At 73.0% G+C, this 55738-nt stretch carries 52 protein-coding genes and 1 pseudogene (2 of these 53 running past the window's edge); 20 read left to right on the forward strand and 33 right to left on the reverse strand.

Annotation, left to right across the window (positions count from 1 at the left end; translation table 11 throughout):
- Nucleotides 1–368 carry the start of an MFS transporter gene (locus ACLQ2U_RS24800; RefSeq protein WP_425753163.1) on the reverse strand. It extends 892 nt beyond the left edge of the window, so 368 of the gene's 1260 nt are visible here — the first part of the coding sequence; the start codon lies at nucleotides 366–368; its stop codon lies off the left edge, out of view.
- Between the two features lie 105 nt (nucleotides 369–473).
- Here ACLQ2U_RS24800 and ACLQ2U_RS24805 point away from each other — a divergent pair, with 105 nt between their 5' ends.
- Nucleotides 474–1067, forward strand: a complete 594-nt coding sequence (locus ACLQ2U_RS24805) for a CGNR zinc finger domain-containing protein (protein WP_425753164.1) — start codon at nucleotides 474–476, stop codon at nucleotides 1065–1067.
- A gap of 77 nt (nucleotides 1068–1144) precedes the next feature.
- Here ACLQ2U_RS24805 and ACLQ2U_RS24810 read toward each other — a convergent pair whose 3' ends face one another.
- Together ACLQ2U_RS24810 and pcrA are read right to left on the reverse strand one after the other, a co-directional pair.
- On the reverse strand, nucleotides 1145–2155 hold the full coding sequence (locus ACLQ2U_RS24810) for a YeiH family protein (RefSeq protein ID WP_425753165.1): 1011 nt from the start codon (nucleotides 2153–2155) through the stop codon (nucleotides 1145–1147).
- 32 nt (nucleotides 2156–2187) lie between these two features.
- Nucleotides 2188–4593: a DNA helicase PcrA gene (pcrA, locus tag ACLQ2U_RS24815; protein WP_425753166.1), complete on the reverse strand. Its 2406-nt coding sequence runs from the start codon at nucleotides 4591–4593 to the stop codon at nucleotides 2188–2190.
- Nucleotides 4594–5072: 479 nt separating this feature from the next.
- Here pcrA and ACLQ2U_RS24820 point away from each other — a divergent pair, with 479 nt between their 5' ends.
- The gene (locus ACLQ2U_RS24820) at nucleotides 5073–5414 is read left to right on the forward strand and encodes a chorismate mutase (RefSeq protein WP_425753167.1); all 342 of its coding nucleotides are present in this window, start codon (nucleotides 5073–5075) and stop codon (nucleotides 5412–5414) included.
- Nucleotides 5415–5616: 202 nt separating this feature from the next.
- Here ACLQ2U_RS24820 and ACLQ2U_RS24825 read toward each other — a convergent pair whose 3' ends face one another.
- From ACLQ2U_RS24825 to ACLQ2U_RS24845, 5 genes are all read right to left on the reverse strand, one after another.
- Nucleotides 5617–6624: an ABC transporter ATP-binding protein gene (locus tag ACLQ2U_RS24825; RefSeq protein WP_425753169.1), complete on the reverse strand. Its 1008-nt coding sequence runs from the start codon at nucleotides 6622–6624 to the stop codon at nucleotides 5617–5619.
- Nucleotides 6617–7645 (reverse strand): ABC transporter ATP-binding protein, encoded by a 1029-nt coding sequence (locus tag ACLQ2U_RS24830; protein ID WP_425753218.1) that lies wholly within the window; start codon nucleotides 7643–7645, stop codon nucleotides 6617–6619. The genes ACLQ2U_RS24825 and ACLQ2U_RS24830 overlap by 8 nt, the downstream gene beginning before the upstream one ends.
- Nucleotides 7646–7671: 26 nt before the next feature.
- Nucleotides 7672–8649 carry an ABC transporter permease gene (locus ACLQ2U_RS24835; RefSeq protein WP_425753170.1) on the reverse strand — a complete coding sequence of 326 codons (978 nt, stop codon included), beginning with the start codon at nucleotides 8647–8649 and terminating at the stop codon, nucleotides 7672–7674.
- Nucleotides 8642–9568: an ABC transporter permease gene (locus ACLQ2U_RS24840; protein WP_425753171.1), complete on the reverse strand. Its 927-nt coding sequence runs from the start codon at nucleotides 9566–9568 to the stop codon at nucleotides 8642–8644. The genes ACLQ2U_RS24835 and ACLQ2U_RS24840 overlap by 8 nt, the downstream gene beginning before the upstream one ends.
- A 146-nt stretch (nucleotides 9569–9714) precedes the next feature.
- Nucleotides 9715–11355 carry a peptide ABC transporter substrate-binding protein gene (locus ACLQ2U_RS24845; RefSeq protein ID WP_425753172.1) on the reverse strand — a complete coding sequence of 547 codons (1641 nt, stop codon included), beginning with the start codon at nucleotides 11353–11355 and terminating at the stop codon, nucleotides 9715–9717.
- Between the two features lie 432 nt (nucleotides 11356–11787).
- Between ACLQ2U_RS24845 and ACLQ2U_RS24850 the strand changes: the two genes are divergently transcribed.
- Nucleotides 11788–12522 carry a PIG-L deacetylase family protein gene (locus ACLQ2U_RS24850; protein ID WP_425753173.1) on the forward strand — a complete coding sequence of 245 codons (735 nt, stop codon included), beginning with the start codon at nucleotides 11788–11790 and terminating at the stop codon, nucleotides 12520–12522.
- Nucleotides 12523–12555: 33 nt separating this feature from the next.
- Here ACLQ2U_RS24850 and ACLQ2U_RS24855 read toward each other — a convergent pair whose 3' ends face one another.
- Nucleotides 12556–13242 (reverse strand): response regulator, encoded by a 687-nt coding sequence (locus ACLQ2U_RS24855; protein ID WP_425753174.1) that lies wholly within the window; start codon nucleotides 13240–13242, stop codon nucleotides 12556–12558.
- A gap of 1 nt (nucleotide 13243) precedes the next feature.
- The gene (locus ACLQ2U_RS24860; RefSeq protein ID WP_425753175.1) at nucleotides 13244–14482 is read right to left on the reverse strand and encodes a PspC domain-containing protein; all 1239 of its coding nucleotides are present in this window, start codon (nucleotides 14480–14482) and stop codon (nucleotides 13244–13246) included.
- Nucleotides 14483–14680: 198 nt separating this feature from the next.
- Here ACLQ2U_RS24860 and ACLQ2U_RS24865 point away from each other — a divergent pair, with 198 nt between their 5' ends.
- The 3 genes and pseudogenes from ACLQ2U_RS24865 (at nucleotide 14681) to ACLQ2U_RS24875 (ending at nucleotide 18262) form a co-directional block, all read left to right on the forward strand.
- Complete coding sequence (locus ACLQ2U_RS24865) at nucleotides 14681–16276, forward strand: PspC domain-containing protein (RefSeq protein ID WP_425753176.1); 1596 nt, start codon at nucleotides 14681–14683, stop codon at nucleotides 16274–16276.
- A pseudogene (locus ACLQ2U_RS24870) lies at nucleotides 16273–16533 on the forward strand (hypothetical protein); the annotation flags it as partial. The gene ACLQ2U_RS24865 and the pseudogene ACLQ2U_RS24870, both read left to right, overlap by 4 nt.
- Nucleotides 16534–17014: 481 nt before the next feature.
- The gene (locus ACLQ2U_RS24875; protein WP_425753177.1) at nucleotides 17015–18262 is read left to right on the forward strand and encodes a phosphatidylserine decarboxylase; all 1248 of its coding nucleotides are present in this window, start codon (nucleotides 17015–17017) and stop codon (nucleotides 18260–18262) included.
- A 61-nt stretch (nucleotides 18263–18323) separates the two neighbouring features.
- Here the strand turns inward: ACLQ2U_RS24875 and ACLQ2U_RS24880 are convergent, their stop codons facing one another.
- The 3 genes from ACLQ2U_RS24880 to ACLQ2U_RS24890 form a co-directional block, all read right to left on the reverse strand.
- A complete protein-coding gene (locus ACLQ2U_RS24880) occupies nucleotides 18324–19262 on the reverse strand; it encodes a CDP-alcohol phosphatidyltransferase family protein (protein WP_425753178.1) in 939 nt (312 codons plus the stop codon).
- A 349-nt stretch (nucleotides 19263–19611) separates the two neighbouring features.
- Entirely contained in the window at nucleotides 19612–20532 is a 921-nt protein-coding gene (locus ACLQ2U_RS24885; RefSeq protein WP_425753219.1) for an NUDIX hydrolase, read from the reverse strand.
- Nucleotides 20533–20677: 145 nt separating this feature from the next.
- The gene (locus ACLQ2U_RS24890; RefSeq protein WP_425753179.1) at nucleotides 20678–21625 is read right to left on the reverse strand and encodes an NUDIX domain-containing protein; all 948 of its coding nucleotides are present in this window, start codon (nucleotides 21623–21625) and stop codon (nucleotides 20678–20680) included.
- Nucleotides 21626–21769: 144 nt separating this feature from the next.
- On the opposite strand from ACLQ2U_RS24890, the gene ACLQ2U_RS24895 reads away from it, so the two are divergent.
- On the forward strand, nucleotides 21770–22141 hold the full coding sequence (locus ACLQ2U_RS24895; RefSeq protein WP_425753180.1) for a PspC domain-containing protein: 372 nt from the start codon (nucleotides 21770–21772) through the stop codon (nucleotides 22139–22141).
- Between the two features lie 7 nt (nucleotides 22142–22148).
- Here the strand turns inward: ACLQ2U_RS24895 and guaA are convergent, their stop codons facing one another.
- Together guaA and ACLQ2U_RS24905 are read right to left on the reverse strand one after the other, a co-directional pair.
- The gene (gene guaA / locus ACLQ2U_RS24900) at nucleotides 22149–23702 is read right to left on the reverse strand and encodes a glutamine-hydrolyzing GMP synthase (RefSeq protein WP_425753182.1); all 1554 of its coding nucleotides are present in this window, start codon (nucleotides 23700–23702) and stop codon (nucleotides 22149–22151) included.
- Nucleotides 23703–23803: 101 nt separating this feature from the next.
- Nucleotides 23804–25501, reverse strand: a complete 1698-nt coding sequence (locus ACLQ2U_RS24905; RefSeq protein WP_425753183.1) for an FAD-dependent oxidoreductase — start codon at nucleotides 25499–25501, stop codon at nucleotides 23804–23806.
- 127 nt (nucleotides 25502–25628) lie between these two features.
- On the opposite strand from ACLQ2U_RS24905, the gene ACLQ2U_RS24910 reads away from it, so the two are divergent.
- Complete coding sequence (locus ACLQ2U_RS24910; protein ID WP_425753184.1) at nucleotides 25629–26762, forward strand: LCP family protein; 1134 nt, start codon at nucleotides 25629–25631, stop codon at nucleotides 26760–26762.
- Nucleotides 26763–26845: 83 nt separating this feature from the next.
- On the opposite strand, the gene ACLQ2U_RS24915 is transcribed toward ACLQ2U_RS24910, so the two are convergent.
- The 4 genes from ACLQ2U_RS24915 to guaB all read right to left on the reverse strand — a co-directional run bounded on the left by ACLQ2U_RS24915 (nucleotide 26846) and on the right by guaB (nucleotide 32985).
- Nucleotides 26846–28312, reverse strand: coding sequence for a M1 family metallopeptidase (locus tag ACLQ2U_RS24915; RefSeq protein ID WP_425753185.1), 1467 nt, complete (start codon nucleotides 28310–28312; stop codon nucleotides 26846–26848).
- 80 nt (nucleotides 28313–28392) lie between these two features.
- The gene (locus tag ACLQ2U_RS24920) at nucleotides 28393–29817 is read right to left on the reverse strand and encodes a M1 family metallopeptidase (RefSeq protein ID WP_425753187.1); all 1425 of its coding nucleotides are present in this window, start codon (nucleotides 29815–29817) and stop codon (nucleotides 28393–28395) included.
- 459 nt (nucleotides 29818–30276) lie between these two features.
- On the reverse strand, nucleotides 30277–31395 hold the full coding sequence (locus ACLQ2U_RS24925) for a GuaB3 family IMP dehydrogenase-related protein (RefSeq protein WP_425753188.1): 1119 nt from the start codon (nucleotides 31393–31395) through the stop codon (nucleotides 30277–30279).
- Between the two features lie 27 nt (nucleotides 31396–31422).
- On the reverse strand, nucleotides 31423–32985 hold the full coding sequence (guaB, locus tag ACLQ2U_RS24930) for an IMP dehydrogenase (protein ID WP_425753189.1): 1563 nt from the start codon (nucleotides 32983–32985) through the stop codon (nucleotides 31423–31425).
- A 196-nt stretch (nucleotides 32986–33181) separates the two neighbouring features.
- Here guaB and ACLQ2U_RS24935 point away from each other — a divergent pair, with 196 nt between their 5' ends.
- Nucleotides 33182–33595 carry a DUF5319 domain-containing protein gene (locus tag ACLQ2U_RS24935; protein WP_425753190.1) on the forward strand — a complete coding sequence of 138 codons (414 nt, stop codon included), beginning with the start codon at nucleotides 33182–33184 and terminating at the stop codon, nucleotides 33593–33595.
- 21 nt (nucleotides 33596–33616) lie between these two features.
- Here ACLQ2U_RS24935 and ACLQ2U_RS24940 read toward each other — a convergent pair whose 3' ends face one another.
- The gene (locus ACLQ2U_RS24940; protein ID WP_425753191.1) at nucleotides 33617–34441 is read right to left on the reverse strand and encodes a response regulator transcription factor; all 825 of its coding nucleotides are present in this window, start codon (nucleotides 34439–34441) and stop codon (nucleotides 33617–33619) included.
- Nucleotides 34442–34693: 252 nt separating this feature from the next.
- Between ACLQ2U_RS24940 and ACLQ2U_RS24945 the strand changes: the two genes are divergently transcribed.
- Nucleotides 34694–35077 (forward strand): WhiB family transcriptional regulator, encoded by a 384-nt coding sequence (locus ACLQ2U_RS24945; protein ID WP_425753192.1) that lies wholly within the window; start codon nucleotides 34694–34696, stop codon nucleotides 35075–35077.
- A gap of 95 nt (nucleotides 35078–35172) precedes the next feature.
- Here ACLQ2U_RS24945 and ACLQ2U_RS24950 read toward each other — a convergent pair whose 3' ends face one another.
- From ACLQ2U_RS24950 to groES, 3 genes are all read right to left on the reverse strand, one after another.
- Complete coding sequence (locus ACLQ2U_RS24950; protein ID WP_425753193.1) at nucleotides 35173–36858, reverse strand: molybdopterin-dependent oxidoreductase; 1686 nt, start codon at nucleotides 36856–36858, stop codon at nucleotides 35173–35175.
- A gap of 125 nt (nucleotides 36859–36983) precedes the next feature.
- Entirely contained in the window at nucleotides 36984–38630 is a 1647-nt protein-coding gene (groL, locus tag ACLQ2U_RS24955; RefSeq protein WP_425753194.1) for a chaperonin GroEL, read from the reverse strand.
- Between the two features lie 70 nt (nucleotides 38631–38700).
- Nucleotides 38701–39015: a co-chaperone GroES gene (gene groES / locus ACLQ2U_RS24960; protein WP_425753195.1), complete on the reverse strand. Its 315-nt coding sequence runs from the start codon at nucleotides 39013–39015 to the stop codon at nucleotides 38701–38703.
- A 250-nt stretch (nucleotides 39016–39265) separates the two neighbouring features.
- Between groES and ACLQ2U_RS24965 the strand changes: the two genes are divergently transcribed.
- The 7 genes from ACLQ2U_RS24965 (at nucleotide 39266) to ACLQ2U_RS24995 (ending at nucleotide 46587) form a co-directional block, all read left to right on the forward strand.
- Nucleotides 39266–40453, forward strand: coding sequence for a THUMP-like domain-containing protein (locus ACLQ2U_RS24965; RefSeq protein WP_425753196.1), 1188 nt, complete (start codon nucleotides 39266–39268; stop codon nucleotides 40451–40453).
- A 36-nt stretch (nucleotides 40454–40489) separates the two neighbouring features.
- Entirely contained in the window at nucleotides 40490–40969 is a 480-nt protein-coding gene (gene ybaK, locus ACLQ2U_RS24970; RefSeq protein WP_425753197.1) for a Cys-tRNA(Pro) deacylase, read from the forward strand.
- Nucleotides 40970–41265: 296 nt separating this feature from the next.
- Nucleotides 41266–42366 carry a sugar ABC transporter substrate-binding protein gene (locus tag ACLQ2U_RS24975; protein WP_425753220.1) on the forward strand — a complete coding sequence of 367 codons (1101 nt, stop codon included), beginning with the start codon at nucleotides 41266–41268 and terminating at the stop codon, nucleotides 42364–42366.
- A gap of 77 nt (nucleotides 42367–42443) precedes the next feature.
- Nucleotides 42444–43265 carry an ATP-binding cassette domain-containing protein gene (locus ACLQ2U_RS24980; protein WP_425753198.1) on the forward strand — a complete coding sequence of 274 codons (822 nt, stop codon included), beginning with the start codon at nucleotides 42444–42446 and terminating at the stop codon, nucleotides 43263–43265.
- Nucleotides 43262–44521: a sugar ABC transporter permease gene (locus ACLQ2U_RS24985; protein ID WP_425753200.1), complete on the forward strand. Its 1260-nt coding sequence runs from the start codon at nucleotides 43262–43264 to the stop codon at nucleotides 44519–44521. Before ACLQ2U_RS24980 ends, ACLQ2U_RS24985 begins: the two co-directional genes overlap by 4 nt.
- A gap of 19 nt (nucleotides 44522–44540) precedes the next feature.
- On the forward strand, nucleotides 44541–45722 hold the full coding sequence (locus ACLQ2U_RS24990; RefSeq protein WP_425753201.1) for an ROK family protein: 1182 nt from the start codon (nucleotides 44541–44543) through the stop codon (nucleotides 45720–45722).
- A gap of 127 nt (nucleotides 45723–45849) precedes the next feature.
- Complete coding sequence (locus tag ACLQ2U_RS24995) at nucleotides 45850–46587, forward strand: DUF4142 domain-containing protein (protein WP_425753202.1); 738 nt, start codon at nucleotides 45850–45852, stop codon at nucleotides 46585–46587.
- A 51-nt stretch (nucleotides 46588–46638) separates the two neighbouring features.
- Here ACLQ2U_RS24995 and ACLQ2U_RS25000 read toward each other — a convergent pair whose 3' ends face one another.
- Genes ACLQ2U_RS25000 through tsaB form a run of 4 tightly spaced genes read right to left on the reverse strand, consistent with a single transcriptional unit; the run spans nucleotide 46639 to nucleotide 49102 of the window.
- The gene (locus ACLQ2U_RS25000; RefSeq protein ID WP_425753222.1) at nucleotides 46639–46893 is read right to left on the reverse strand and encodes a hypothetical protein; all 255 of its coding nucleotides are present in this window, start codon (nucleotides 46891–46893) and stop codon (nucleotides 46639–46641) included.
- A gap of 16 nt (nucleotides 46894–46909) precedes the next feature.
- Complete coding sequence (gene tsaD / locus ACLQ2U_RS25005) at nucleotides 46910–47956, reverse strand: tRNA (adenosine(37)-N6)-threonylcarbamoyltransferase complex transferase subunit TsaD (protein WP_425753203.1); 1047 nt, start codon at nucleotides 47954–47956, stop codon at nucleotides 46910–46912.
- Nucleotides 47949–48416 (reverse strand): ribosomal protein S18-alanine N-acetyltransferase, encoded by a 468-nt coding sequence (gene rimI / locus ACLQ2U_RS25010; protein ID WP_425753223.1) that lies wholly within the window; start codon nucleotides 48414–48416, stop codon nucleotides 47949–47951. Before rimI ends, tsaD begins: the two co-directional genes overlap by 8 nt.
- Before the next feature lie 8 nt (nucleotides 48417–48424).
- Nucleotides 48425–49102: a tRNA (adenosine(37)-N6)-threonylcarbamoyltransferase complex dimerization subunit type 1 TsaB gene (gene tsaB, locus ACLQ2U_RS25015; protein ID WP_425753204.1), complete on the reverse strand. Its 678-nt coding sequence runs from the start codon at nucleotides 49100–49102 to the stop codon at nucleotides 48425–48427.
- A gap of 164 nt (nucleotides 49103–49266) precedes the next feature.
- Here tsaB and ACLQ2U_RS25020 point away from each other — a divergent pair, with 164 nt between their 5' ends.
- Nucleotides 49267–49797, forward strand: coding sequence for a helix-turn-helix domain-containing protein (locus ACLQ2U_RS25020; RefSeq protein WP_425753205.1), 531 nt, complete (start codon nucleotides 49267–49269; stop codon nucleotides 49795–49797).
- On the opposite strand, the gene ung is transcribed toward ACLQ2U_RS25020, so the two are convergent.
- The 6 genes from ung to ACLQ2U_RS25050 all read right to left on the reverse strand — a co-directional run bounded on the left by ung (nucleotide 49786) and on the right by ACLQ2U_RS25050 (nucleotide 55188).
- Entirely contained in the window at nucleotides 49786–50487 is a 702-nt protein-coding gene (gene ung / locus ACLQ2U_RS25025) for a uracil-DNA glycosylase (RefSeq protein ID WP_425753206.1), read from the reverse strand. The two genes, ACLQ2U_RS25020 and ung, sit on opposite strands and share 12 nt — an antisense overlap.
- Before the next feature lie 53 nt (nucleotides 50488–50540).
- On the reverse strand, nucleotides 50541–51023 hold the full coding sequence (gene tsaE / locus ACLQ2U_RS25030) for a tRNA (adenosine(37)-N6)-threonylcarbamoyltransferase complex ATPase subunit type 1 TsaE (protein WP_425753207.1): 483 nt from the start codon (nucleotides 51021–51023) through the stop codon (nucleotides 50541–50543).
- Entirely contained in the window at nucleotides 51020–52117 is a 1098-nt protein-coding gene (locus tag ACLQ2U_RS25035; RefSeq protein ID WP_425753208.1) for an alpha/beta fold hydrolase, read from the reverse strand. Before ACLQ2U_RS25035 ends, tsaE begins: the two co-directional genes overlap by 4 nt.
- Nucleotides 52114–53232 carry an alanine racemase gene (gene alr, locus ACLQ2U_RS25040; protein WP_425753209.1) on the reverse strand — a complete coding sequence of 373 codons (1119 nt, stop codon included), beginning with the start codon at nucleotides 53230–53232 and terminating at the stop codon, nucleotides 52114–52116. The genes ACLQ2U_RS25035 and alr overlap by 4 nt, the downstream gene beginning before the upstream one ends.
- 64 nt (nucleotides 53233–53296) lie before the next feature.
- Nucleotides 53297–54766 (reverse strand): NAD(P)H-hydrate dehydratase, encoded by a 1470-nt coding sequence (locus ACLQ2U_RS25045; protein ID WP_425753210.1) that lies wholly within the window; start codon nucleotides 54764–54766, stop codon nucleotides 53297–53299.
- Between the two features lie 53 nt (nucleotides 54767–54819).
- Nucleotides 54820–55188: a holo-ACP synthase gene (locus ACLQ2U_RS25050; RefSeq protein WP_425753211.1), complete on the reverse strand. Its 369-nt coding sequence runs from the start codon at nucleotides 55186–55188 to the stop codon at nucleotides 54820–54822.
- A 174-nt stretch (nucleotides 55189–55362) separates the two neighbouring features.
- Here ACLQ2U_RS25050 and ACLQ2U_RS25055 point away from each other — a divergent pair, with 174 nt between their 5' ends.
- Together ACLQ2U_RS25055 and ACLQ2U_RS25060 are read left to right on the forward strand one after the other, a co-directional pair.
- On the forward strand, nucleotides 55363–55659 hold the full coding sequence (locus tag ACLQ2U_RS25055) for a type VII secretion target (protein ID WP_425753212.1): 297 nt from the start codon (nucleotides 55363–55365) through the stop codon (nucleotides 55657–55659).
- Nucleotides 55656–55738, forward strand: the start of a protein-coding gene (locus tag ACLQ2U_RS25060; RefSeq protein WP_425753213.1) for an alpha/beta hydrolase. Its footprint extends 1720 nt past the window's final position; the window shows 83 of its 1803 coding nt (coding positions 1–83); its start codon is at nucleotides 55656–55658; its stop codon lies off the right edge, out of view. The genes ACLQ2U_RS25055 and ACLQ2U_RS25060 overlap by 4 nt, the downstream gene beginning before the upstream one ends.

Genomic DNA, 55738 nt, shown 5'->3' on the forward strand with positions numbered 1-55738 from the left:
AGGGCGGCGTTGTCGACCATCGTCTCGGCGCAACCGGCTAGGAACACTGCGGCGTAGAGCAGCGCGACGTGGCGCCATCCGTCCGCCAAGGCCACGGCGAGCAGCGCGAACCCGGCCGCGCGCAGCCAGTTGCCAGCGGTAAGTATCCGACGTCTGTCCACCCGGTCGGCCATCGCGCCGGCGGGGAGGGTTGCGACCAGCCAGGGCAGGAACTGCACCACCGTCATGCCCGCCACCACGAGCGGGTCACGGGTCAGCGTGGCGACGAGCAGCGGCGCCGCGGCCTGCAGCAGCCCGTCGGCGAGGTTTGAAGACGCTTGGGACGCCCACAGTGCAGTGAACGATCTGCGTGGGGCGGCGGCAGGCACGATCAGTCTCCTGGTGGTGTTCTCATGGGTGATTGGCCGATTAGGAATGAGCATGCCAGTGGGTCGTCTCACATGCAACAATGCTTTTGGCCATGAGAGGAGCTGATGGTGAGGTTCGGCCACATCGCGGGCGACCGCATGCTCGACCTGGTGAACACCGTTGACTGGCGCCTCGGCGGGTGCGAGCGCACTGAGAACCTGAAGACCTTCTCCGACGTCGTCGACTGGTGCATCGAGTCCGACCTGATCAGCGGAGACGAGGCCGTGGCCCTGCGCGACCTCGCCGGCCAGGACGACGCCCGGGCCGAGCGGGAACGGCAACAGGTCATCGAAGCGCGCGAGAGGGTCTACGCGGCTCTCTTCGAGGATGACCCCGAAGCCGCCGCAGACGTCGCGAGCATGTACCGGGCGGCGATCGCCGCAGCCGACCTGGTCCGCACGGGCGACCGCTGGCAATGGCGAGACCGGGAAACCGACCTCCGCTTGCCCCGCAATCGCATCGTCCGCGGGCTCGTGGCTCTCACCCAGCGCGACGACCTCGACCGCCTCCACCAGTGCGAAGACGCCAAGTGCGGCTGGGTTTATCTCGACACATCACCGCGGCGGAACCGCCGCTGGTGCAACACGAAGGACTGTGGCGACCGCAACCGCGCCCGCGCCTACTACGCCCGACAGAAGGCGAGGAGCCATCGGCCCTGATTCATTCACCGCCTGTGATCGTGGACCCACGACGCCGAGACTCAATCAACGTCCCCGGTCAGTACATCTAGGCCCGGTCAGGTGGTCAACAGCACGCCCGCGTACGACACCCCGGCGACGACCGCCCAGGAGCTCAGCCCCAGAGCGGCGGCCCGCCCCCCGGTGCGGGCAAGCGTGGGCAGGTGCACCGCGCTCCCGAGGGCGAACAGTGCCGCGGTGAGCAGGATCTCCTGCGCCAGGGACGCGCCGACGAGCACACCCTCGGGGAGCCAGCCGGTACTGCGCAACCCGATCATGGCGAGGAAGCCGACGACGAACAAGGGCACGAGCGACGGCCGCCGACTCCGCGGCCCGTCGCCGTCCGCGCCCTGCGTGCCGGCGCGAAGCGCCCGCCGCCCGAGGCCGAACACCACGGCGGCGACCAGCGGCGCGAGCAACGCCACCCGCATCAGCTTCACCAGGACGGCATCGCCGAGGGCCGCCGGGCCGGCGGTCTGCGCGGTGGCGACGACCTGCCCCACGTCGTGCACGCTCGCTCCGACCCAGCGTCCGAACTGCACGTCGTCGAGCCCCAGCGGCTGTTGCAGCAGCGGAAGGACGGCGACGGCCAGCGTGCCGCAGAGCGTCACCAGGGCGACCGAGGCCGCGGCGTCCTCCTCGTCGCTGCCGGTCGCCGCGCTGACCGCGCCGATCGCCGAGGCGCCGCAGATCGAGTAGCCGGCGGCGATCAGCAGCGGTTGATCGCCGCGCAGGCCGAGACGGCGGCCCAGCCACCACGTGCCCAGGAACGTCGCCGCCACCACCGCGACCACCATCACCATGGTCGGCCACCCGAGCTCGCGTACGTCCTGCACGCTCAGCTTCAGCCCGAGCAGCACGATGCCCAGCCGCATCAGCCGCTTGCCCGCGACGCTCAGCCCGGGCCGGGCCACGCCGCGCACCCGCTCGCGGACGACGGGTAGGTGGGCGGCGGCGATCCCCAGCACCATGGCCGCGGTCAGCGCCGGCACGGCGGGCAGTGCCCAGTGCGCCGCCCAGGCGCCGGCGGCCCCGGCGCTCGCGGCCAACAGGCCGGGCAGTACGGCCAATCCCCCGCCCCGGCCGGGCCCTTCGTGGTCGCTCAGAGCTTGTCGATCGGGGCGTGCCGGAGCACCAGCCACAGGGTCTGGTCACCGAAGTCGATCTGCGCCCGGGCGCCCGGGCCGTGCCCCTCCACGGCGAGCACCCGGCCCAGCCCGTACCGCTGGTGGTTGACCCGGTCCCCCGCCGACACCTTCGGCCCCTGCGGCAGCTCGCTGGCGGTGGCCAGCCGACTGCCGTCGACGCCGAGCCGCTTGGCCAGCTGCGCCGCCTTCGGCGTACCCCCGGCGAAGCCGGCACGCCCGCCGGGCGCGCGGTCCGCGCGGCCGCCGACGCCGCCGCCCCCGCCGGCCCACGAGGTGTACGACCCCTCGGTGCGTTCCCAGCGGACCAGCTCCGGCGGCAGCTCCTCCAGGAACCGCGACGGCGGGTTGTAGGCCGGCTGCCCCCAGGCCGAGCGGGTGACCGCCCGGGAGAGGTAGAGCCGCTGCCGGGCCCGGGTGATGCCCACGTACGCCAGCCGGCGCTCCTCCTCCAGCTCGCGGGTGTCGCCCAGCGAGCGCAGGTGCGGGAAGACGCCGTCCTCCAGGCCGGTCAGGAAGACCACCGGGAACTCCAGGCCCTTGGCGGTGTGCAGGGTCATCAGGGTGACCACGCCCTGGTGGTCGGGGTCGTCGGAGGGGATCTGGTCGGCGTCGGCAACCAGCGCGACCTGCTCCAGGAAGCCGGCCAGGGTGGCCCGCTCCCCCTCCTCGCCGAGCGCCTCGATCCGCTCGGTGTACTCCCGGGCGACGCTGACCAACTCCTGGAGGTTGTCCACCCGGCCGGCGTCCTGCGGGTCCAGGCTCTCCTCCAGCTCGGTCAGGTAGCCCGAACGGGTGAGCAGGGCCTCCAGCACCTCCTCCGGGGTGCCGGTCTCGGCCAGCTCGCGGGCGCCGTCGAGCAGCGCGACGAAGTCGGCGATGCCGTTGGCCGCCCGGGTGGAGATGCCCGGCGCGTCCTTGGCCCGGCGCAGCGCCGCGCCGAAGGAGACCCGGTCCCGGCTGGAGAGCGCCTCGACGCATGCCTCGGCGCGGTCACCGATGCCCCGGCGCGGGGTGTTGAGGATCCGGCGCAGGCTGACCGTGTCGTCGTCGTTGACCACCGCGCGCAGGTAGGCCAGCGCGTCGCGGACCTCCTTGCGCTCGTAGAAGCGCACCCCGCCGACCACCTTGTAGGGGAGGCCGACCCGGATGAACACCTCCTCGAAGACCCGGGACTGGGCGTTGGTGCGGTAGAAGACCGCGACGTCGCCGGGACGGGCATCGCCGGCGTCGACCAGCCGGTCGATCTCCCGGGCCACCCAGTCCGCCTCGGCGTGCTCGGTGTCGGCCACGTAGCCGACGATCTGCTCGCCGGCCCCGGCGTCGCTCCACAGCCGCTTCGGCTTGCGGGAGGTGTTCCGGTCGATCACCGCGTTGGCCGCGTTGAGGATCGTCTGGGTGGAGCGGTAGTTCTGCTCCAGCAGGATCGTCCGGGCGTCGGTGAAGTCCCGCTCGAACTCCAGGATGTTGCGGATCGTCGCGCCGCGGAACGCGTAGATCGACTGGTCGGCGTCGCCGACCACGCAGAGCTCCGCCGGCGCGATCCCCTCGGTGCCGGAGACCAGCTCCTTGATCAGCGTGTACTGCGCGTGGTTGGTGTCCTGGTATTCGTCCACCAGAACGTGCCGGAACCGGCGGCGGTAGCTCTCGGCCACGTGCGGGTGCGACTGGAGCAGGTGCACCGTCGTCATGATCAGATCGTCGAAGTCCAGCGCGTGCGCCTCGCGCAGCCGACGCTGGTAGAGCGTGTAGGCCTCGGCCAGCGCCCGCTCGTTGGGCCCCGTTGCCCGGGCGGCGAACTCCTCCGGGTCGACCAGCTCGTTCTTCAGGTTGGAGACCTGGGCGGCCAGCCCGCGCGCCGGGTAGCGCTTCGGGTCGAGGTCGAGCTCCCGGGCGACGAGCTGCATCAGCCGGCGCGAGTCGTCCGCGTCGTAGATCGAGAAGGTCGACTTCAGCCCGGCGTGCTCGTGCTCGGCCCGCAGGATGCGTACGCAGGCGGAGTGGAACGTCGACACCCACATCAGCCGGGCGCGCGGGCCGACCAGGTGGGACACCCGCTCCTTCATCTCGCCGGCGGCCTTGTTGGTGAAGGTGATCGCGATGATCTCGCCGGGGTGCACGTCCCGCGCGGCGAGCAGGTAGGCGATCCGGTGGGTCAGCACCCGGGTCTTGCCGGAGCCGGCGCCGGCCACGATCAGCAGCGGCGAACCGGCGTGGGTCACCGCGTCCCGCTGGGGGCCGTTGAGGCCGTCGACCAGGGCCTGCGGATCCAGCCGGGCGGCACCGGGCCCCGGCCGACGCGGCGGGGTGCGGGCCGGCTCGGGCGCGGGCGGGGACGCGGGGATGTCGAAGAGAGGATGCATCGCACGGCGAGTCTATGCCGCCCGCCGGACACTTCCCGCCCGCGCACGTCCGGCGCGGGGCAGCCGTCACCGGTCCCGGACTGAGATGAACCTGCACCAGGGGCGACGGGGCGCAGGTCGCGCTGACGCGCTCGTCGCCTACCTCGGCGCGGGCACCCCGGTCGCCCCCGGCCCGGCGGACCGGATCACCCGCCTCGGCTGAGGCGGCGCGGCGCGGCGCGGCGCGGCGCGGTCCCGGGCCGCCCGGGACCGTGCCGCGTCCCACCTGTTGGCCGGAATCCTTGCGCGGCCGGGTCGCCGGTCGGCATACTCGACGGCGTGATCGCAGCGCGCTTCTACTTTTACTACGGCACCGGGAGTCCGGCAGCCGTAGGTCGCGCCTGATCGACAAGACCTGCGAAAGCCCCGGGCTCGGAGAGCCCGGGGTTTTTTCGTCCCGGGATCCGGGCACCGGGCCCGACACCCGAGAGGGACGAACGATGATGACAGACGTGGTGGAGTCCAGCGGCAGCCTGGCGCGCGACGACCGGGGCGGCAGCCGCCAGGCGGCCGCCCGGACCGGCACCGACGACACGGCGGCGGCCGGGCGGATCGTGGAGATCCGGGAGCGGATCGACGAGATCGACCGCACCATCATCGCGCTCTGGCAGGAGCGGGCCGCCCTGTCCCAGGAGATCGGCGCGACCCGGATGGCCTCCGGCGGCACCAGGCTGGTGCTCTCCCGGGAGCGGGAGATCCTGGAGCGGTTCCGCCAGGCGTTGGGCGCCGACGGCACCCAGCTCGCCCTGCTGCTGCTCCGCGCCGGCCGAGGGCCGCTGTAGGGCAGCGCGCTCGGGCACGGGCCGCCGCGAGGCCGCAGGCCGCGATGCCGGGAGCGGCGGCAGCCGGGCGGCCTCTGCCGGCGTACCCCGGGAGGCGCCGGCGACCGACGGACACCGCACCGACGCGATCGACCCCGGATACGGCGAAACCGCCTGCCGGCGTCGTGCTGACGCCGGCAGGCGGTCCGGACCGCGACCACACCTAGTGGGTGACGACGATCTCCCGCTTCTCCGCGAAGTGGCAGGCGCTCGGGTGGTCCGAGCCCCGCCGGATCTGCAGCAGCGGCGGCTCCTGGGCGCAGATGTCCTGCGCCTTCCAGCACCGGGTGCGGAACCGGCAGCCCGAGGGCGGGCTCACCGGGGAGGGGACGTCACCGGTGAGCCGGATGATCGCCTTGTTGTTCCGCAGCGTCGGGTCCGGCACCGGCACCGCCGAGAGCAGCGCCTGGGTGTACGGGTGGGTCGGCCGCTCGTAGATCTCGTCCTCGGTGCCGACCTCCACCAACTTGCCCAGGTACATCACCGCGACCCGGTCGGAGAGGTGGCGCACGACCGACAGGTCGTGGGCGATGAAGACGTACGACAGGCCGAGCTCCGACTGGAGCTTCTCCAGCAGGTTCATCACCTGCGCCTGGATCGAGACGTCCAGGGCCGAGACGGGCTCGTCACAGATGATGATCTCGGGCCGCAGGGCGAGCGCCCGGGCGATGCCGATGCGCTGCCGCTGACCGCCGGAGAACTGGTGCGGGTACCGGTTGATGTGCTCCGGGTTGAGGCCCACCAGGTCGAGCAGTTCCTTGACCTTGTCCCGGCGGCTGCCCTTCGGCGCCACCTCCGGGTGGATCTCGAACGGCTCGCCGATCAGGTCACCGACCGTCATCCGCGGGTTGAGCGAGGTGTACGGGTCCTGCATGACCAGCTGGATCTGCCGGCGCAGCCGGCGCAGCGCGCCACCGGAGAGCTTGGAGATGTCCTGGCCCTTGTAGTGCACGCTGCCGGCGGTCGGCTTCTCCAGGTTCATCAGGACCCGGCTCAGCGTCGACTTGCCGCAGCCCGACTCGCCCACCACGCCCAGCGTCTCGCCGGCCTTCAGGCCGAACGAGACGCCGTCGACGGCCTTGACCTGCCCGATGGTCCTCTTGAACACGATCCCCTGGGTGACGGGGTAGTGCTTGACCAGGTCACGTACTTCGAGGATGTTCTCAGTCACGGTTCACCAGCTCCTCGGCGAAGTGGCAGGCGCTGGCCCGACCGGCGCCGATCTGCAGCAGCGGGGGGACCTTCTCGCGGCACACCGGCTGCGCCATCGGGCAGCGCGGGTTGAACGGGCAGCCCGGCGGGATGTTCATCAGGTTCGGCGGGAGTCCCTTGATGGTCCGGAGCTGCTGGCCCTTCTCGTCCAGCCGCGGGATCGAGTCGAGCAGGCCGAGGGTGTACGGGTGCGCCGGCTTGGCGTACAGGTCGTACACGTCGGCTTCCTCGACGATCCGGCCGGCGTACATGACCGCGATCCGGTCCGCGACGTCGGCGACCACGCCGAGGTCGTGGGTGATCAGGATCAGGCCCATCCGCCGCTCCCGCTGGAGCTCGCCGAGCAGGTCCATGATCTGGGCCTGCACGGTCACGTCCAGCGCGGTGGTCGGCTCGTCGGCGATCAGCACCTCCGGGTCGAGCGCCAGCGACATCGCGATCATCGCGCGCTGCCGCATACCGCCGGAGAACTGGTGCGGGTAGTTGCTGAACCGGTCCTTGGCGTTCGGGATCTTGACCTGGTCGAGCATCTCGATCGCGCGCTTCTTGGCGTCGGCGCGGCCCATGCCGCGCCGGATCCGGAACTGCTCGGCGATCTGGAACCCGACGGTGAAGACCGGGTTCAACGCGGAGAGCGAGTCCTGGAAGATCATCGCGATGCCCTCGCCGCGGATGCGGCGGCGCTCCTCGGCGGACATCTTGAGCATGTCCTTGCCATGGAAGCGGACCTGACCGCCGGTGACGAACCCGGGCGGCATGTCGAGGATGCCCATGATGGTCTGCGCGGTGACGCTCTTGCCGGAGCCGGACTCGCCGAGCACGGCGAGGGTCTCCCCCGCGTCGACGTGGTACGTGACCCCGTTGATGACCTTGGCGACGCCGTCGCGGGTGCGGAACTCCACCCGCAGGTCGTCGACCTCGAGCAGCCGGCCGGATGGGCGGCCGGATCCGTCGGCGCCGGGCGCGGACTGCTCGGACACGAGAATGTCGGACAACTCAGTCTCCCCTAGCGGAGTTTCGGATCGAGGGCCTCGCGGACCGCCTCACCGAGCATGACGAAGCTCAGCACGGCGGTGACGAGGAACGCGGAGGGGAAGAAGAGCAGGAAGGGCGAAACCCGGATGTACTGCTGCGCTTCATTGATCATGATGCCCCACGACACCACCGGGCTCTTCAGCCCGATGCCCAGGAAGGAGAGTGTAGCCTCCGCGCCGATGAACGAGCCGATCATGATCGTCCCGTAGACCAGCAGCGGCGCCAGGCAGTTCGGCAGCAGGTGCTTGAGGATGATCCGGCTGGTGCTGGCACCCATCGCCCGGGCCGCCACGATGTAGTCGGCCTCCTTGGTGGCGAGCACCGAGGACCGCATCAGCCGCATGACCACCGGCCAGGTCAGCAGGACCAGCGAACCGATCACCAGGAACTTGATCTTCCACTCGCTGTTGCTGGACCCGGCACCGTTGAAGGTGGTCAGGATGACGATCGCGCCGAGCACGAACGGCAGGCCGAAGAAGATGTCGGCGATCCGGGAGAGCAGGCCGTCGACCCAACCGCCCCGGTAGCCGGCGATGATGCCCATCGTCCCGCCGATCAGCAGGGTGCCGATCGTGGAGAGCAGCGACACCACGATGGAGGCGTTGGCACCGTAGATGACCCGGGCGTAGACGTCCCGGCCCTGCACGTCGAACCCGAACCAGTCCTCGCCGGAGGGCTCGACCCGGCTGCGGGCCAGCGCACCGTTGGTCGGGTCGCCCGAGGTGAACAGCGACGGGAAGACCGACATCAGCACGAAGAGCACGATGAACGTGGCGGAGATCCAGAACAGCGGCTTGCGCCGCAGGTCCCGCCACGCGTCGCCGAGCAGGCCGCGGGGCTTCTCCTTCTTGGCGCTCTCCGGCAGGCCGGCGTTGGTCGGCGCGCCGATCTCGGTCGGCTGCTCCGGGCGGGGGGTGCTGACGATCGAAGCGGCACTCGGGTCACTCATAGCGAATCCTCGGGTCCAGGGCGGCGTAGAGCAGGTCCACCAGCAGGTTCATCAGGAGATAGACGAGCACCAGGACCACCACGATGGAGACAACCGTAGCGCTCTCCTTGGTGACGATCGCCCGGAGGACGGTGCGCCCGATCCCGTTGATGCCGAAGATGCCCTCGGTGATGATCGCGCCACCCATCAGGGCGCCGAGGTCGGTGCCGAGCAGGGTCACCACCGGGATCAGCGAGTTGCGCAGCAGGTGGATGCCGACCACCCGGCGCATCGGCAGGCCCTTGGCGATCGCGGTCCGGACGTAGTCCGCCCGGCGGTTCTCCGCGATGCTGGTGCGCGACACCCGGGCGATGTACGCCATCGACGCGCTACCTAGCACGAAGCCTGGGAGGATCAGTTCGGAGAGGCGCATCTCGTTGGAGACGGTGGGGGTGACGATGCCCCACTTCACGCCGAAGAGCCACTGGAGCACGAAGCCGACGACGAAGACCGGCAGCGCGATCAGGAAGAGCGTGGAGACCAGGACCAGGTTGTCCAGGAAGCCGTTGCGGCGCAGGCCGGTCAGGACGCCGGCGGTGAGGCCGATGACCGCCTCGATCGCCAGGGCCACCGCGGCCAGCTTGAGGGTGTTCGGGTACGCGGTGGCGATGATCTCGCCCACCGGCCGCCCCGACCAGGTGGAGCCGAAGTCCCCTTGCAGGAGGTTCTTCATGTACGTGGCGTACTGCACCCAGATCGGCTGATCCAGCTGGTACTTCTCGGTCATCATGGCGATGTAGTTCTCCGGGCAGCCCCGATCACCGCACTTGCCGGCGAACGGGTCACCGGGTACCGCCCAGACCAGCGCGTAGATCATTAACGTCGTCCCGATGAAGACCGGGACGAGTTGGAGCAGCCGTCTCACCAGATAACGGCCCATGGGGTGGTCCTCCAGACAGGGGGCGCGTCGGACGGCCGACACGGATGGCGACAACGTTGCGAGGGAATGTTGTACACCCCCTCGCGGAACGGCCCCGGGTCGGGCTCACCGGTAGGCGAGCCCGACCCGGGGTCAGACCGTTCGGATCAGAGCTCGACGGAGGTGATGTCGAGCTCGCCGACGTTGGACAGTTCCATCTTCTTGATCTTCTCCGAGTGGCCGGACTGCTGGCCACCGAAGTAGATCGGCATGGTCGGAACGTCCGCGTCGATCTTGGCAACGGCCTCGGCGAACTTGGCGTGCGACTCGTCGATGCTCGGGGCGCCGCTGGCGGCCTTGGCCAGGGCGTCGACCTCCGTGTTGCTGTACAGACCGTCGTTCGAGGAGCCACCGGTCACGTAGAGCGGGTTGACCCAGTTCTCGACGTCCGGGTAGTCCTGCTGCCAGCCGGCGCGGTAGGCACCGTCCATCTTGTGAGCGTTGATGTTCTGGCGGAAGACCGCGAAGGTCGGCACACCGACGGCGACGGCGTCGATGTTCAGGTTGGTCTTGACCTGCTGGGCGACGGCCTCCATCCAGTCCTTGTGGCTGGCGTCGGCGTTGTAGTACATCTTCAGCTGGCCCTTGAAGCCACCGGCCTCGGCGAGCAGCGTCTTGGCCTGGGCCACGTCGAACTTGCAGGCGGTGCAGTTGCCCGGCTTGGCGCCCGGGGTCAGCGGGTTGGCCCAGCTGTCGGCCGGCTTGCGGTTGCCGAAGAAGATCTTGTCGGTGATCTGCTGGCGGTCGACCGACAGCGAGATCGCCTTACGCAGCTTCGGGTTCTTGAAGCGGGCGTCGTAGATCGGGAAGGCGATGATGCCGGTCACCGGCGTGGTGGAGGAGATCGCCCGGTCACCCAGGTCCGACTTCCACTTGTCACCGGCCAGCGAGGAGACCGGAACCTGCTGCTGGAAGTCCAGGTTGCCGGAGACCAGGTCGTTGTAGGCCGCCGTGTCGTCCTGGTAGATCTTGACGTTGACGTCCTTGATCTTCATCTTGTCGCGCAGGGCGTAGTCGTCGAAGCGGGTGAGCTTGATCGCGACGTTGTTCTCCCACGACACGAACTTCACCGGGCCGTTGCCGACCGGCTTCTTGCCGAAGTCCTCCGCCTTGCCCGCGAAGAACGAGTCCGGCAGCGGCATGAAGGTGCTGTAGCCGAGCTTGGTCGGGAACACGGCGGTCGGCGCGGCGAGCGTGACCTCGAAGTTCCAGTCGTCGACGACCTTCAGGCCGGACATCGTCTTCGACGTGGGCTCCGGGGCCTTCTTCGGGCCGTCGTCGTCCGGGTCGGTGGTGTTGACGTCCGCGAAGCCCGCGATGTCGCCGAAGAAGCTGGCGTTCTGCGCGCCGTTCGGCGAGTAGGCGCCCCAGTTCCAGGCGTCCACGAAGTTCTTGGCCTTCACGACGGTGCCGTCGTGGAACTTCGTGTCCTTCTTGATCTTGATCTTGTAGACCTTGGAGTCGGCCGTGTCGATCGACTCGGCGAGCGCGTTACGCGGCGCGCCACCGTCGTTCGGGTACTCCACCAGGCCGGTGAAGAGCCAGTCGATGATCTTGCCGCCACCGGTCTCGGTGGTGTTCGCCGGAACCAGGGGGTTCTCCGGCTCGGTGCCTTCAATGACGATGCCGCCGTCGCTGCTGCTGCCGGCGCTGCCGCCGTCATCGCTGCCGCTGGAGCAGCCGGTCGCGATGAGCGCGAACGCCGCGCCCACGGCGATCGCGCCGCTCGCCCGCTTCGAGACTCTCATTCCGAGGGGCCTCCTCTTTCTGGCCTGGTTCCGTCGTGGGTTTCACGGACGTATGGGGGGTGACGCCGCCAGTGACCCCGATGTCGCAGGTCACTGGTTTTACCGCAGAGAAATCGGGACACCCCAGGGGGACCGATCCGCCGAGCCACCCCACCTCTCGCGTTCGACGCCGCGCAGGCTCGACGGCCACGAACCGCTCAGGGGAGCGGCGCCGTGGCCGGCGGGACGTGCGGGGTGCCTCGCGCCAGGGGTGAGGTGCTGCCACTGTGACACCCACCGGCCTGTTTCGTGAAGGTGCCGTTATCAAGCCGTTAGTTGGTCGCCGCGTTGCCGATACTTGAGCAAAGATCATGATGTGCCCTGGTCGTACCCCTCTGAGCAGGTAAGACATCAAGATGCCTGAGCGCTGTGGCGACCGTAGGCTGAGGCCTTGTGAGCTTCCCTGCCTCCGCTCCGGCCCTCTCCGACGTCCATCGGACGCTGGCCGTTTTTGCCCATCCGGATGATGTCGACTTCGGCTGTGCGGGGACGATCGCCGGCTGGGTGGAGGAAGGCGTCGAGGTCGCGTACCTGATCGTCACCCGCGGCGACGCCGGCGGCTTCGACGACACCGCGCGCCAGCGGATGCCCCCGCTGCGCGAGGAGGAGCAGCGCGCCGCGGCGGCCGAGGTCGGGGTGACCCGGGTCCACTTCCTCGACGGCTACACCGACGGGACGGTCGCCCCGACGCTCGACCTGCGCCGCGACGTCAGCGCCGCCATCCGGCGGTTCCGGCCGGACCGGGTGCTGACCAGCTCGCCGCTGCGCCGCTGGGAGCACCTCGCCGGGCCGAGCCACCCGGACCACCTCGCCGTCGGCGAGGCCACCACCTGCGCGGTCTACCCGGACGCGCGCAACCCCTTTCTCCACCCCGACCTGCTCGCCGAGGGACTGGAGCCGTGGGTGGTCCGGGAGATCTGGTACGCCGGCGGCCCGGCCCCGGACCACGCCGTCGACGTCACCCGGCACGCCGAACGCAAGATCGCCGCGATGCGGGCACACCGCTCGCAGACCGGCCACATGGACGTGGAGAACTGGGTCCGCGACCGGCTGACCACGGTCGCCGACAACGCCGGACTGCCGCCGGGCCGGCTGGCAGAGGCGTTCACCGTGCTGCGTACCGAGTGACCGCCGGGCGGGCGGCTCCCCTGAGCGGCGGGCTCAGACCAGGCGGCGGTCCGCCGCCCAGCGGGACAGCTCGTACCGGTTGGACATCTGGAGCTTGCGCAGCACGTTCGACACGTGCGTCTCGACCGTCTTGATCGAGATGAACAGCTCCTTCGCGATCTCCTTGTACGCGTAGCCCCGGGCGAGCAGGCGGAGCACCTCGCGCTCGCGGTTGGTGAGCTGGTCCAGCTCCGGGTCGGCCACCGGCGCGTCCGGCCGGGCCGCGAAGGCGTCCAGCACGAACCCGGCCAGCCGGGGGCTGAACACCGCGTCGCCGTCGGCCACCCGGCGGATCGCCGCGGTCAGCTCGTCCGGGGAGATGGTCTTCGTGACGTACCCCCGGGCACCGGCCCGGATCAGCCCGATCACGTCCTCGGCCGCGTCCGACACGCTCAGCGCCAGGAACCTGACCTGCGGATGGGTACGTCGCATCGCGTCGAGCACCGCCCGCCCGCCACCGTCGGGCATGTGCACGTCGAGCAGCACCACGTCGGGCTGGGTCGCGGCGATCCGGTTGACCGCCTCGGCCACCGTGCTCGCCTCCCCGACCACCTCGACGTGCCCGCCCAGCTCGGCCCGTACGCCCGCCCGGAACATGGCGTGGTCGTCGACCAGGAACACGCGCAGCCGCTCAGCGCGGGCGCCCGCCCCCTCCACCGGTTCCATCGACTGCTCCGCCATGTCATCTGTCCCTTTCCGCCGTGGGGCCGTTGCCGCTGATCGGCAGGATCAGCCGTACCTCGGTTCCCTCACCCGGCGCGGACCTGATCTCGGCCCGGCCGCCGTGCCGTTTCATCCGTCCGACGATCGATCCCCGCACGCCGTGCCGGTGATCCTCCACGGTATCCGGATCGAAGCCCTTGCCCCGGTCCCGGACGAAGGCGCTCACCTGCTCGGGCTCGACCTCGGCGTAGAGCGACACGGTCTGCACCTCGGCGTGCCGGGCCGCGTTGACCAGTGCCTCCCGGGTCGCGGCCACCAGCGCGCCGATCCGCTCATCGGTCTCCCGGTCGCCCACCACCACCGCCTCGACGGTGATCGCGAAGGTGTCCTCCACCTCGGCCGCGGCCTGCTCCAGCGCGGCGGCGAACCGTTCGGCGGGCGAGGCGGTGGGCTTGTACAACCAGTTGCGCAGCGACCGTTCCTGGCCACGGGCCAGCCGCTGCACCGTCTTGACGTCGCTGGCGTTGCGCTGGATCAGGGCGAGGGTGTGCAGCACCTGGTCGTGCACCATCGCCGCCAGCTCGGCGCGTTCCTGCTCGCGGATGCGCCCCTCCCGCTCGGAGCGGAGCTGGTTCCAGGTCCGCCAGAGCACCGGGGCGGCCACCACGCCGACGCCGGCCAGCCCGACCAGCGCGAAGATGACGCCGTTGACCACCGCGTCGAAGTTCTGCACCGGCGAGTAGACCGCCGCGACCCCGATGATGCCGACCGCGACCAGCACCCCGCCGCCGACGAAGCGGAGCACGAAGGCCCGCCGGTCGCTCTCCTCGACCACGGCGCCCAACCACGGCACGGGCAGCGACTCGCCCCACTGCCGTCGGCGCTCCGGCGCGGACTGGTGCCAGATCACCCCGGCGCCGACCGCGATGATCGCCACCAGCCAGCCGGCGGTGCCGGCCGCACCGACCGAGTCGAAGACCATCACCTGCACCAGCAGCACGCCGAGCCCGATCGCCACGAACGGCAGCAGCTGGGCGAGGTCGCGCCGGGCCGGCGTGGCGGTGTCGCCGGGACGCAGCGGGACCACCGCCCAGAAGGCGGCGTAGAGCAGCAGCCCCAGGCCGCTCAGGCCGAGCAGGACCATGAAGGCGACCCGTACCCGCAGCACCGAGATGCCGAGGTGGTCGGCGATGCCGGCCGCCACACCGGCGGCCATCCGGTGCTCGGGCGCCCGGTAGAGACGGGGCGGCTGGGTCACGGTGCTGATCGGAGGCTCCCCTGGTGACGAGCGGTGCGGCGCGGACACCGGTGCGTGCCGCCGCCGGTCCGATCGTCACACGGGGCGGGGCCTGAGGACCACGGGGACGCCCCGGACATCCGGGTCGCCGGGATCTCAGGGTGGCGTCAGGGTCGGGTCCTGAGGACGCTCGGGCCGGCGACCCAGCAGGATCGAGGCATGACCGAGGAAGCTGCCCCGTCGCCCCGCCCCGGGCCGGCCGAGCCGGGCGGGGCGCGGACCGCGCCACCCGCCGCCGGCCCGACCTGGTCGGCGCCGGCGTCGCCCACGGGGGGCGACGACGCGCCACCGCCCCCGCCAGCCGGCGGGTACCCCCCGCCGCCGTCCGGCGGTGCCAGCTTCACCTCGCGGTACGGCCTGGTCCGCCCACGCGACGGCCGCTACCTGGCCGGGGTCTGCGCGGCGATCGGTCGGGCCACCAACACCGACCCGGTGCTGTGGCGGGTGATCCTCGCCGTGCTCGGCTTCTTCGGCGGTGTCGGCCTCCTGGTCTACGTGGCCGCCTGGCTGATCATCCCCGGCGAGGGCGACAGCGCCTCGCCGCTGGAGTCGGTGCTCGGCCGGGGGCGGTCCAGCATGTCCCCGGTCACCGTGATCGTGCTGAGCATCCTGGTGGCGGTGAGCTTCGGCTACATCGTCACCGACGCGTTCCGGGCGGTGCTGCTCGGCGCCGCGATCCTGATCGGCGGGGCGCTGCTGCTCAACCGGGAGAGTCGGCCCGGCGCCGCGCCGGCGCCCGCCCCCGGGCCGGAGGGCGCGCCACCGGCCGACCCGCCCGGACCGGTGCCCCCGGTCAGCTACCCGGCGCCCGGCCTGTTCGCCCCGGCGCCGGCCAGCCCGACCGCACCCCTCGCGCCGGCCGAGCCCCGCACGGCCGAGCTGCCGGCCTGGTCACCGGCGACCGCCGGGAGCACCGAACCGGGGTACCCGCCGTCCGCGCCGGTCACCGCCGAGCTGCCCGCCTGGCCGCCCGCCGCCGGATCGCCGGTCGCGTCGGCCTCCGTACCCCCGGCGCCGCCGGTGGCCGCGCCGCTGCCGCCCGGCGGCTACCGGCCGCCGTTCGCGCCGCGCGGCCCCTACGCCGGGGCGTACCCGCCGCCACCGGCCCCACCGGCGCCGCCGGTCAAGCCGCCGAAACGGCCGCGCGAACGGTCGGCGCTGGGACCGGCCACCTTCTCGCTGATCTTCCTCGCCCTGGGCGTGGTGGCCGTCCTGGACCTGCTGGACGTCTTCCCGATCGGTGCGGCCGGCTACTTCGCGGCGGCGCTGGCCACCATCGGCCTCGGGCTGCTGGTCGGCACCTGGTTCGGCCGGGCCCGCTGGCTGATCGCCCTGGGCCTGCTGACCGCCGCGGCGCTGGGCGTGGCCACGGTGGCCGAGTCCTACGACCGGATCCGCGGGGTGGACGGCACCGTGACCTGGTCGCCGGCCGACTATCGCAAGCTGGCCACCCGGTACGAGAACAGCTTCGGCGACGCCACCCTGGACCTGCGCGCGGTGAACTTCGCCCAACGGGACACCGAGATCACGGTGGTGGTGAACTTCGGTGCGGCGACCGTGGTGGTGCCACCGAACGTCGACGTGACCACGGTGACCGACGTCAAGGCCGGGGACGCCACCGTGTTCGGCCGGCGCACGGCCGGGGTGAACGGGCGGTCCCGGGAGGTCACCGACCTCGGCCCGGACGGTGCCGGCGGCGGGAAGCTGCGCCTGTACGTCCACGTCAACGCCGGCAACCTGGAGGTGACCCGGTGAAGGTCCACCGCACGGATCTCGTCTCGCTCGTCTTCGGGCTGCTCTTCCTCGGGCTCTCCGTCTGGTGGCTGCTCGCCCAGATCCTCGGGCTCGCCCTGCCACCGGTCGGCTGGTTCCTGGCCGGCGCGCTGCTGCTGATCGGCCTGCTCGGCCTGATGGGCGCGCTGCGCGCGACCCGGCACGCCGACCGGGAGACCGGCGATGCCGCCGCCGCGCCGGAACCCGCCAGCGCGCCGCCTACCGACGACGCCTATCGCTGGGACGGCCCGGACACCGCCGACCTGCGGATCGAGGGCCCGGAGCGGGCGACCGCCCCGGTCTGGGAGCCGGACGAGCCCACCGTCGTCCCGGAACCGCCGTACCGGCCGGCCGGGGAGGCCGACGAGTGGCCCACCCGGGCGGTCAGCGACCGGGCGCTCGACGCCGTGCAGGACCATCCGGCCGACGCACCGGACCCGTGGGCGGAGGACGGCGAGGACCGTCCCGGCCGCCCACCGGCCGGCCCGGTCACCGGCCCGCCCGCCGGGGAGCACCGGCCGCCCGCCTGACCGCGGCGGTGCGGGCGCCCCGCGGGGGCTCGTATGCTGGCCGGTGGAGATCCCGCCTCCGCCGGCCGGCCCGTCCCGCCGGGTGACGCCTGCGGCCGCGCCGCCGGGTCGCTCGGGGCCACGCCGACCAGGTCACGAGTGGCGGTCCCGCCGCGATGCCCGTCTCTACCCCGTCAGGAGCCCGTCCGACATGACCCAGTCCCCCGCCGTGCGCACCCCCGGCCCGTCCGGTCCGGTCCGCATCGGCGAGCGTGCCGCCCGAACCCTCGTCACCGAACTGGCCCGGCGTAACGACCCGAAGACCGCCCTGCTGGTCGGCGCGGCCCCGGAGTCCGCGGTGCTGGCCGCGGCGATCGACGCGCTGCTCCCCGGCGACACGCTCACCGTCGTGCCGGCCGGGACGACCAGCGTCGCGGCGCTGCGCGAGCACGTGTCGGCACTGGGCCGCTGGGTCGCCGACCGGGTACGCGTCGTCGACTCCCTCACCGAGGCCGACGCCGCCGAGGTGGTCATCGCGGCCGAGCCGTTCACCGGCACCGCCGAGGAGGCGCGTACGGCCGTCGACGGCCTGGCCAAGTACCTCACCGACGGCTCCGTGCTGAGCGTCGCCGCGCCGGTCTTCCGCACCGCCGGCGCCGCCGCCGAGCTGGACCGGCAGGGCGTGCTGCACGGGGTCGGCACCGATCTGGTGCTGCGCAACCAGCCGCCGGTCCGGGTGCACCACCTCCGGTTCACCCCGGCCGACGTCGCGCTGGCCGCCCGGCTGGCCCCGGCGCACCGGCCGTCCAGCGTGCCACTGACCCGCGGCATGCACATCGACTCCAACGGCGTCGCGGCGGCCGGGATCGCCCTGGGCCTGGCCGCGCTGGCCCGGGCGGCCCGGCCCAAGTCCCGGCTCTGGCTGGTGCCGGCGCTGGCCGCCGCCCCGGTGGCCGCCTTCTTCCGGGACCCGCAGCGGGACGTCCCGGAAGACCCGTCGGCCGTGGTCGCCGCCGCGGACGGTCAGGTGCTGTCGGTGCAGCGGCTGCACGACGAGCGCTTCGGCGACGGCGAGTGGCTGCGGATCGCGGTCTTCCTGTCGGTGCTGGACGTGCACGTCAACCGGGCGCCGGTGGCCGGCAAGGTGGTCGACTACTTCGTCGCCGACGGTGGCTTCGTCAACGCAATGAAGCCGGACGCCGAGCACAACGTGGCGGCGTACACCGTGCTGGACACCGACCACGGCACGGTCGTGGTGGCGCAGCGGACCGGCCTGATCGCCCGACGGATCGTGCAGCGGGCGCCGGTGGGGGCGCTGCTGGCCCGGGGCGAGCGCTTCGGCCTGATCCGGTTCGGCTCGCGGACCGACGTCTACCTGCCGGCGGACGCCGCGGAGCCGCTGGTCGGCCCCGGCGACAAGGTGGTCGGCGGGTCCACGGTGATCGCCCGCTGGCGCTGACGGCGGACATGCGAAAGGGGCGCCGCGGCTGCGGCGCCCCTTTCGCGTACGTGCGGGTGGATCAGGCGGTACGGCGCTGGTGCAGCCAGAGCAGCGGGCCGCTGACCAGGTAGCCCACCACCACGAGGGCGAAGGTGAGCCGGATGTCGACCAGCGCGCCGACCACCGGGGCCAGCCAGAGCCACGGGGGCAGCTTGACCAGCCGGGCGAGCTTCGCGTACGGAAAGCTGGAGACCATGGCGAAGGCGAGCAGCGCCACGCCGGCGATCTGCACGGTGGCCGGCAGCGGCAGCCCGATGGCGACCGTCAGGGCGAGCACCGCCGCCGCCATGGTGGTCGGCACGCCGCAGAAGAAGCGGCCGTCCTTGGGCGAGACGTTGAACCGGGCCAGCCGGATCGCGGCGCAGGCCGCGACGAGGGCCGCGGCCACCGCGGCGGCCGGGGTGGGGGCCGACCCGGCGAGCGAGGCGTAGACCACCACCGGGGCGGCGAGGCCGAACGAGCACATGTCGGCCAGCGAGTCCATCTGTGCGCCGAACGGGCTGGCCACGCCGAGCTTGCGGGCGAGCGCGCCGTCGAGGCCGTCGAACACCACGCAGGCGATCAGGAGGAGCGCGGCGAGCCGCGCCTGGCCGTTCATCGCCACGAAGATGGCGTTGATGCCGAGCATCAGGCTGGCCAGGGTGCAGGCGTTGACCAGCGCGAACTTCATCCGGCGCGCCGGGGTGCGCTCCCCGGGCAGCAGCGGGATCGACATCGCCGACGACTCGTCGACCGGCGCGGTGGGGGCGACGGCAGGGCTCACCGGCATGATCGCCTCGAACTCGGCGCGCTCGTAGCCGATCCCGGCCCGGCCGAAGCGGTCGAAGCCGTAGCGGCGGCGCTGCCGGTCGACGAGGCGCTCGGGGAGCACCAGGTCGGTGCCGGGGCGCGGGTCGCCGTCGCGGCGGCCCACCCGGACGAGCAGCACCTGGCGGGCGAACGTGCTGCTGCGGCGCAACCGGCCCGCCCAGCGACGCCCTGCGGGGCGCGGACTGTCAGTCGTACGACGCCGGCGCCATGGGGCTCTCGGCACGTTTTCCTCCATCACCGGATCGGCTGACCGCCCTCGTGGGCGGGTGTCCGGCTGTCTCGTGCCGGACCGCTCTTGGCCCGGCAGCCCGTTCAAGCGGAGTACACCATTGCACAGGAAGTGGCGGTTGGCGATAGCTGCCGGCGGTACTTATATCTCCCTTAAGCCGCGCGAACCGCTTTCTTGTTCCCATCTCGGGCCTCATCGCCCCTTTTCTCCGCCAACCTCTATTTCCGATCGTACCGGAGCCTGCCGGGCTCGGCCCGGCGAGCGGGTGCTATCGGCCTCCGCGTCCGGTTGCCAGGGCCGCCACCTCGGTCAGCCGCAGGCCTCTGACCTGGGCGGACGTGAACCAGGCCGCCCGTTCGGTCGATCCGCCCGCCTGCTCGGTCACCACCGCCGCGGTGGGCCGGTCGACCCGCACCCGGTAGACCACCCGCACCGCGTGCCAGTCCATCGGTCGGCCCTCCGGACCGAGCGCGGCCGGGTTGTGCAGATTGTCGACCGTCAACAGCTCGACCACCCGGCCGAGCTGCCCGGACTCCTCCACCAGCTCGCGGAGCAGCCCGGTGTCCGGCTGCTCGCCGTGATCCGTGCCACCCCCGGGGAGGTGCCATCGACCGGCCCCCGGGTAGCCGGGCGCGATCATCGTCAGCAGCACCCGGTCGTCGGGGTCGGTGACCAGCCCGTACGCGGCGAAGCGCTGGCCGCGGTCGGGCGCTGGCGGGGCGGGCGGCGGCAGCGCGCGGGGCAGGTCCGCCGGCAGCGGCGTGACCGGCAGGCCGAGCAGCTCGGCGGTGAACGGCATCAGTGGCACCGCCGCCGCCTCGTCGGGGGTGAACCAGCCCAGCTCGTCGCTGCCGCCGGCCGGCTCCGGGCGCGGCTCGCCGCCGCGCGCCTCGACGTCGAAGACCAGCCGGTCGGTGTGCACCGCGACGTCGGTGCCGTGGTCGGCGCCGCGGAAGGTGGCCACGTCGGCCAGCGCGGCGCGCACCCCGGTCACCTCGACCGTCAGGCCGGTCTCCTCGGCGAACTCCCGGACCACCGCGTGCGCCGGGTGCTCCGCGTGCTCCAGCCCGCCACCCGGCAGCTGCCACACGCCGGGAAACGGACACGCCGCCGATCCCCGGGCGAGCAGCGCCCGCCCGTCGGAGTCCCGGCAGACCCCGTACGCCCCGATCCTGCGCCGCCGCTCCATCCCGCGCTCCCCCGCCCCGCCGACCCGCACTGGTTGATCATGAAGTTATCGCCCGACACGTCGGCGTGTCCCGACAATAACTTCATGATCAAGCGCGCAGGTGGGAGGTGCGGGCGGGGAGGGAGAGGTGGGGACGGTGAGGGGGTCAGGTGAGGCGGGCGGCCTGGACGGCCTCGGCGGTCACCTCGGTGAGGCGGTCCGCGGGGAGGGCGTCGAGCTCGGCCGGGGCGAACCAGCGGGCCTCGCAGGTGGAGCCGCCGACGTCGGCCACGGTGGGCGGGGCCGGCTGGTCGACCACCACCCGGTAGAAGACGCGGACGCCGTGCCAGTCGATCGGGTAGCCCTCCGGACCGAGCGAGGCGGCGTCCCGGTGGCTGGCCACGCCGAGCAGCTCGACCAGGCGGCCGGTCTGCCCGGTCTCCTCGACCAGCTCCCGGATCAGCGCCGCGCCCGGCTGCTCGCCGTAGTCCGTGCCGCCGCCCGGCAGGTGCCAGCAGCCGGCTCCCGGGTAGCCCTCGGAGATCCGGGTGAGCAGCACCCGCCCCTCCGGATCGGTGACCACCGCGTACGCCGCGAAGCGCTGCGCGCGGTGCAGCCCGTCGGGGCCGGGCACCGCGTAGAACGAGGGGAAGTCGGGGGCCTCGTCGGGCACCACGTCGGCCGAGGAGGCGGGCAGGCCCAGCGCCCGGGCGGTGAACGAGCGCAGCGGCATCCGGCTCGCCTCGTCCGGCGTGACCCAGCGGGCCAGGTCGGTCGGGCGGTCGATCCGGTCGGTGAGGATGCCACCGCGGACCGAGACCCGGTAGATCAGCCGGTCGGTGTGGATGGTGATGCCCCGGTCGGGCAGCGCCCGCATGTCGGCGAGCACGTCGTCCAACCCGGCGACGGCGACCGACAGGCCCGTCTCGGCGGCGGTCTCCCGGACGACCGTGTGTCGCGGGTCCTCGCCGTGGTCGACCGCCCCGCCGGGCAACGACCACGTGCCGGGGGTGCCGGAGCGCTCCGATGCGCGGACCAGCAACACTCGGCCGACTGAATCAGCACAGACTGCGTATGCCGCGATCCTGCGGAGCGGCTCCAGCAAGGTGGTCACGGGAGGAAATTCTCCCCGGCGCCGGTTACCTGCATCGAAAAGAGTCAGATTCCTGACTCTTTGCTGGCACGTCAGGGATCGGTCAGGGTAGGGATCCGGGCGGTCACCGAGGTCGACCGGCCGCCCGGCGCGGAACGTCGAGACATGACCTCCACACACAGCCCTCAGGCCCCGTACAAGCAGCTCCGCCGCCCCACCACCGACCGGATGGTGGCCGGCGTCGCCAGCGGCCTCGGCCGCTACTTCGGCGTCGACCCCACCCTGGTCCGGGTGGCCTTCGCGGTGGCGACCCTGGTCACCGGCGGTCTCGCCGCGCTGGCGTACCCGATCATGTGGTTCCTGATGCCGGAGGAGCCGGCGGGCGCCCCCGCCTGGCCGCACCCGGCGGGTGCCGCGCAGACCCCGCCGACCACCGCCACGCCGGGGCCCACGGCCCGGCCGGACGGGTACGCGCCGGAGGGCGAGCGACCGACGGCGGTGCAGCCGACCTACCCGCCGCAGCCGCCCACCGCGTGACCCGGCGTCACTCCCACTCGATGGTGCCCGGCGGCTTACTGGTCACGTCCAGCACCACCCGGTTGACCTCGGCCACCTCGTTGGTGATCCGGGTGGAGATCCGGGCGACCACGTCGTAGGGCAGCCGGGACCAGTCGGCGGTCATCGCGTCCTCGCTGGAGACCGGGCGCAGCACCACGGGATGCCCGTAACTGCGCTCGTCACCCTGCACGCCGACGCTGCGCACGTCGGCCAGGAGCACCACCGGGAACTGCCAGACGCCCCGGTCCAGGCCGGCGGCGCTCAGCTCCTCCCGGGCGATCAGGTCGGCCTTGCGGAGCAGGTCGAGTCGCTCCCGATCGACCGCGCCGATGATCCGGATGGCCAGGCCGGGGCCCGGGAACGGGTGCCGCCAGACCATCGCCTCGGGCAGGCCCAGCTCCAGGCCGAGCGCCCGGACCTCGTCCTTGAAGAGCGTGCGCAGCGGCTCGACCAGGGCGAACTTCAGGTCCTCCGGCAGGCCGCCGACGTTGTGGTGACTCTTGATGTTGGCGGTGCCGGTGCCGCCACCGGACTCCACCACGTCCGGGTAGAGGGTGCCCTGCACCAGGAACTCGACGTCGCCGTGGGACGCGATCTCCCGGGCGGCGGCCTCGAAGACCCGGATGAACTCCCGCCCGATGATCTTGCGCTTCTGCTCCGGGTCAATCACCCCGGCCAGCGCGCCGAGGAACCGGGCCTGCGCGTCGACCACCTTGAGCTTGATGCCGGTGGCCGCGACGTAGTCCTTCTCCACCTGCTCGGCCTCGCCGGCGCGGAGCAGGCCGTGGTCGACGAAGACGCAGGTCAGCTGGTCGCCGACGGCCTTGTGCACCAGTGCGGCGGCGACGGCGGAGTCGACCCCGCCGCTCAGGCCGCAGATGACCTCCTTGTCACCAACCTGCTCCCGGATCCGGGCGACCTGCTCGTCGATGATGTTCTCGGGCGTCCAGGTCGGCTCGATGCCGGCGATGTCGTAGAGGAACCGGGTGAGCATCTCCTGGCCGTGGGCGGTGTGCCCGACCTCCGGGTGGAACTGCACGCCGGCCCGGCGCCCGGCCAGGTCCTCGAACGCGGCCACCGGGGCGCCCGCCGACTCAGCGGTCACCGTGAAGCCCTCGGGGGCCTCGGTCACGCAGTCGCCGTGGCTCATCCAGACCGGCAGGTCGTCCGGGAACTCCCGGAGCAGCACGCCGGCCTCGGCGCGGGCGCGCAGCGGGGTGCCGCCGTACTCGCGGTTGCCGGTCTTCGCGACGGTACCGCCGAGCGCCTGGGCCATCGCCTGGAAGCCGTAGCAGATGCCGAAGACCGGCACGTCCGAGGTGAACATCCCGGCGTCGATCTGCGGGGCGTCCGGCGCGTAGACGCTGGACGGGCCGCCGGAGAGGATGATCGCGGCCGGGTTCCTGGCCACCATCTCGGCGACCGGCATGGAGTGCGGGACGATCTCCGAGTAGACCTTCGCCTCGCGCACCCGGCGCGCGATGAGCTGGGCGTACTGGGCTCCGAAGTCCACCACGAGGACGGGGCGAGGCGTGCTCATGTGCAGAAAGCCTACCGACAGTCGCGGCCACACCGGGCACGGGCCGGGCACTCCGCGCGCCGCGTCACGTCCCCGCCGGTCACGGCCCGGGCCGGGCGGTCTCAGCCGCGCAGCGCGCCCGGGGCGTCCGCCGGGACCGCCGGGTGGCGCGGGGGTACGGCCGCCAGCCGGCGGTACGCCTCGCCGAGCGGCGGCCGGGGGTCCTCCTCCCCCTTGTTGGGCCAGAACGACATCGCCCGTTCCGCCTGGGCGGTGATCGTCAGCGACGGGTTCACGCCGAGGTTGGCGGAGACCGCCGCGCCGTCCACCACGTGCAGCCCCGGGTGGCCGTAGACCCGGTGCCAGGGGTCGACCACGCCGTCGGCCGGGGTGGCGCCGATCACCGCCCCGCCGAGGATGTGCGCGGTCATCGGGATGTTGAACGGCTCGGTCAACGCGCCGCCGGGCGTACCGCCGATCTCGTCGGCGAGCAGCCGGACCGCGTGGTTGCCGGCCGGGATCCAGGTCGGGTTGGGCGCGCCGTGGCCCGGGCCGGAGACCAGCCGCCGGCCGAGGGGGCCGCGCCGCCACCGGATGGTCAGCGAGTTGTCCGCCGACTGCATCACCAGGGCGATCACCGTCCGCTCGGACCAGCCGCGCACCGAGAGCATCCGGGCCGCCAACCCGGGCTGCCGGACGATGCTGCCCAGCCAGCGCCGGAACCGGTGCGGGCCGCCGTCGACCAGCAGCGACTGGAGCAGCCCCATCGCGTTGGAACCGCGCCCGTAGCGGACCGGCTCGATGTGGGTCTGCGGGTCCGGGTGGAACGAGCTGGTGATCGCGACGCCCTCGGTGAAGTCGAGCCGCTCGGCCCGGGCCCGCTGGCGCGGCACCGAGGCGCCGAGGATCGCCTCCGAGTTGGTCCGGGTCAGCTCGCCCAGCCGGGGCGACAGCCCGGGCAGCGCCCCGGTGGCCCGCATCTCGTGCAGCAGCCGCTGGGTGCCGAGCGCCCCGGCGGCGAAGACCACCTGGTCGGCGTGGACCACCTGCCGCCGCTTGCGCAGCCAGCCGCCGGTGCGCGCGGTGTGCACCTCGTAGCCGCCGCCGGGGGCGGGCCGGACGGCGGTCACCGTGGTCAGCGGGTGCACCTGGACGCCGAGCCGCTCGGCCAACCAGAGGTAGTTCTTGACCAGGGTGTTCTTGGCGCCGTGCCGGCAGCCGGTCATGCACGAGCCGCAGTGCGTGCAGCCGGTGCGCTCCGGCCCCACCCCGCCGAAGTACGGGTCGGCGACCCGCTGGCCGGGGCGGCCGATGTGCACGCCGACCGGGGTGGCGTGGAAGGTGTGCGCCACCCCCATCCGCTCGGCCACCGCCCGCATCGCCCGGTCCGCGCCGGTGCGCACCGGGTACGTGGTGACGCCGAGCATCCGCTTGGCCTGGTCGTAGTGGCGGCCCAGCTCGTCGCGCCAGTCGGTGACGTCCCGCCACTGCGGGTCGTCGTAGAAGGCGTCCAGCGGCTCGTAGAGGGTGTTGGCGTAGACCAGCGAGCCGCCGCCCACCCCGGCCCCGGAGAGCACCATGACCCCGCCGCCGGCCTTCCGGCCGGCCGAGCGGAGCAGGGTGATCCGTTGCAGGCCGTAGCAGCCCAGCTTCGGCGCCCAGAGGAAGCGCCGGGCCTCCCAGGAGGTCTTCGGGAACTCGTCGTCGGCGAACCGCCGCCCGGCCTCGAGCACACCGACCGCGTACCCCTTCTCCGCCAGCCGGAGCGCGGTGACGCTGCCGCCGAAGCCGGACCCGATGATGACCACGTCGTACCGCATGAAGGCATCATTACCGCCGGGTAGCCATCGCGCCAGTGCCCTTTTCGCGCGATCATGCTCAGCGTCCGACGATCGGGCCGCAACCCGGGACCCCCCTCGGGGCGTTGTGCAGAAGGGGGTGGCGAGGATGACTCACGAGGGCGGGGCGGCGCGCCCGCGCTGGAGGCTGGGGCTGGCCGCCCTCGCCGCGGTCGTCCTGGTGGTGGCGGCCGCGCTGGTGATCACCCGACTGGTCCGCGACGACGGGGCGGAGCGCCGCACCGGGACGGTCACCGCCGGCACCCCGGGCGCCACCGCGACGCCGCGCCCGACCGCGACGCCGAGCCCGACCGGCCCGCTCGGCGCCGGCATCACCGGCCCGCTCAACCTGCTGCTGGTCGGCGTCGACACCCGGGTCAGCGTGCCGGGCTGGGAGCCGCACGGGGACGCGGTGCTGATGCTGCACGTGCCGGCCGGGCTGGACCGGGCGTACCTCTTCTCCCTCCCCCGTGACCTGCTGGTCGACATCCCGGCGTTCCCGAAGTCGGGCTACCGGGGCGGGCGGACCAAGCTGACCCACGCGATGAGCTACGGCAGCCGGGTGCCGGGCAAGCCCAAGGAGCCCAGCACCGCCCAGGGGTACGAGCTGCTGCGCAGCACGGTCAGCGGCTACACCGGACTGCGCGTCGACGCCGGCGCGGTGATCAACTTCCAGGGCTTCGAAAAGCTGATCGACCTCCTCGGCGGGGTCGACATCCACGTCGACCAGCGGGTGGTCTCCCTCCACCGCAAGCCGGACGGCAAGCACCGGGAACTGGCCCCGTCCGGCGGCGGCTACGTCGGGCCGCAGATGGTCTACGAGAAGGGCGAACGCCACCTCAACGGCTGGCAGGCGCTGGACTACGCCCGGCAGCGCTACATCACGGGCGGCGACTACGCCCGGCAGCGCCACCAGCAACAGCTGATCAAGGCGATGACGGCCAAGATCCTGGACGAGGACCTGGCCCGCCAGCCGGACCGGGTCGAGCAGATCATGGCGTCGCTCGGCGACACCGTGATCTACGCCGGCGGCCCCCGGATCGTCGACCTCGCGTACGCCCTCGGCGGGCTGGACCTCGGCCGGCTCACCCTGGTCGCACTCCCCGGCGCGGGGGTGGGCAAGGGCCGCGCGTACAAGGGCGAGCAGCTCAAGCCGCTCGGCCGGGAGTTCCTCACCGCGCTCAAGGCCGGCGACGCCGAGCAGTTCCTGGCCGCCCACCCCACGTTGAAGGTGACGAGGTAGCGGGCTGCCCCGTCCACCCGCTCGCAGGCCAGGGCGGTGATCTACCAGCACGCCCGCAGCCAGCTGGTCACGCCGCCAACTCCTCAGAGCTTCTTCGGCACCGCGGGGCGCTTCGTGCCGTAGAGCCAGGCGTCGAAGAGCTTGTCGAGCTGCTTGCCGGAGACCCGCTCGGCCAGCGCCACGAACTCGGCGGTGGTGGCGTTGCCGTCGCGCTGCTCCTTGGCCCAGGCCTTGATGATCTCGAAGAACTTCTGGTCGCCCACGGACATCCGCAGCGCGTGCACGGTCATCCCGCCGCGCTGGTAGACCGACTCGCCGAACAGGTTCTTCACCCCCGGCTTGCCGGGCGGGGTCTTCCAGACCGCCGCCGGCACCCGGGCCATCCGGATGTCGAACGCCTGCTGGGCGGTGTACGTGCCGGTGTGCTCGGCCCAGAGCCACTCGGCGTACGTGGCCAGGCCCTCGTTGAGCCAGATGTCCTGCCACTTCTCCAGCGCCACGCTGTCGCCGAACCACTGGTGGGCCAGCTCGTGCGCGACCACCTCGGTGTTCTCGCCCCGGCGGAAGAAGCCGGCGGAGTAGACCGGGCGGCTCTGCGTCTCCAGGGCGTAGCGGATGCGGGGGTCGGAGACGACCACGCCGCCGTACGCGCCGAACGGGTACGGGCCGAAGACGCTCTCCAGGTAGTCGGCCACCTTGACGGTCTGCGCGATGGACCGGTCCGCGGCGCCCTTCGACACCTTCGTGGTGACGGCGCTGTAGACCGGCCGCCCCTTGTGCTGGCCGGTGGTGATCCGGAACCTGCCGATCACCACGGTGCTCAGGTAGCTGGTCATGGGCGACTTCTCGGACCACTTCCAGGTGGTCCAGCCGCCCGCGCTGGTCTTCCCGCCCGGGACCCCGTTACTGACCGCGGTGAGTCCGTCCGGGACGGTGATCTCGAAGTCGTAGGTGGCCTTGTCGGAGGGGTGGTCGTTGACCGGGAACCAGGTGCTGGCCGACTCCGGCTGACCGAGCGCGATGGCGCCGTCGGAGGTGTGCAGCCAGCCGCCGTCGCCGATCACCTCGTTCTTGAGCGCCTTCGGCGTACCCCCGTAGGTGATCTCGGCGACGAAGCCGCTGCCCGACGCCAGCCCCGCCGACGGGGTGACCACCAGCTCGTTCCCCTTCGCCGCGTGGGTGGCGGCGGCACCGTCCACGGTCACCGCGCTCACGGCGAGACCGGCCAGGTCCAGGTTGAACGACTTCAGGTCCGCGGTCGCGGACGCCCGTACGGTGGTGGTGCCGGTGAGCCGGTCCGTCTTCGGGTCGTACCGGACCTTGACCGTGTAGCCGGCGACGTCGTAACCGCCGTTGCCGTACGTCGGGAAGTAGGCGTCGCCGACCCCGGCCGCCCCGGGCTGGAAGTTCCGCGACGGTGTCGGCGCGGCGCTCGCCGACGGGGACCCCGTCTCCGACGTGGACTTCTCCGACTCACACGCCGCCAGGCCGAGCGCCCCGGCCACCAGCAGCGCGACACCCGACGACAGGCTCCGCCGTACCACTCTCATCGTTCGACCTTCCCCGTTGTCCGACCGCCCGTCCGGGGCGGCCGCCGCTGGCAGCCTAGCGATCGACGGTCACGACATCGTCACGGCAGGGTGGGGGCGATGCCGCCGACCAGCCAGGCGTCGAAGAGCAGGCGCAGCGACCGGCCGGCGACCCGCTCGGCGTACGCCACGAAGTCGGCGGTGGTGGCGGTGCCCCCCTTCCGCTCGGCGGTCCACCCGCGCAGGATGCGGGAGAAGGTCTCGTCGCCGACGGTGCGGCGCAGCGCGTGCACCGCGAGGGCGCCCCGCTTGTAGACGGCGTCGCCGAACAGCCCCGCCCGGCCCGGGTCGACCGACGGCTTCGACCAGTCGGTCGCCGCGTACTGGAGCTCGAAGGCGCGCTGTGCGGTACGGCCGCCGGTGTGCTCCGCCCAGAGCCACTCGGCGTAGGTGGCGAAGCCCTCGTTGAGCCAGATGTCGCTCCACCGGGCCACTGACACGCTGTCGCCGAACCACTGGTGGGCCAGCTCGTGCGCGACCACCGCCTCGTCCGGCCGGCCGGCGCGGAAGAAGCCCGGCCCGTAGACCGGCCGGGACTGGGTCTCCAGGGCGTACCTGATCCGGTCTTCGGCGATCGCGATGCCGCCGTACGCGTCGAACGGGTACGGACCGAAGCGGCTGGCCAGGAAGTCGACAATGGCGCCGGTGCGGGCGATGGACCGGGCCGCCGGACCGTCCGCGGGGAGGCCGGCGGCGACCGCGGTGACCATCGGCCGGCCGGCGTGGGTGCCGGTGGTGACCCGGTAGTCGCCGATCACCAGGGTGGTCAGGTAGCTGGCCATCGGGGACGATTCCGTCCACCGCCAGGTGGTCCAGCCGTCCGCGCTGCTCCGCTTCCCCGGCACCCCGTTGCCGATCGCGGCGAGTCCGTCCGGGACGGTGGCCTCCACCTGGTACGTCGCCTTGTCCGACGGGTGGTCGTTGACCGGGAACCAGGTGGCCGCCGAGTCCGGCTGGCCGAGCGCGATCGCGCCGTCCGCGGTGTGCAGCCAGCCGCCATTGCCGAGCACCCCGTCCTTGACGGCGGTGGGAACCCCGGCGTAGTCGACCTCGACGGTGAAGCCGGCGCCGCGCGGCAGCCCCCGGGACGGGGTGACCACCAGCTCGTCGCCGTCACGGCGGTGCTCCGCCGCCGCCCCGGCCACGCTGACCCGGGAGACGTCCAGCCCGACCAGGTCCAGGTTGAACCGGGAGAGCGCCTCGGTGGCGGTGGCGGTGACCGTGGCGTGGCCGGTGAGCCGGTCGGCCGCCGGGTCGTAGCGCACCCGCAGCCGGTACGCCGAGACGTCGTAGCCGCCGTTGCCGTGGCCGGGCACGTACGGGTCACCGGCGTCGGCGGCCCCGGGCCGGAAACCACCGTCGTCGTCGCGCGTGCACCCACCGACGCCGAGCGCGGCGACGCAGGTCAGCGCGGCGACGACGGCCGGCCCGCGGCGGCGGGCGGGGGTCCGGCCGGCCTGGACCATGCGCTCTCCTTCGGTCAGGACGAGCCTAGTGCGGTGTCCACTGACGCCTACCGGGTTTCCGGTTCCATGTGGTGGATCCCCGACGTGGGGGCGAGCGACTCCCCACCGGGTGGTGGAGCGGGCCTCCGCAGGCCAAGTTGATCCTCACGCCGCCGGTGGTGCGCGGGGCGGCGGGCGTCACGTCGGGACCGGCCGGCACCAGGCAGGTGCCGGCCGGCTCGACGGTGCGTGACCACCGGCAACGCCGACTTCACCAGCACCACCGTGGCGGGTGGACCAACCCGCCGGGGCGCACCGGCTCTACCTGATCTTCACCGCCGTTCCCGGCGGGCCGACCAGCGGCCTGGCGAACCTCAACTGGGTCGAGTTCACCGAGGACTGACCCGGCCCGGTACGGCGGAAGCCGGCCCCGCCGCGAGGCGGGGCCGGCTTACCGATGTTCGAGAATGGCCGGTCGGGTCAGCGGTCGAGAACCAGGCCGACCTTTTGGAACTCCTTGAGGTCGCGGTAGCCGCACTTGGCCATCGCCCGGCGCAGCCCGCCGAAGAGGTTGAGCTGGCCGTCCGGCTCGTCCGCCGGCCCGAAGAGCAGCTGCTCCATCGAGCCGAGCGGCTCCCCGGCGACCTCGAACGCGCCGCGCGGCAGCGACGGGTGACTGGCCGCCGAGTGCCACCAGGCGCCACCGGCCGGCGCTTCCTCGCAGAGCGAGAGCGGCTCGCCGATCATCACCGCGTCGGCGCCGCAGCCGAGCGCCTTGGCGATGTCACCGGAGGTCTGGATGTCACCGTCGGCGATCAGGTGCACGTACCGGCCGCCGGTCTCGTCGAGGTAGTCCCGGCGGGCCGCGGCGGCGTCGGCGATCGCGGTGGCCATCGGCACCCGGATGCCGAGCACCGACTCGGTGGTCGACCAGTCGTCGCCGCCGATGCCGACGATGACCCCCGCCGCGCCGGTCCGCATCAGGTGCAGCGCGGTCTTGTAGTCGGTGCAGCCGCCGACGACCACCGGCAGGTCGAGGTCGGCGATGAACTCCTTGAGGTTCAGCGGTTCGTCGGTGGTCGAGACGTGCTCGGCCGAGACGATGGTGCCCTGGATGACCAGGATGTCCACGCCCGCGTCGAGGATCACCGGGGCGAGCGCCAGGGTGTGCTGCGGGGAGACCCGGACGGCCACCGTGCCACCGCCGGCCCGCAGCTCGCGGACCCGCTCGGCGATCAGGTCGGGGCGGATCGGGTCGGCGTAGACCTCCTGGAGCCGCTTGGTCGCCCGGGCGTCCTCGCCGAGGGAGGCCAGCTCCTCCAGGATCTTGGTCGGGTTCTCGTACCGGGTCCAGAGGCCCTCGACGTTGAGCACGCCGAGGCCGCCGAGCTGGCCGAGCCGGACGGCGGAGGCCGGGCTCATGGTGGCGTCCGACGGGTGCCCGACGCAGGGGATGCCGAACGGGTACGCGTCGAGCTGCCAGTTGGTGGAGACGTCGTCGACGTCCCGGGTCCGGCGGCTCGGCACGATGGCGATGTCGTCCAGGTGGTAACCGCGCTGCGCGGTCTTGCCCAGCCCGATCTCGACCACGTCACGCATGGGGACTCCAGTTGTCGCAGGGGATGGTCAGCGGGAGTGGTAGTTGGGCGCCTCGACGGTCATCTGGATGTCGTGCGGGTGGCTCTCCTTGAGCCCGGCCGCGGTGATCCGGATGAGCTGACCGCGGCGGTGCAGCTCGGGGATGCTCTCCGCACCGACGTACCCCATCGCGGCGCGCAGCCCACCGATGAGCTGGTGGGCGACCGCGGAGAGCGGCCCCCGGTAGGGCACCTGGCCCTCGACGCCCTCGGGGACCAGCTTGTCCTCGGCGAGCACGTCCTGCTGGAAGTAGCGGTCCTTGGAGTAGGACTTGGCCTGGCCGCGGGACTGCATCGCGCCGAGCGAGCCCATGCCGCGGTAGGCCTTGTACTGCTTGCCGTTGATGAAGATCAGCTCGCCGGGGCTCTCCTCGCAGCCGGCCAGCAGGCTGCCGAGCATCACCGTGTCGGCGCCGGCCACCAGGGCCTTGGCGATGTCGCCGGAATACTGGATGCCGCCGTCGCCGATGACCGGGACGCCCGCCGGGCGCGCGGCCCGCGCCGCCTCCATGATCGCGGTGATCTGCGGTACGCCCACCCCGGCGACGATCCGGGTGGTGCAGATCGCGCCCGGGCCGACGCCGACCTTCACGCCGTCGGCACCCGCGTCGACCAACGCCCTGGCGCCGGCGTACGTGGCGACGTTTCCGCCGACGATGTCGATGGGGACGTCCTTCTTGAGCTGGCGGACCATGTCCAGCACCGCCCGCTGGTGGCCGTGCGCGGTGTCCACGATCAGCACGTCGACGCCCGCGTCGACCAGCGTCCGGGCCCGCTTGTACGCGTCCTCGCCCACGCCGATCGCGGCGGCGACCCGGAGCCGGCCGGCGTCGTCCTTGGTGGCGTTCGGGTACTGCTCGCTCTTGGTGAAGTCCTTGACGGTGATCAGCCCGCGCAGCCGGCCGGAGTCGTCGACGATCGGCAGCTTCTCCACCTTGTGCTGGCGGAGCAGGTCGAGCGCGTCGTCCTTGCTCACCCCGACCGGCGCGGTGACCAGCGGGGTCCGGGTCATGATGTCGCGGACCCGGGTGCCCGGCTCGGAGACGAACCGCATGTCGCGGTTGGTGACGATGCCGACCAGCTGGCCGTCGCCGTCAACCACCGGCACGCCGGAGATGCGGTAGCGGCCGCAGAGCCCGTCGACCTCGCGGAGGGTGTCGTCCGGGCTGGCGGTCACCGGGTTGGTGATCATGCCGGACTCGGAGCGCTTGACCAGGTCGACCTGGAGCGCCTGGTCCTCCGTCGAGAGGTTGCGGTGCAGCACGCCGATGCCGCCCTGGCGGGCCATGGCGATCGCCATCCGGGCCTCGGTGACGGTGTCCATCGCGCTGGAGAGCAACGGGACGGTCAGCTCGACGTTGCGGGTGAGCTTCGTCCGGGTGTTGACCCGGCTGGGCACCACGTCCGACTCGCCCGGCTGGAGCAGCACGTCGTCGAAGGTCAGCCCGAGCGGCACCACCCGCGCCGAGCCGGCGGGCAGCTCCGGCAGGTGACCACCCAGCTCGCCGTGGTCGGCGCCGGCCGGAAGATCGGTGCTGGGCGAATTCTCCACGATTGCTCTCCTGAGCTGCTCGGACGGGCTTCAGCGCGGCGGTGCGCGCGGGCACCGGCACACGCCGGGGCGACGGCGCGTCGCTTCATCGTACCCATTGGGCTGCGCCGGCCCGGGCGGTGCCGCCGCAGGCAGGCGGCGCCACCGGGGCGGCCGGGGGGACGCGTCCCACCGGGGTTGGGTCTACGGTGAGAGGGTGCACGACGAGCCCATCGACCCGTTCAACGGCGACCCGGCCGATCCGGCAGCGGGCCTGCACGATCCGGGCGAGGACGCCCCGCTCGACCCGCTGACCGAGGTCGAGCGCCAGGACGTGCTGGAAGACCTGGCCGACCTGGAGATCTACCAGGCCCTGCTGGCACCGATCGGGGTGCGCGGGCTGGTGATCGAGTGCGAGGACTGCCGGGAGCCGCACTACTTCGACTGGGACCTGCTCCGCGGCAACCTGCGCCATCTGCTCAGCTCCGGCCGGCCCCGGGTGCACGAGCCGGCCTACGACCCGGATCCGGACCACTACGTCACCTGGGACTACGCCCGCGGCTACGCCGACGGGGTGCATGACACGCTCACCGAGGCCGCCGAGGACGACTCCCCCGCCGCCGACGACTGAGCCGCCGGCGGGTCTCCCGGCTCAGGCCACCAGGCCGGCCCGGAAGCCGGCGGCGACCGCGTGCGCCCGGTCCCGGGCGCCGAGCTTGCGGAAGAGCCGGCGGGCGTGCGTCTTGACGGTGTCCTCCGAGACGAACAGCTCCCGCCCGATCTCCGCATTGCTCTTCCCCTCGGCCATGCCGAGCAGCACCTGCAGCTCCCGCTCGGTCAACCCGACCGGGGTCCGGCCGCCCCGGGCCCCGGGCGCGGAACGCTTGCCCGCCGGCGGGGCCGGGTCGGGCTCACCGCCGTCCGGTTCGGCCTCGTCGTCGCCGCGCTGCACCGGCACCACCGACGGCGCGCCGCCCGGCCCCTCGGGCGGTCCGGCGGTCCGGGCCGACCCGGGCGTGCCCGGGGTACCGCCGGCGGCCGGCCTGGGTGGCGCGCCGACCGCTGCGGTGTCCCGGGCCGGGTCGGTCACCCGGTGCCGGGCCGCCCGGCCGGGCGCGGAGAGCAGCAGCAGGGCCTTGGCCACCGCGCTGGTCAGGTCGTTGTCGGCGCCCTGGATCAGCCCCCTGGCCCCGGCACTGATGCTGGCCGCCGCCGCCTCGGACTCCTCGGCGCCGAGCAGCAGCACCGCGGCCTGCGGGGCCCGGGCCAGCACCCGGCGGACGAAGCCGGCGCTGTCCGGGCGGGTCAGGGCGGTGTCGGCGAGCACCACGTCCACCGGACGTTCGGCGAGTCGCAGCATGACCTCGGGATCGGAGACGGCCGTCCGCACCACCGCGGCCAACCCGAGTCGGGACGCCGCGGACGTCAACTGCTGCGCGGCGAGCGGTGTCCGAACGCACACGAGAACGGTACGCACTGTGGTCTCCTCTCCGCACAGAGCAGACCATGGCCGGGTCCGCCGGGGAGGGGGATCCAGGCAATCCTCCGAACTTTTCCGACATCTGGGGCATATACCGCGAGTTGTCCGAGGTTTTCGATCACAGACGTGTGAGTCGCCGAAAGCCCGGGTACCGAGGGTCCAGGCCGGAAACGGTGCGCCTACGCGGACCGCCGCCGGACGCCGGTGAAACGAGGATCTGCGCGGTGCCGCGCGGGAGGAGGGGTGCTGATGTCGAACGTACGCAGACTGCCCGGACCCATCGTCGACCTCTGGGACTGGCAGCGCCTCGGCGCCTGCCGGGGTCGGGACAGCGCCCAGTTCTTCCACCCGGACGGCGAGCGCGGCTCGTCCCGGCTGCGTCGCGAGTCCGGCGCCAAGGCCGTCTGCCGGGCCTGCCCGGTCCGCGCCGAGTGCGCCGCGCACGCCCTCTCGGTCCGCGAGCCCTACGGCGTCTGGGGTGGCTTCAGCGAGTCGGAGCGGCTGCGGCTGCTCGCCCTCGGCTGGGAGGACCTGGCCGACCGCCGGCAGACCCGGGTGGACATCACCCGGCTCGAGGCCCGGCTGGGCAGCCCGCACAAGTCGACCGTGCCGGCCCAGCGCAAGGTCGCCTGACCCGACACCCCACAGACCTCACCGAGGCCGCGCCCCGCTCCCGGGGCGCGGCCTCGGCGCCCTCCCGGCAAGATCTCCTCCGCCCGGCGGCCGGCTCAGCGGACCGTCACCTTCACCGTGTGCCAGCCGGTGGCGCCGTCCGGCTCGACCGGCCGCCGCTGGCCGGTCTGCGTCTCCCCGTCGGCGTCCGTCGCCCGTACCTGGAGGGTGTGCTCACCCGCCGTGGCGGTCCACCGCCAGGACCACTGCACCCAGGTGTCCACCGAGACCACCGGAGCGAGGGTCGCCTCCTGCCAGGGGCCGCCGTCGACGCGTATCTCGACCCGGCTGATCCCCCGGTGCTGCGCCCAGGCCACCCCGGCGACGGTGACCGGACCGGCGGTGAGCCGGTTGCGCGACCGCGGCGTGTCGATCCGCGACTGGGTCTTCACCGGGCCCTGGGCCGACCACCCGCGCGGCACCCAGTACGCGTCGAAGTCCGCGAAGCTGGTCAGCTCCAGCTCGGTCACCCACTTGCAGGCCGACACGTAGCCGTACAGGCCGGGCACCACCATCCGCACCGGGAAGCCGTGCTCGACCGGCAGCGGCTCACCGTTCATCCCGACCGCGAGCAACGCGTCCCGGCCGTCGCGCAGCACCGCGGTCGGGGTCCCGCAGGTCCAGCCGTCGACCGAGCGCCCCACCACCTGGTCCGCGCCCTCCTCCGGCTCGGCCTCGTCGAGCAGCTCTTTGATCGGCACGCCCAGCCACCGGGCGTTGCCGATCAGGTCCCCGCCCACCTCGTTGGAGACGCAGGCCAGGGTGACGTACCGCTCGACCATCGGCCTGGCCAGCAGGTCGGCGAAGCTCAACTCGATCGGGTTGCGGACCCGCCCGTGGATGCGCAGCCGCCAGGTCTCCGGATCGACCTGCGGCACCACCAGTGCGGTGTCGATCCGATAGAAGCCGCTGGTCGGGGTGACGTAGGGCGCGAGCTGCGCGAGCGAGAGGTCCGCGCCGGCCGGCACGGCGGGCGCGACCGCCGACGGGGTGGGCAGCGCGACCGCCTGCCGGGCCGCCGACACGCCCCGCCGGCCGGCGAGCCAGTGCCCGCCCAACCCGGCGACGGCGGCCGCCCCGGCCAGCGCGCCCACGCCGCGCAGGAACCGGCGCCGGGACTCCGGGTCGCTGCTCTCCAACGGCTCCCACCCGGCGGGCGGCCCGTCGGCCTGCGCCGGCTCACCGGTCGACGCCGGCACGACGGGGCGGTCGCCGGACCCCGCCAGCACGGCGGGCCGGTCGCCGGGCTCCGCCGCGGCGGGAGGCGTGGCCGGCAGGGGCGTTGGCGGGGTCCACGGCCAGGGGTCGACCTGCAACGGTCCGTCGAGGAAGGCCCAGAGCACCAGCGCGCCCAGCCCCGCACCGACCAGCGACGGGAGCGCGTCGGCGGCGTCCGCGCCGGCCCGGGTCAGCGCAGCGGCCACCCCGAGGGCGCCGAAGGCCGCGATGCCGGCCAGCGCGATCCAGAGCCGGCGGACGGCCAGCATCCCGAGCAGCGCGGCGAACCCGGCCAGCAGCAGCGCCGTCCCGACCAGCAGGGCGACCTTGTCGTACGTCCCGAAGACGGTGATGGCGAACTTCTTGAGCGGCTCGGGGACCACGTCGACGACCAGCCCGCCGACCGCGATCAGCGGCGCGGACCGGGGACCGGTGAGGACGGCCACCGGCTCGGCGGCACCGATCGCCACGGCGGCGGCGGTGATCCCGGCGAGCGCGGCGAGGCTGCGCGGCGTGCTGCTCATCGGACCAGTGTTGTCGATCAACCGGACCGACCGCCAACACCGTCAGCGTTCCGTAATCGTGCCCACAACCGCGTCAGGGCGCACCGCCCACGGACGGTGCGCCCTGACCTGGCGTACGGCGTGGGTCAGAAACCCGGGCCGTGCTGGTGGCCGTGGCCGTGCGAGTGGCCGTGACCGCCGGCGGCGGCCGGCTCGGCCTGCTCCGGCTTCTCCACCACGAGGCTCTCCGTGGTGAGCAGCAGGCCGGCGATCGAGGCGGCGTTGGTGACCGCGTTGCGGGTCACCTTCACCGGGTCGATGATGCCGGACTTCACCAGGTCGACGTACTGGCCGGTGGCGGCGTCGAGGCCGTTGCCCCACTCCTTGCCGGCGACCTTCTGCACCACGACGTAACCGTCGTGGCCGGCGTTCTGGGCGATCCAGCGCAGCGGCTCGACCAGCGCCTTGCGCACGACCGAGACGCCGACCTTCTCGTCACCGGTGAAGCCGAGGTCGTCGTCGAGCACCGGCAGGATCTGCACCAGGGCGGCGCCGCCGCCGGGGACGGTACCCTCTTCGACCGCGGCCTTGGTCGCGGAGATGGCGTCCTCGATCCGGTGCTTGCGCTCCTTCATCTCGACCTCGGTCGCCGCGCCCACCTTGATGACCGCGATGCCGCCGGAGAGCTTGGCCAGCCGCTCGGCCAGCTTCTCCCGGTCCCACTCGGAGTCCGAAGCCTCGATCTCCTTGCGGATCTGGGCGACCCGGTCGGCGACCTCGCTGGCCTGACCGCCACCATCGACGATGGTGGTGGTCTCCTTGTCGACCACGACGCGCCGGGCGGTGCCGAGCACCTCGAGGCCGACCTGGTCGAGCTTGTAGCCCAGCTCCGGGGCGACCAGCTCGGCGCCGGTGAGGATCGCGATGTCCTGGAGCATCGCCTTGCGGCGGTCGCCGAACCCGGGGGCCTTGACCGCGCAGACCTTGAGGGTCTTGCGGATCGCGTTGACCACCAGGGTGGACAGCGCCTGGCCCTCGACGTCCTCGGCGATGATCAGCAGCGGCTTGTTGTTCTGGAGGACCTTCTCCAGCAGCGGCAGCAGCTCCTCGATCGCCGAGATCTTCTGCGTGGTGACCAGGATGTACGGGTCCTCCAGGACCGACTCCTGCGACTCCAGGTCGGTGACGAAGTTGGGCGAGATGAAGCCCTTGTCGAACTGCATGCCCTCGGTCACGTCCAGCTCGGTGTGCAGGGCGGAGCCCTCCTCGACGGTGATGACACCGTCGCGGCCGACCTTCTCCATCGCCTCGGCGATCAGCTCGCCGATGGTGGAGTCCTGCGCGGAGATCGTCGCCACGTGCGCGACCGACTCCTTGTCGGCGACCTCGACGGCGCGGCCGAGCAGCGCCTCGGAGATCTTCGCGGCGGCCGCGTCGATGCCGCGCTTGAGACCCGCCGGGTTGGTGCCGGCGGTCACGTTGCGCAGGCCCTCGCGGACCATCGCCTGGGCCAGCACGGTCGCGGTGGTGGTCCCGTCGCCGGCGACGTCGTTGGTCTTCGTCGCCACCTCCTTGACCAGCTGCGCGCCGAGGTTCTCGTAGGGGTTGGTGAGCTCGATCTCCTTGGCGATGGTCACGCCATCGTTGGTGATCGTCGGCGCACCGAATTTCTTGTCCAGGACGACGTTGCGCCCACGCGGGCCGAGGGTGACCTTGACCGCGTCCGCGAGGGCGTTGACACCGTGCTCGAGCAGGTGCCGGGCGTCGTCCGAGAAGCTCAGGATCTTCGCCATGAATGTCCCTTCGAAGCGACGCTGCCCCGGCCCGGCGAGCCGGACCGGGGCAGCGACACTGATCGGTTGCTTACTTCTCGATGACCGCGAGGACGTCGCGGGCGGAGAGCACCAGGTACTCCTCGCCGGCGTACTTGACCTCGGTGCCGCCGTACTTCGAGTAGAGGACGGTGTCGCCGACCTTCACGTCAACCGGGATCCGGTTGCCCTTGTCGTCGACGCGGCCCAGGCCGACAGCGAGGACGGTGCCCTCCTGCGGCTTCTCCTTGGCGGTGTCGGGGATCACGATGCCCGACGCCGTGGTGGTCTCAGCCTCGTTCGCCTGGACCAGGATCCGGTCCTCGAGCGGCTTGATCGCAACCTTGGTCGCGGTAGTCACGGGCATACCCTCCTGGGGTACTGGTTTCGTTGCCGGTCGACCGGGGCCGACCAGCGTCAATCTGCCACATGCCACCGGGCGGGGCCGTCGTCGCGGGTGCCGGTCCGCCTGGCGTTCAGCACCCGGACCTGACGGCCCGGGAGCTGGCACCCTCAGGGTGAGAGTGCTAATCGCAGGTTATTCCTCGGCTAGCACTCCGTCAAGGAGAGTGCCAGCCCGCCGCCGGGCGAGTCGGACGGCCGGGAAGAATGGCGGGGTGAATCCCGACCAACTGGCGGCGCTGCGTACCCCCGAGGGGTCGGCCGCGCTCGCGGCGGCGACCGCGCTGGCCGGCGGCGACCCGCTGACCGCGGCGGCCGCGCTCCGCTCCACCGGCGTGCCGGCCGGGCTGGCCTCCGCCGCGCTCACCCAGGCCGAGCTGCGCCGCAGGGCGGTCGGCAAGTTCGGGCCGTCGGCCGCTGGGCTGTTCCTCACCCGGGCCGGGCTGGAGCAGGCCACCCGGCGGGTGGTCGCGGACCGGCGGGCGGCGCGGCTGCGCGCCGCCGGGGTGCGCACCCTCGCCGACCTGGGTTGCGGCCTCGGCGCGGACGCGCTCGCCGCCGCCCGCGCCGGCATCCGGGTGTACGGCGTGGAGGCCGACCCGGTGACCGCCGCGATGGCCGCCGCGAACGCGGAGGCGGCCGGGCTGGCCGAGCTGTTCACCGTGGAATGCGGTGACGCCACGGCGTTCGACGTGACCAAGGTCGACGGCGTCTTCTGCGACCCGGCGCGCCGGAAGGCCGGCACCGGTCGACGGATCTTCGACCCGAACGCCTACTCCCCGCCCTGGGACTTCGTCACCGGGCTGGCCGAACGGGTGCCGTACACGGTGGTGAAGGTGGCCCCCGGTATCGAGCACGCGCTGATCCCGGCGGGCGCCGAGGCCGAGTGGGTGAGCGCGGACGGCGACCTGGTGGAGGCGGCGCTCTGGTGCGGCCGGCTGGCCGAGGTCCCCCGCCGGTCCACCGTGCTGCGCGGCGACACGGTCCACTCCCTGACCGGCTCCGGCGACGTGGAGGCGAGGGTCGGGCCGACCCGTTCCTTCCTGTACGACCCGGACCCCGCGGTCGTCCGGGCCCACCTGGTGGCCGAACTGGCCGACGACCTCGGCGCGACGATCGCCGACCCGAGCATCGCCTACCTGTACGCGGACACCCCGACCGCGACCCCGTTCGCCCGCTGCCTGGAGATCACCGACGTGCTGCCGTTCTCGCTGAAGCGGCTGCGCGCGCTGCTGCGGGAGCGCCGGGTCGGCCGGGTGGAGATCCTCAAGCGCGGCTCGGCGCTGGAGCCGGAGAAGCTGCGCCGCGACCTGAGGCTGGCCGGCGACGCGGCGGCCAGCCTGGTGCTGACCCGGGTCGCCGGCGCGCCGACCGTGCTGGTCTGCCGCCCGGTCGGGTCCTGAGTCGCCGGCCGACCAGGGCCGGGTTAGCGTGATGCCATGGCGGGACAGGGCACTCCGGCGACGGCGCTGCTGACCAGGCGGAAGATCCCGCACCGCACCCACCCGTACGACGTCTCCCCCGACGCGCCGAACTACGGTGCGCTGGTCGCCGAGGCGCTCGGGGTGCCGCCCGAGCGGGTGTTCAAGTCGCTGGTCACCGAGGTGGACGGCGGGTTGGCCGTGGCGGTCGTCCCGGTCACCGGCGAGCTCGACCTCAAGGCGCTGGCGGCGGCGGTGGGCGGCAAGCGGGCGACGATGGCCGACCGCGCGGTCGCCGAGCGGGCCACCGGTTACGTCCGGGGTGGGATCAGTCCGCTCGGCCAGCGCAAACGCCTGCCCACGGTGCTGGACTCCTCCGCGCTGGCCCATGACACGGTCTACGTCTCCGCCGGCCGCCGCGGCCTCCAGGTCGAACTGGCCCCGGCCGACCTGGTCGCGCTGACCGACGCCACCACCGCGCACGTCGCCGCCCCCTGAACACTTCACCGGCCCGGGTGGACGGGCATGAAACGCCGCGCTCCGCGTCCGACCACCAATTCCGACCGCCATTGTCCGGCGACCCGTCGCTTTTCCGTGGAGTCCCGGGGACGGGGCTGATCACGGCGCGGCGAGCGGATTTCGACGAACTTCCCCGCGTTACGGGATTGTTACCGCAGGCCAAGCGACTTCCGACCACGGAGTCTTGCGGCAGTGACGTGTGTCGCAATACGTTGCCGCTCACAACAAACGCCTGCCACCTACCCCACCACCACCCCCGAAAGGACCCCGTGCAGATGCGCAAGGGCTTCCTCACCTTCGCCGCCGTCGGGCTGCTGGCCGCTGGCGGCGTGGCCGGTTGCGGCGACCAGTCGACCAGCGGCAGTCAGGCCGGCGGCCGCGCCAAGAAGCCGAAGATCGGCGTGATCCTGCCCGACAGCAAGTCTTCCGCTCGGTGGGAGGGCGCGGACCGCAAGTTCCTCAAGGAGGCCTTCGACGCCGCCGGGGTGGCATCCGACATCCAGAACGCGCAGGGCGACAAGTCACAGTTCTCCAACATCGCCGAACAAATGATCACCAATGGCGCCACCGTCCTGATGATCGTCAATCTCGACTCGGGCACCGGCAAAGCGGTGCTGGAGAAGGCGAGGTCGCAGGGCGTCGCCACCATCGACTACGACCGGCTCACCCTCAGCGGCTCCGCCGAGTACTACGTCAGCTTCGACAACGAGGCGGTGGGCAGGCTCCAGGGCGAGGGCCTGAGCAAATGCCTGGCGGACAAGGGCGTCAAGAAGCCGGTCGTGGCCTACCTCAACGGTTCGCCGACCGACAACAACGCCACGCTGTTCAAGAACGGCTACGACTCCGTCCTCAAGCCGAAGTTCGACGCCGAGGAGTACACGAAGGGCCCGGACCAGTCGGTCCCGGACTGGGACAACGCGCAGGCCGGCGTCACCTTCGAGCAGATGCTCACCCAGACCAAGGGCCGGATCCACGGCGTCCTCGCGGCCAACGACGGCCTGGGCAACGCGGCCATCTCCGTGCTGAAGAAGAACAAGCTCAACGGCAAGATCCCGGTGACCGGCCAGGACGCCACCCCGCAGGGCCTGCGGAACATCCTCGCGGGCGACCAGTGCATGACCGTCTACAAGGCGATCAAGGAGGAGGCGAAGGCCGCCTCCGACCTGGCCATCGCGCTGGCCAACGGCGAGCGCAAGGAGACCGGCCAGACGGTCAGGGACCCGGAGAGCGGCCGCGACGTGGACGCCGTCCTGCTCACCCCCAAGGCCATCTACAAGGACGACGTCTCCGACGTCATCGCTGACGGCTTCGTCACGAAGGACGAGGTCTGCGGCGGGGAGTACGGCAAGCTCTGTGCCGACGCCGGCCTCAGCTGACCCGCACCCGCCCCACCCGCTCCGGCGACGCCACCGGAGGGGCGCCGAGATTTCCCCTCCGCGCAAAGGAGAACCCCGTGTCCGCAACCCCCCTGCTGGAACTATGCGGGATCGACAAGAGCTTCGGTCCCGTCCAGGTTCTGCGCGACGTCACCCTCTCCGTCCACCCGGGCGAGGTGACCGCGCTGGTGGGCGACAACGGCGCCGGCAAGTCCACCCTGGTCAAGTGCATCAGCGGCATCCACCCCACCGACTCCGGTGAGTTCCTCTTCGAGGGCCGCCCGGTCAACATCAACAGCCCCCGGGACGCCGCCGTGCTCGGCATCGAGGTGCTGTACCAGGATCTCGCGCTCTGCGACAACCTCGACATCGTGCAGAACATGTTCCTCGGGCGGGAGAAGCGCAGCGGGATCGTGCTCGACGAGCCGACCATGGAGCAGATGGCCACCGAGACGCTCGCCGGACTCGGGGTCCGGACCGTCACCTCGCTGCGCCAGCACGTCTCCAGCCTCTCCGGCGGCCAGCGCCAGACCGTCGCCATCGCCAAGGCGGTGCTCTGGAACAGCCGGCTGGTCATCCTCGACGAGCCGACCGCGGCGCTCGGCCTCGCGCAGACCGCCCAGGTGCTCGAGCTCGTCCGCCGGCTGGCCGACAACGGCTTGGCCGTCGTGCTCATCTCGCACAACATGAACGACGTCTTCGCCATCTCGGACCGGATCGCCGCGCTCTACCTCGGCCAGCTGGTCGCGCAGGTGAGGACCAGCGACATCACCCACTCGCAGGTGGTCGAGCTGATCACCACCGGCCGCTCCGGCAACCTCGGCCTCCGCGTCGAGCCGGCCGCGGGCACCACGGACGACGAAGAGCTGGCCGACACGATCCCGGGAGCAGTCCGATGACCACCACCGTCGTGCGCAGGGAAGGAGCGGCGGCCGGCACCCCGGCGCCGACCGTCGGCGACCACGTCCGAAACTACGTCGCCCGGGTACGCGGCGGCGACCTCGGCTCCCTGCCGGCCGTGATCGGCCTCAGCGCGCTCTGCCTGACCTTCGCGATCGTCCGGCCGGTCTTCCTCTCCGCCGCGAACTTCGCGAACCTGTTCACCCAGGGCGCCGCGGTCACCGTGATCGCGATGGGCCTGATCTTCGTCCTGCTGGTCGGGGAGATCGACCTCTCCGCCGGGTTCGCCAGCGGCGTCTGCGCCGCAATCCTGGCCAACGTGGTCAGCGTGCTCGGCTACCCCTGGTACGTGGCGGTCCTCGCCGCGCTCGCCACCGGGACGCTCATCGGCCTCACCATCGGCTTCCTGGTGGCCAAGGTCGGGATACCGTCCTTCGTGGTCACGTTGGCCGGCTTCCTCGCCTTCCAGGGTGTCGTGCTGCTCCTGATGAAGGAGGGCACCAACATCTCGATCAGCGACAAGGTGATCATCGCGATCGAGAACAACTACGTGCCGCCCACCATCGGGTGGCTGCTGGCCGCCGTCGCGGTCGCCGGGTACGGCACCGTGCAGTTCCTCAGCCACCGCAACCGGGCCACCCGGGGCCTGGTCACCGACCCGATCGCCGTGGTGGCCGCCCGGATCGCCGGGCTGGCCCTCCTGCTCGGCTCCGCGGTCTACGTCCTCAACCAGGAGCGGAGCATCAACACACTGATCAGCTCCACCAAGGGGATGCCCGTCGTCGTGCCGCTCATCGGGGCCCTGCTGGTCTTCTGGACCTTCGTGCTCAACCGCACCGCGTACGGCCGGCACCTCTACGCCGTAGGCGGCAACCAGGAGGCCGCCCGGCGGGCCGGCATCAACGTGAACCGGCTGAAGATCTCCGCCTTCGTGATCTGCTCCGGCATGGCGGCCGTCGGCGGCATCATCGCCGCCAGCAAGGACAGGTCGGTCGACCCGAACACCGGTGGCAGCAATGTCCTGCTCTACGCTGTCGGCGCCGCCGTCATCGGCGGCACCAGCCTCTTCGGCGGCAAGGGGCGGATGATCAACGCGGTGCTCGGCGGCGCGGTGGTGGCTGTCATCATCAATGGCATGGGGCTGCTGGACCTCAGCTCCGGCCTCAAGTACACCTTCACCGGACTGGTGCTGCTACTGGCCGCGGGCGTCGACGCGCTGTCGCGTCGTCGTTCCGCCGCCACCGGCACGCGCTGACCACGGAGTGCCAGGAACGATGCGGGCAGGACAGAGCCAGGACGAGATCCGGCGGCAGAACCTCGGTGCGCTGCTGCGGCACGTGCACGTCCACGGGGCCACCTCCCGCGCGGAACTCACCACCACCCTCGGGCTCAACCGCAGCACCATCGGCGCGCTGACCGCCGACCTGGCCGGCGCCGGTCTGGTCAGCGAGGGGACGCCGAAGGAGACCGGCCGGGCCGGCCGACCGTCGCTGGTCGTCCGGCCCGAGTCGGCCCGGGTCTACGCGTACGCGTACTCCATCGAGGTGGACCGGCTGCGGGCCGCCCGGGTCGGTCTCGGCGGTGCGGTGCTCGACCGCCGGGATCTGGAACGGCCGCGCGGCCTGGACGCCGGGGAGACCGCGCCGCTGCTCGCCGGCGCGCTCAAGGAGATGCACCAGAGCGTCCCGGCCGGGGCGCTCTGCCTCGGCGCCGGCGTGGCGGTCTGCGGCATGGTCCGCAAGGCGGACGGGCTGGTCCGGCTCGGTCCGACCACCGGCTGGGTGGACGAGCCGATCGGCGCCGCGCTCGCCGCCGAACTCGGCCTCGACGTGCCTGTCACGGTCGGCAACGTGGCCGACGTGGCGGCCTTCGCCGAGCACGCCCGCGGCGTCGCCGCCGGCTGCGACAACGTCATCTACCTGTACGGGGACGTCGGCGTCGGCGCCGGCATCATCGCCGGCGGGCGCCGACTGACCGGCCACGGCGGGTACGGCGGCGAGGTGGGGCACATGGTGGTCGTGCGCGACGGAGCCCGCTGCGAGTGCGGCTCGCGGGGCTGCTGGGAGACGGAGATCGGCGAGCACGGCCTGCTGCGGGCCTCCGGCCGCTCCGACGCCCGCGGCCGGGACGCGCTGCTGGCCGTCTTCGACGCCGCCGACCGCGGCGACGCCCGCGCCCAGACCGCCGTACGGAAGGCAGGCGACTGGCTCGGATTCGGCGTCGCCAACCTGGTCAACATCTTCAACCCGGAGATGGTCATCTTCGGTGGCACCATGCGCGACCTCTACCTGGCCTCCGCCGCCCAGGTCCGCAGCCGGCTCAACTCGATGGGGCTGCCCGCCTGCCTGGAGCACGTCCGGCTGCGCACCCCCACGCTCGGTGCGGACGCGCCGCTGGTCGGCGCGGCCGAGCTGGCCTTCGAGCGGCTCCTTGCCGACCCCCTCGACGTCGGCTGAGTCGCCACTCAGTGGTTCCTGATTCCCGGTGAACTGATCGGGTCGGTGATCCGTACCAGTGGACGGACGGGCAGCCGGCGGGTGCGCTGCCCGGCGACACGCGTACGGACCGAGGAGGCACCGCAGCATGGCACCGCTGGAATCCGCACGTCGTCGGCCAGGGCACCGGACCCACCGGGTGACGGTGCTGCTCGTCACCCTGCTGGCCGGGATCGTCGTCCTGCCGGGGGTGGCCGTCGCCGCCCCGGGGAGCCAGCTGAACGCCGCCGACATGACCCTGCTCAACGGCGTGCGGCTGGCCGGTCTCTGGGAGATGCCGGCCGGTCAGATGGCCGCCGAGAAGGGCCAGTCCCCCAAGGTGCGGGAGATCGGGGCGGAGATCGCCCGCCAGCACGGGGTGCTCGACCAGCTGGTGGTCGACGCCGCCAACAAGCTCGGCGCCACCCTGCCGACGGATCCCACCAGCGAGCAGAAGGGGTGGCTGACCGAGATGCAGGAGGCGGAGGGCGCCCAGTTCGACCAGATCTTCGTGACCCGGCTCCGGGTCGCGCACGGCAAGATCTACCCGGTGATCGGCGCGGTCCGGGCCAGTACCCGGGACGCCACGGTCCGCAAGCTCGCCGACGAGGCGAACAGGTTCGTCAACGACCACATGGCGATGCTGGAGAGCACCGGGCTGGTCCGCTGGCAGCAGCTCCCGCCGGCCGCCCTGCCGCCCGCGCAGAGCGACTCGCTGATCGCCGCCGCCAGGGCCGGTGCGGCCGGGCCGTCGGCCGGGGTCAGCACCACCGTGGTCTGGGCGGTCTTCCTCCTGGCGCTCGGCACCGGCGGCTTCGCCACCCACCGGATGCTGCGCCGGAGCTGACGACCTGACGTCGACGGGCCGGGGGCGACACCGCTCCCGGCCCGTCGTCGTTCAGCGGTCGACCTGGGTGAAGTCCCAGGCGTGCGGGGGCCGGGCGACCAGCATGGCGGGCGGTTCGGGCAGCGGGCGCGGGCTGCTCCGCCACTTGGAGATCACCACCACCCGGTGGTCGGTGGAGGAGAAGACCTCGCTGGACAGGTGCAGCGGATCGTGCTCGAACTCGGGCAGCGCGGTGTCGCAGACCCACGTGATCAGGTCGGCGAACCCGTACGGCTCCGCGCGGGCCTCCCACATCCGGACGATCACGTCGGCCATCCCCCCGTCACACGCTGACCGTGGTCAGCGGCATCGCCGAGTCGGCGGGCAGGTCCAGCCGGCTCGGCGCCACCCCGGCGGCGATCAGGTGCGAGCCGAGCGCCGCGACCATCGCGCCGTTGTCGGTGCAGAGGTTCGGCCGGGGCACCCGCACCCGGATGCCGTGCTTGGCCGCGCGGTGCTCGGCCATCGCCCGCAGCCGGGAGTTGGCCGCCACACCCCCGCCGATGACCAGCGTCTCCACGCCGTTGGCCCGGCAGGCGTCGAGCGCCTTGGCGGTGAGCACGTCGCAGACCGCCTCCTGGAAGGAGGCCGCCACGTCGGCCACCGGCACCGGTTCGCCGGCCCGCTGCCGGGCCTCCACCCAGCGGGCGACGGCGGTCTTCAGGCCGGAGAAGGAGAAGTCGTACCGGTGGGCGGCGAGGTCCTTGGCGGCGGTGAGGCCGCGCGGGAAGCCGATCGCCGCCGGGTCGCCGGCCCGGGACTCCCGGTCGATGTACGGCCCGCCGGGGAAGGGCAGCCCGAGCAGCCGGGCCACCTTGTCGAACGCCTCGCCGGCCGCGTCGTCGATGGTGGCGCCGAGCGGGGTGACCCCGCGGGCGAGGTCGTCCACGAGCAGTAGCGAGGAGTGCCCGCCGGAGACCAGCATGGCGATCGCCGGTTCGGGCAGCGGACCGTGTTCGAGGGTGTCCACGGCGACGTGCGCGGCGAGGTGGTTCACCCCGTACACCGGCTTCTCGGCGGCGAGCGCGTAGCCCTTGGCGGCGGCCACCCCGACCAGCAGCGCGCCGGCCAGGCCGGGGCCGGAGGTGACCGCGATCGCGTCGATGTCGGCGATCGTCACCCCGGCCTCCTTCAGGGCCCGGTCCATGGTCGGCACGATGGCCTCCAGGTGGGCCCGGCTGGCCACCTCGGGAACCACGCCGCCGAACCGGGCGTGCTCCTCGACGCTGGAGGCGAGCGCGTCGGCGAGCAGGGTGTGCCCGCGGACGATGCCGACGCCGGTCTCGTCGCAGGAGGTCTCGATGCCGAGGATCAGTGGTTCGTCAGCCATGGTCCGTCCCGTCCCCGGTCGGTTCCGCGTCGCGCCGCATGACCAGCGCGTCGGTGTTGCTCGGTTGGTAGTAGCCGCGCCGCACGCCGATCGGCTCGAAGCCGTACGCCGCGTAGAGCTTCTGGGCGGGCGCGTTGTCCGCCGCCACCTCCAGCAGCACGGTCCGGACGCCGCGTCGGGCCGCCTCGGCGAGCAGGTCCTCCAGCAGGATCCGGCCGACGCCGCGGCGCTGGGCGTAGCGCCGTACGGCGATGTTCTGCACCCACGCCTCGTCCGGCTGGACGGTGAGCCCGGCGTAGCCGAGCAGCGTCCCGTCGACGTCGGTGGCGACCCGGTAGAACTGCCCGTTGGCCAGCTCGTTCCAGAACATCGCCGGGGACCACTGCTCGACGCCGAAGAGGTCGGCCTCGATCGGCAGCACCTCGTCGATGTGCCACCAGCGGAACCGGTCGAGTCGCACCGCCCCGCTCACGGCAGGACCGACTTGCGGGCGGTCGCCGCCACGGCGTCCGGCCGGCGCAGGTAGAGCGGGGTGAGCGTCTCGCCGGGCGCGCCGGCCCGGATCCGCTCGGCGGCCAGCGTGGCCAGCGCGGTGGCGTCCGGGTAGCGCGGCTCGACCCGTAGCGGCAGGCCGAGCACGTCCGCGTACCGGTGCGCGCCGTCACCGACCGCGGCGGTGACGGCCAGGTCGCGGGCCCGCTGCGCGGCGACCGCGGGCGCGTCCACGTTTGGCCCGGCGATCCGCTGGCCGGCACCGTCGTAGACGGCCCAGTAGACCTCCCGGCGGCGGGCGTCGCTGGCGGCGAGGATCGGCTCGCCGACCGCCGCCGGGTGGCCGATGGCGTCCAGCGAGCAGACACCGTACGTGGGGATGTCGAGCACCTGCCCCATGGTGGCGGCGGTGACCAGGCCGACCCGCAGCCCGGTGAACGGTCCCGGGCCGAGGCCGGCGACGATCGCGGCGAGGTCACGCGGCCGGACGTCGGCGTCGGCGAGCACCGCATCGACCTGCGGAGCGAGCAGTTCGCCATGCGCCCGGGCGTCGACCGTGCACCGGTGCGCCCGCAGCGCGACGCCGTCCGCCGAGACCTCCGCGAGCGCCGCGGTCACCGCGGGGGTCGAGGAGTCCACCACCAGTACGAGCACGGTATGTCAGCCTAGCCGCCCCGCCCCGTCACCCCCGGTCACACCCCGTCGGGCCGGCCGGGCCGGCCGTCGGGCGCTCGCGCGGCCTTGTCGACGGCCCTCCCGAACGGTGTCTGTCGTTACCGACCGTGACGCCGTCGCCTGACGACTTCACCAGGAGCGGTATGCGCCACGAACGGGAATCCCGGTTCCTGACCCAGCAGGCGCTGGCCGACCTCGCCGGGATGAGCCAGGGCGGGGTGGCCCGCATCGAACGCGGCGACCGGATGCCGAGCATCCCACTGGTCGAACGCGCCTTCGCCGCCCTCGGCCGCCAACTCGCCGTCGCCGTCGAGCCGCTGGACACCCACCTCGACGCCCGGATGGACGAGCTGGCCGCCCGGCCCCTGGCCGATCGGATCGACGACCTCGGGCTGGACTGGCTGGACGCCGCCTACGGCCAACGGTGGAACGCCCGGTGGAACGAGTTCGGCGGCCTGCGCCTCGAACCCGCGGAGCCCGGCGAGCACCGCTGGCAGACCCGGTACGGCGAGGTCCGGGCGCAGATGTGCGACGAGTTGCCGGAGGCGATCGAGGTACGGCACGGGGAACGGAGCTACCGGGTGGTGCCGCTGGTGGCGGGGGAGCTGACCGACCCGCGCGCGGCCGAGCTGCTCCGCCGCCACCGCCAGCGGCAGGCCGGGTCAGTCGGCTGAGCGCTCCCAGTCGATGGTGGGCAGGCCGGCGTCGGCGAGCGCCTTGTTGGCCGCACTGAACGGCCGGCTGCCGAGGAAACCGCGCGGGTTCATCGGGCTCGGGTGACCGGCCTCCAGCACCACGTGCCGGGGATTGGTGACCAGGGCGGCCTTCTTGCGGGCGTACCCGCCCCAGAGCAGGAAGACCACCCGCTCCTCCATCGCGTCGAGCGCCCGGATGGTGGCGTCGGTGAACTCCTCCCAGCCCTGGTTGCCGTGCGAGCCGGGAGTGGCCTGCCGGACGGTCAGCACCGCGTTGAGCAGCAGCACACCCTGCGCCGCCCAGCCGTCCAGGTTGCCGCTGCGCGGCTTCGGCACGCCGAGATCCTCGCCCATCTCCTTGAAGACGTTGCGCAGCGACGGCGGCACCGTCACCCCCTCGCGCACGCTGAAGCTCAGCCCGTGCGCCTGCCCGGCCCGGTGGTAAGGGTCCTGCCCGAGGATCAGCACCCGGCACCGCTCCGGCCCGCACAGCCGGTAGGCGGAGAAGAGGTCCTCCACCGGCGGGAAGACCGTCCGGGTGGCGTACTCCCGGGCGACGAACTCGGCCAGCGCCGCCGTGCGGACCGGGTCGAGGTGCGGGGTGAGCACGGCACGCCAGGCCTCCGGCAGCAGCGCCAGCAGGTCGAGGGCGGGGGCGTCGTCGGGCATCGGCAACCTTTCGCAGTCGGTCCCGGCACTCTAGGCAGCGGGTACGACAACGCTCAGCGTAGGGCGTCCAGGCGCTCCGCCCAGTCACCGCCGACCGGCTCCAGCGTCACCACCCGGGTGTCGTCCTCGCGCCGGTCGATCCGCACCCGCAGGTGCGCGTCGACCAGCTGCTCGACCAGGCCCTCGCCCCATTCGACCACGGTCACCGAATCCTCCACCGAGGCGTCCAGGTCGAGGTCGTCGATCTCGGCGCGCGGGTCGCCCGCGTCCCCCAGCCGGTAGGCGTCGGCATGCACCAGCGCCACCGCGCCGCCCCGCGCCGGATCGGGCCGGTGCACCCGGGCGATCACGAAGGTCGGCGAGGTGATGTCGCCGCGCACCCCGAGGCCGGCGCCGATGCCCTGGGTCAGCGCGGTCTTGCCGGCACCCAGCGGGCCGGTGAGCAGCAGCAGGTCGCCGGCGCGAAGCACCCCGGCCAGCCGGCGGCCGAACGCGTGCGTCTCCTCGACCGTCGGCAGCGTGACGGTCACGCTCACAGCGACTCCAGGAACCGTGCCAGCGCCCCGTTGACCTCGTCGGCGTGCTCCAGCATCACCACGTGCCCACTGTCCTGGATCTTGATGAACTCGGCATGCGGCAGCCGGCGCACGATCTCCTCCGAGTGGGTCACCGGCGTGATCATGTCCTTGTCCCCGACCACGACCAGCACCGGCGTGCCGCTCAGCGCGGCCAGCGCCGGGAAGCGGGAGTGGGTGGCGAGGGTACGCAGGTAGCGGGTGACCGTGTCCGCGGAGGTCCGCGAGTTCATCTCCTCCACGTAGGACACCAGGGCCGGGCTGGGCTTCGAGGTGCCGAAGCCGTACCTGCGGGTGAGCAGCCAGGCGACGTTGGACGTCGACTTCCGGGCCTTGTCGATCACCGTGCCGCCGTACCGGGTGGCGTTGCTCATCATGTAGAGCACCGGCGCGCCGACCCGGCCGAGCATCGCCGGGGCGACCAGCTTCGTCTCGGCGAGCAGGCCGCCCGAGGTGGCCATCAGCACGGTGCCCACCACCCGGTCGCCGAACATCTCCGGGTACAGCTCGGCGAAGGCCATGATGGTCATCCCGCCCATCGAGTGGCCGACCAGCACCAGCGGGCCCTCCGGCGCGGTCCGGTCGATCACCCGGCGCAGGGTCCGGCCCAGCGCGGCGAGGTCGTAGTCGCCGGTCTCCAGCCGCCCGGAGCGGCCGTGCCCGGGCTGGTCGTACGCGATCACCCGGTGGTCGCCGCGCTCGGCGAGCAGCTTGCGCTGGAAGTGGAACGTCCCCATGTCCAGGCAGAAGCCGTGCACCAGCACCACGGTCGGGTGCCCCTCGACCGGCCGGGTCGGCTCGACCACCTCGACGTGGATGTCGGTGCCGTCCGGCATCTCCAGCCGGAACGCGTCGTCGTACCGCTGCGCGCCGAAGATCTCGTGGGCGTACCGGTCGGTGGGGTCGGTCTTGAGCCGGCGGACAAGGACGCGTTCGCTCACCACGCCCGCGGCGAGCCCGGCGGCGGCCACGCCGACCGCGGCCCCGACCACGCCGGCGACCCGGCCGACGGCGGTCCGCGGCCGGGGGATGCGGAACCGGTTCGCCGAACTCACGGCCGCTCGCCGTCGTAGACCCGGGGCACCCGGCTGCTGCCGAACCGGGTGACGATCTCGTAGTTGATCGTGCCGACCGCGTCGGCCCAGTCGTCGGCGAGCGGCTCGCCGTCCGCGCCGCTGCCGAAGAGGGTGGCCACCTCCCCGGCGGTCACCGGGTCGTCGCCGCAGTCCAGCACGAACTGGTCCATGCAGACCCGCCCGGAGATGGTCCGCCGCTTCCCGCCGAGCTGCACCGGACCCATGTTGGAGGCGTGCCGCGGCACCCCGTCGGCGTAGCCGAGCGGCACCACGGCCAGGTTGGCCTCCCGCTCGGTGGTATAGGTGTGGCCGTACGAGACGCCGGTGCCCTCGGGGACCCGCTTGGTGAGCATCACCCGGGCCCGGGCGGTCATCGCCGGGCGCAGCCCGAAGCGGTCGCCGGCCACCGGGGAGAGGCCGTAGACGGCGATCCCCGGGCGGACCAGGTCGAAGTGGGTGTCCGGGCGGGTCAGCGTGGCGGCGGAGTTGGCCAGGTGCCGGTAGCGCGGGCGCAGCCCGGCCCGCTCGACCATGGCCAGCCCCTCGTGGAAGACGGCCAGCTGGCGGTCCGTGGTGGGGTGGCCGGGCATGTCCGCGTACACGAAGTGGCTCCACACGCCGACCACCTCGACCAGGCCGTCGGCCTGGGCCTTCGCGGCGGCGTCCAGCAGGGTCGGCCAGTCGGCGACGGTGGCGCCGCCGCGCGACAACCCGGTGTCGATCTTGAGGTGCAGCCGGGCCGGGCGGTCCGCGCGGCGGCTCGCCTCGATCATCTCGTCCAGCTGGGGCAGGCTCGCCGCGGCCAGGTCGACCCCGGCCGCGACGCCCTCGTGCAGCGGCAACCCGGGCGCGAGCAGCCAGGCCAGCACGGGCGCGGTGATCCCGGCCCGGCGCAGGGTGAGCGCCTCGTCCAGCGTGCAGACCCCGAGCCAGTCCGCCCCGGCGTCCAGCGCGGCGCGGGCGGACGGGACCATTCCGTGGCCGTACCCGTCGCCCTTCACCACCGCCATCAGCTCGGCGCTGGTACCCGCGCGGAGCCGGGTCACGTTGTCACGGATCGCGTCGAGATCGACGCGCACCTCGGCCTGCCACATGTGCCCAGCCTACTGGCACCAGTGATCACGTCAGGGCGGTCCGACCCTCAGTCGTCGCCCCGGTTCAGAACAGCGGCGCGACCACCGGGCGCAGGGCGGCCGCCACGTCGGGCGCGGTCACCGGCCCACCCCGGGCGGCCTCCCGCCCGGCCAGCCCGTGCAGGTACGCCGCGCTCGCCGCGGCCCGCTCCGGGGCGACCCCGGCGGCGAGCAGCGAGCCGAGCAGCCCGGCCAGCACGTCGCCGGCGCCCCCGGTGGCCAGCGCGGAAGTGCCGGTCGGGTTGACGTACGCCCGACCGTCCGGCGTGCCGATCACCGTGCGGTCCCCCTTGAGCAGCACCGTCGCCTTCATCCACGCGGCCAGCCGCAGCGCGGCGGAGACCCGGTCGGCGCCCGGTTCCTCCCCGCAGAGCCGGGTGAACTCCCGGTCGTGCGGGGTGACCACGATCGGCGCGTCCCGATTGCGCAGCCGGTCGGCGAGCGAACCGTCCACCAGCAGGGTCAGCGCGTCCGCGTCGAGCACCACCGGGACCGGCGCGGAGAGCACGGCGCGCAGCTCGACGGCGGCCTCCTCGCCGGTGCCGAGGCCGGAGCCGCAGACCCAGGCCTGGACCCGGCCGGCCTCGGCGACCCGGCCGGTGGCGATCACCGACGGGTGGTTCCGGACGACCTCCTCGCGGGCGCCGCCGGCGTACCGGACCAGGCCGGTCGGGCCGGCCAGCGCGCCGCCCACCGAGAGCACCGCCGCGCCCGGGTAGGTCGCCGAGCCGGTGGCCACCCCGATCACCCCGCGGCTGTACTTCTCCGCGGCCGGACCGAGCTGCGGCCACCACTCGACCACGTCCGACCGCTCCGTCACCCGCAGCGCCGGGGTGCCGTGCAGCCACGGCCCGAGCCCGATGTCGACCAGCTCGACGTGGCCGGCGAGCGGGGCGGCCGGGCCGACCACCAGCGCCGGCTTCAACGCCCCGAAGGTCACCGTCACGTCGGCGCACACCGCGCTGGGCCGACCGGACGCGGTCAGCGGGACGTGGCCGGTGTCCACCGCCACCCCGCTCGGCACATCCACCGCCACCACGGTCGCCCGGACGCCGTCGCGTCCGCAGTGCCGCACCAGGCTGGCCGCCAGCTGGTCGGCGGTCTCCCGCAGGCCGCCCGTGCCGCCGATCCCGACGATCCCGTCGAGCACCAGGTCGACCACGGCCGGCGGGCGATCGACCACCCGCCCACCAGCGGCCCGCAGCGCGGCCAGCCCCTCGGGGTGCGCCCGTCCGGGGGTGACCAGCAGGGCCGACACGGCCGCGCCGCGTCGGGCCAGGTGCGCGCCGGCGAGGAGCGCGTCACCGCCGTTGTCGCCGGTGCCAACCAGCAGCAGGACCCGGGCGCCGTACACGCCGCCCCGGTCGGCCAGCAGCAGCGCGCAGCGGCGGGCCAGCCCGGCGGCGGCCCGCTTCATCAGCGTCCCGGGCGGGAGGGTGGCCATCAGGCCCGCCTCCGCCGCGCGTACGTCCGCGACCCGCCACACCGGTTTCATGCCACCCCGTCCCGTCCGTCACCACGGGCGGGCCGAGCGGCCCGCCCGGTCGATCAGCGTTCCGCGACCACCATCGCCGACGCGATCCCGCCGTCGTGGGAGAGCGAGAGATGCCAGCGGTTGACCCCGCGCTCGGTGGCGGCCGCGGCCACCGTGCCGGTGACGGTGAGCCAGGGGCGGCCGTCCGGGTCGGGCACGATCTCGCAGTCGTGCCAGCTCAGCCCGGCCGGCGCGCCGAGCGCCTTGGCCACCGCCTCCTTCGCCGCGAACCGGGCCGCGAGCGACTCCGGCGAGCGCGGGTTGCCGGAGCGGGTGTACCGCTCGGCCTCGGTGAAGAGCCGGTCGGCGAGCAGCGGCGTCCGGGCCAGGGCCCGGGCGAACCGCTCCACCAGCACGACGTCGATGCCGACCGCGACGATCACCAGCCCACCCTACCGGCGGGGAAGGCGGCAGATTAACCGCCGGCCGCGCGGGGGGGCAATGCCTGTGGAAAACCTCCGGGTACGACCACCGCCCGCCGTCCACAGGGTCCGCCCGGCGCCCCGCGGGCCGCCTAGCGTCGGCTCGGTCGAGGTCCACGGGCGGAGGAGACGACGATGACCGAGGAGCCGGTGGAGGTGGATCCGGGCGTGCTGCGCCGGGTGGCGGCCGGGCTCGCCACCGAGGCGTACGGGCTGGCGCACGGCCTGGCCGACGTGCCGGGGCTGGTGGTGGCGGCACCGGGGTGGCGGGCCGGCACCGCCCTGGTGCGCTGGGAGTCGGCCGTGCACGCCTGGCTGGGGGCGCTGGGCGCCGGGGTGACGGAGACGGCCAGCGCGCTGCGCACCGCCGCCGAGGAGTACGAGGCGGTCGACGACCGGGCCGCCGGCCGGCTCGCCGGGCTGCCCCGATGACCGGGTACGCGCAGCTCTGGAGCGGCGCCCCGGCGGAGTGGAGCGATGCCGGGGCGGCCTGGCGCGGGCTGACCGGCCC

The organism is Micromonospora sp. DT47 (assembly GCF_049844475.1).
Lineage (GTDB): Bacteria > Actinomycetota > Actinomycetes > Mycobacteriales > Micromonosporaceae > Micromonospora.

Bases quoted from the DNA above. Each gene is read 5' to 3' on its own strand.
- ACLQ2U_RS24805 (WP_425753164.1), top strand. From the start codon at position 474: ATGGTGAGGTTCGGCCACATCGCGGGCGACCGCATGCTCGACCTGGTG.
- pcrA (WP_425753166.1), bottom strand. From the start codon at position 4,593: ATGCATCCTCTCTTCGACATCCCCGCGTCCCCGCCCGCGCCCGAGCCG.
- ACLQ2U_RS24820 (WP_425753167.1), top strand. From the start codon at position 5,073: ATGATGACAGACGTGGTGGAGTCCAGCGGCAGCCTGGCGCGCGACGAC.
- ACLQ2U_RS24835 (WP_425753170.1), bottom strand. From the start codon at position 8,649: ATGAGTGACCCGAGTGCCGCTTCGATCGTCAGCACCCCCCGCCCGGAG.
- ACLQ2U_RS24840 (WP_425753171.1), bottom strand. From the start codon at position 9,568: ATGGGCCGTTATCTGGTGAGACGGCTGCTCCAACTCGTCCCGGTCTTC.
- ACLQ2U_RS24845 (WP_425753172.1), bottom strand. From the start codon at position 11,355: ATGAGAGTCTCGAAGCGGGCGAGCGGCGCGATCGCCGTGGGCGCGGCG.
- ACLQ2U_RS24855 (WP_425753174.1), bottom strand. From the start codon at position 13,242: ATGGCGGAGCAGTCGATGGAACCGGTGGAGGGGGCGGGCGCCCGCGCT.
- ACLQ2U_RS24865 (WP_425753176.1), top strand. From the start codon at position 14,681: ATGACCGAGGAAGCTGCCCCGTCGCCCCGCCCCGGGCCGGCCGAGCCG.
- ACLQ2U_RS24875 (WP_425753177.1), top strand. From the start codon at position 17,015: ATGACCCAGTCCCCCGCCGTGCGCACCCCCGGCCCGTCCGGTCCGGTC.
- ACLQ2U_RS24885 (WP_425753219.1), bottom strand. From the start codon at position 20,532: ATGGAGCGGCGGCGCAGGATCGGGGCGTACGGGGTCTGCCGGGACTCC.
- ACLQ2U_RS24895 (WP_425753180.1), top strand. From the start codon at position 21,770: ATGACCTCCACACACAGCCCTCAGGCCCCGTACAAGCAGCTCCGCCGC.
- guaA (WP_425753182.1), bottom strand. From the start codon at position 23,702: ATGAGCACGCCTCGCCCCGTCCTCGTGGTGGACTTCGGAGCCCAGTAC.
- ACLQ2U_RS24905 (WP_425753183.1), bottom strand. From the start codon at position 25,501: ATGCGGTACGACGTGGTCATCATCGGGTCCGGCTTCGGCGGCAGCGTC.
- ACLQ2U_RS24910 (WP_425753184.1), top strand. From the start codon at position 25,629: ATGACTCACGAGGGCGGGGCGGCGCGCCCGCGCTGGAGGCTGGGGCTG.
- ACLQ2U_RS24915 (WP_425753185.1), bottom strand. From the start codon at position 28,312: ATGAGAGTGGTACGGCGGAGCCTGTCGTCGGGTGTCGCGCTGCTGGTG.
- ACLQ2U_RS24920 (WP_425753187.1), bottom strand. From the start codon at position 29,817: ATGGTCCAGGCCGGCCGGACCCCCGCCCGCCGCCGCGGGCCGGCCGTC.
- ACLQ2U_RS24925 (WP_425753188.1), bottom strand. From the start codon at position 31,395: ATGCGTGACGTGGTCGAGATCGGGCTGGGCAAGACCGCGCAGCGCGGT.
- ACLQ2U_RS24945 (WP_425753192.1), top strand. From the start codon at position 34,694: ATGTCGAACGTACGCAGACTGCCCGGACCCATCGTCGACCTCTGGGAC.
- ACLQ2U_RS24950 (WP_425753193.1), bottom strand. From the start codon at position 36,858: ATGAGCAGCACGCCGCGCAGCCTCGCCGCGCTCGCCGGGATCACCGCC.
- groL (WP_425753194.1), bottom strand. From the start codon at position 38,630: ATGGCGAAGATCCTGAGCTTCTCGGACGACGCCCGGCACCTGCTCGAG.
- groES (WP_425753195.1), bottom strand. From the start codon at position 39,015: ATGCCCGTGACTACCGCGACCAAGGTTGCGATCAAGCCGCTCGAGGAC.
- ybaK (WP_425753197.1), top strand. From the start codon at position 40,490: ATGGCGGGACAGGGCACTCCGGCGACGGCGCTGCTGACCAGGCGGAAG.
- ACLQ2U_RS24975 (WP_425753220.1), top strand. From the start codon at position 41,266: ATGCGCAAGGGCTTCCTCACCTTCGCCGCCGTCGGGCTGCTGGCCGCT.
- ACLQ2U_RS24985 (WP_425753200.1), top strand. From the start codon at position 43,262: ATGACCACCACCGTCGTGCGCAGGGAAGGAGCGGCGGCCGGCACCCCG.
- ACLQ2U_RS24990 (WP_425753201.1), top strand. From the start codon at position 44,541: ATGCGGGCAGGACAGAGCCAGGACGAGATCCGGCGGCAGAACCTCGGT.
- ACLQ2U_RS24995 (WP_425753202.1), top strand. From the start codon at position 45,850: ATGGCACCGCTGGAATCCGCACGTCGTCGGCCAGGGCACCGGACCCAC.
- tsaD (WP_425753203.1), bottom strand. From the start codon at position 47,956: ATGGCTGACGAACCACTGATCCTCGGCATCGAGACCTCCTGCGACGAG.
- ACLQ2U_RS25020 (WP_425753205.1), top strand. From the start codon at position 49,267: ATGCGCCACGAACGGGAATCCCGGTTCCTGACCCAGCAGGCGCTGGCC.
- ung (WP_425753206.1), bottom strand. From the start codon at position 50,487: ATGCCCGACGACGCCCCCGCCCTCGACCTGCTGGCGCTGCTGCCGGAG.
- alr (WP_425753209.1), bottom strand. From the start codon at position 53,232: ATGTGGCAGGCCGAGGTGCGCGTCGATCTCGACGCGATCCGTGACAAC.
- ACLQ2U_RS25045 (WP_425753210.1), bottom strand. From the start codon at position 54,766: ATGAAACCGGTGTGGCGGGTCGCGGACGTACGCGCGGCGGAGGCGGGC.
- ACLQ2U_RS25055 (WP_425753212.1), top strand. From the start codon at position 55,363: ATGACCGAGGAGCCGGTGGAGGTGGATCCGGGCGTGCTGCGCCGGGTG.